This window comes from Methylobacterium cerastii, from assembly GCF_022179125.1.
In the GTDB taxonomy this organism is placed as follows: Bacteria; Pseudomonadota; Alphaproteobacteria; order Rhizobiales; family Beijerinckiaceae; genus Methylobacterium; species Methylobacterium cerastii.
This window is the reverse complement of sequence record NZ_BPQG01000011.1, coordinates 1-56,579: the sequence shown is the minus strand read 5'-3', so window position 1 is coordinate 56,579 and position 56,579 is coordinate 1. Positions and strand designations below refer to the sequence as shown.

The following is a 56,579-nucleotide window of genomic DNA, read 5'->3' as shown; positions in this document are numbered from 1 at the left end:
CCGCATCGCCGCCGCGGATATACTCGCGGAGATCGACGTCCCGCCCTTCGACAACGCGGCGGTGGACGGCTACGCGGTGCGCTTCTCCGATTTGTCCGAAGCCGGGCCGACGCGGCTGCCGGTGCGTGGGCGCCTGCCCGCCGGCGCCGCGCCCGCGCCCCTCGATGCGTCCGCTGCCGACCGGATCTTCACCGGAGCGGCGATGCCCGCGGGCGCCGACACGGTGTTCATGCAGGAGGACGTCGCGGTCGTCGCCGACGGCGTCGCGCTGCCCGCCGGCATCGTGCGCGGCGCCAACCGCCGCCCGGCCGGCGAGGACATCGCCCGCGGTAGCGTGGCGATCCCGGCCGGGCGACGGCTGCGCCCGCAGGACCTGGCGCTTGCCGCCGCGATCGGCCGCGGCGACCTGTCCGTTCGCCGCGCGCTGCGCGTTGCGGTGTTCTCCACGGGCAACGAGTTGACAGAGCCCGGCGGCCTGCGCGCCGCCTCCGGCATCCACGACAGCAACCGCGTGATGCTGATCGCCCTGCTGCGGCGCCTCGGGGCCGACGCGACCGACCTCGGCATCCTGCGCGACGAGCCCGCTTCGCTTGCGGCGGCCTTGCGCGCGGCGGCCGAATCCCACGACCTGATCCTGACTTCCGGCGGCGTCTCGGTCGGAGAGGAGGACCACGTGAAGGGGGCGGTCGCCGCCGCGGGGTCGCTCGCGTTCTGGCGCCTCGCGATCAAGCCTGGGCGTCCGGTGGCGGTGGGAATGGTCGCCGGGACGCCCTTCGTCGGACTTCCGGGAAACCCGGTGGCGGCCTACGTCACCCTCGCCTTCGTGGTCAGGCCGCTGCTCGACCGCCTCGGCGGGGCGGTGCACGAGCCGGCTTTGGGCGTGCCGGTCCGGTCCGCCTTCGCGCTCTCGCGAAAATCCGGCCGGCGCGAGTTCCTGCGCGTCTGCGTGACGCGCGCCGCCGACGGCGCCTTCGAGGCCGCCCTATTCCCGCGCGGGGGCTCGGGCACCATCACCTCGCTCACCGGCAGCGACGGCCTCGCCGACGTGCCCGAGCCCGTCACCCGCATCGAGCCCGGCGACACGCTCGCGTTCCACCCCTATCCGACCCTGTGGTGATCGCCGGATCGTCGGCGATGCGGCGCCGCGAGCGCTAGGCCGGCACCGCAAGGCGGGGTATCGTAGGGTGTGTGCCGGCATCGTTGCTGCCGACGGAAGGCGAGAGCGTCATGAAGCCCCACGCCGCGGTGAGCGACGTTCCCCCACCGCCGGGCAAGCGCCCGTTCCTCCTCGTCGGGCTGGTCGCCGCCGGCCTGCTCGGCTGGGGCGGCTACGGCCACTGGAAGCAGGCGGCCGCCGCCACCGAAACGCAGCGCAAGGTGCGCGATGCAGTGCCGCGGGTGCGCATCGCCGCCGTCGAGCGCAGCGACAAGCCGGTCGACCTGACGCTGCCCGGCGACATCCAGGCCTTCGCCCGCGCCGCGATCTTCGCCCGCGCGACCGGCTACGTCGCCGAGCGCCGGGTCGACATCGGCTCGCGGGTCAAGGCCGGCGACATCCTGCTCCGGATCGCGGCCCCCGAACTCGACCAGCAGCTCGCCCAGGCCGAGGCGCAGTCTGGGCAGATCCGGGCGCAACTGCTTCAGGCCAAGGCGCAGGTCGACCAGGCCCGCGCCAACGTCAACCTCGCCAACCTCACCAACAACCGCACCTCGACGCTGGCGACCCAGGGCTGGGCCTCGCGCCAGAACGCCGACAACTCGCAAGCCGGCGTGCTCAGCCAGGGCGCGACGCTCGCTGCGGCCGAGGCCGGGGTGAAGGTCGCCGAAGCCAACATCAAGGCGCAGGACGCCACGGTCGACCGCCTGAAGGCGCTCACCGGATTCAAGGACGTGGTCGCGCCCTTCGACGGCGTGGTCACCACGCGCAGCGTCGACGTCGGCGACCTGGTGAAGGCCGACGGCAGCGGCACGCCGCTGCTCGGCATGGACCGCGACGACATCGTGCGCATCAGCGTGAACGTGCCCCAAAACGCCGCCATCGGCGTGAAGAAGGGCGTCGAGGCCTCGATCAAGGTGCCGCAAATCCCGGACCGGACGTTCTCGGGCCGGGTCGAGCGCAGCTCCGTCGCCCTGCTCAGCGCGTCGCGGACGCTGACTACCGAAGTCGACGTGCCGAACCCCGACGGGGCCCTGCGCGCCGGCCTCTACGTCTACGTCACGCTGCAGATCCCGCGCCCGGAGCCGGCGGTGATCGTTCCGGCGGAGGCGCTGGTGTTCAACCAGCGCGGCACGCAGGTCGCGGTGGTCGGCGACGACGACCGGGCCGAGTGGCGCGCGATCCACGTGAAGCGCGACTTCGGCACGACGATCGAGATCGACCAGGGCTTGACCGGGCAGGAGCGGATCGTTCTCGGGCCGCCCGCCGACCTTCGCGACGGGCAGCGGGTGATCCGCGACGGCGGCCAGGGCGAGGCCAAGCCGGTCCAGGCGGCCGCCCGCTGAAGGCGGTCAGTTCACCCGGACGATGAGCTTCATCTTCGGGTGGATGCCGCAGAGCACGACGAAGGTGCCGTTTTTCTCGAACGTCACCGGCGTGCGGCTGCCGGGCACCTGGTCGCCGGAATCGAAGTTGAAGGCGTCCGACTCGATGTAGATGTGGTGCAGCAGGTCGCTGTCGTCGTTGACGATGGTGATCGTGTCGCCGCGCGTGATGACGAGGCTGTTCGGCTGGAACGCCCGCCCCTTCTGCGAGACGAGGTGCCCGCTCGCCTCCAGCCGGCCGACGAAGACGACGCCGGCGAGAAGGCCGGCGACAAGGGCCGTCGCTGTGGCCGCGAACGGACTTCGGAAAACGCGGCCGACCATCGATCCCTCAAGCCGTGACATGGCATTTCCGAAGATGATGCTCGACGGTTAGGTCGTCGTCGTTAAGATTTGGCTGACGCTGGCGGCCGTCCTGCGCGATATCCGAGGCGATGGTTACGACGGTGCTGTTCGGCCCGATCGCCGATCCAGCCGGGGATACGCGTGGCGGCGACTAATGCCGCCTTAACATTTCACGCTTATCTTGACGCGGTGCGGGCAGGAAGAAGCTACGTTTCCATGCGATGGAATCGAACCGGATCGAAGGTCGGCGGACGCTCGAGGGCCGGCGCGCTGCGGCGTATCGCCGATGCCGGGACGACGATCCGCGGCCGGATCCTCGTCGCCTTCCTGACGATGAGCCTGATCACCGGTACCCTCGGGATCTATGCCATCCAGGGGCTTCAGGAGGCGGGTGAGCTCGTCAACCGCACCTACGACGAATGCCTGATGTCAATCAATTACGCGCGGGCCGCGGCGGCGGACTTCGCCAACATGCGCTCGGCCTTCGCCCGTCGCATGGTGACCCGCGACCCGGCCGCCGCCGCCAAGCTGGATGCCGCGATCAACGAACTCGCCTCCACGCTCACCGAGGATCTTGGGATCGCCGTCGAGCGCTCGCAATCGGACCGCGTGGTCCGCTCGGCCAAGGCCGTTCAGGAGGGCGTCGAGCTTTGGGAGACGATGCGCCACGGCCTAGACGGGTCTACGGCCAAGATCGCCGCCTGGGACGCCCTCGATCGCCAAGCTGGAATCGTCGACGGGCAGATCGAGCTCCTGGTCAACTACACTGCCGGCGACGGCTTCGTCTTCCGCCAGACTGCCCGGAAGGTGGTCGCGCAGGAGGTGCGCTTCAACCTGATCGCGATGGCGGTCGCGCTGATCCTGTCGGGCTTCGTCGCCTACCTGCTGAACCGCCGGATCACCGGGCCCCTCGCGGCGGCCTCTTCGGTGGCCGCGCGGATCGCGGCCGGACGCCTCGACGACGCCGTGCCGACCGGCGGCCGCGACGAGCTCGGCGCGCTGCTGCGGGCCATGGCTACTATGCGCGACAACATCCAGGCGATGATGGAGCGCGAGGTCAGCCAGCGCCGTTCGGCCGAGACCCTGCTCGCCGACGCGCTGCAGAGCTCGCGCGAGGGCGTCGTCGTCGTCGACGCCCACGGGCGGATCGCGCTCGCCAATGCCCAGGCGCTTCAGTTCTTCATCGGTCTGCGCTCGGCGGTCGAGATCGGTTCGTCGGTGACCGCGCTCGCCAACGGCCACGCCGACGCCCCCGCTGCGCTGGTCGATTGCGCCCGCACCCTTTCGCGGGACGGCGAGGTCCAGCTCGCCGACGGGCGCTGGCTGCGCGTCAGCCGCAGCGCCACCCAGGAGGGCGGGTTCGTCGCCGTGTGCAGCGACATCAGCGTGCTCAAGGAGCAGGAGGCCGGGCTCACCCAGACCAACCTGCGCCTGGACGCGGCGCTCGACAACATGAGCCAGGGCCTGTGCCTGTACGACGCCGACCACCGGCTGATGGTGGTGAACCGGCGCTACGGCGAGATCTACAACCTGCCGCCGGGCTCTGTCGTCCCCGGCATGTCGGTCGTGTCCGTTCTCGAACGCAGCCTCGGGGCCGGCCACCATCCCGGCTCCGGCCGCGTCGACCTGGTGCGCGAGGCCGAGGCGATCTTCGCGGCCGGTCCCGACCGCACCTATTTCCAGGAACTCGCCAACGGCCGCGTCGTCGCCATCGAGCAGCGCACGACGGCCGACGGCGGCTTCGTCGCGACCTTCGACGACGTGACCGACCGGCGCAAGGCGGAGGCGCGAATCGCCTTCCTCGCCCACCACGACGCGCTCACCGGGCTGCCGAACCGCATCCTGTTCAGCGAGCAGGTCGACGCCGCGATCGCGCAGGCCGGGCGCAGCAGTGGCTTCGCCGTGTTCTGCCTCGACCTCGACGACTTCCGGCCGGTGAACGACACCCTCGGCCACGTGGTCGGCGACGAGCTGCTGAAGGCCGCCGCCAACCGGATCGAGGCCTGCATCCGCGAGATCGACACCTGCGCTCGCCTCGGCAGCGACGAGTTCGCGATCCTGCAGCGCGGAATCGACACCGCCGAGGACGCCGCCGTCCTCGCCCGCCGCCTCGTGGAAGTGCTCGGCGCGCCCTACGTCCTGTCGAGCCACACGGTCACGCTGGGCGTCACCCTCGGGATCACCCTGGCCCCCCATGACGGCACGAGCTGCGAGAAGCTCCTGAAGAACGCCGACGTGGCCCTCGCCCGCTCCAAGGTCGACGCCCGCGGGTCGTTCCGGTTCTTCGAGCCGGAGATGGATGCGCGGCTGCAGGCGCGGCGCCTGTTCGAGGTCGACCTGCGCGAGGCCGTCGCCAACGAGGACTTCGAGGTCCACTACCAGCCGATCTACTGCCTCAACGCCGAGCGGATCTGTGGCTTCGAGGCGTTGCTGCGCTGGAACCATCCGGTGCGCGGACGGGTGTCGCCGGTGGAGTTCATCCCGGTGGCCGAGGAACTCGGCCTGATCGTCCCGCTCGGCGAATGGGTGCTGCGCCGCGCCTGCGAAGAGGCGACCCGCTGGCCCGACGGCCTCAAGGTCGCGGTCAACGTCTCTGCGGTGCAGTTCACCTCGGCGAGCCTGGTGACGGCGGTGCGCGACGCCCTGCAGGCCACCAACCTCGCCGGCCACCGCCTGGAACTGGAGATCACCGAATCCGTGCTCGTGGCCAACCCCGGTGCGACGACGGCGATCCTGCACAATCTCAAGATGCTCGGCGCGCGCGTCTCGATGGACGATTTCGGCACCGGCTATTCGAGCCTGAGCTACCTGCGCAGCTTCCCCTTCGACAAGATCAAGATCGACCAGTCCTTCGTGCGGGACCTCTGCGCGGAGGACGGCACCGAGTTCATCGTCCGAGCGGTGATCGGTCTCGGGGCGAGCCTGCGGATGACCACCACCGCCGAGGGCGTCGAGACCGAGGCGCAGCTGGCCAAGCTCCGGGCCGAGGGTTGCGACGAGGTCCAGGGCTACCTGTTCAGCCGGCCGGTCCCGGCCGCCGAACTGCCGGACCTCATCGCCCATTGGAACGGCGCGAAGCGCGCGATCGCCTGAGCGGCCGCGGCGGCGTACCTCGCCGACGCGACCCTTCGCTGGCCTATTCGGCCGCGTCGAGGCGCGGACGCTCCACCGCGGTGCGACCGCGCCCGACCAGCTCGGCCGTGCGGAACGCGACTTCCAAGGCCTGCTCCGCGTTGAGTCGCGGGTCGCAGTAGGTGTGGTAGCGGTCTTGAAGGTCGTCCGCCGTCAGCGCGCGGGCGCCGCCCGTGCATTCGGTGACGTCCTTGCCGGTCATCTCCAGGTGGATGCCGCCCGGGATCGTGCCCTCGGCCGAGTGCACGCCGAAGAACCCCTCGATCTCCTGCATCACCCGCTCGAACGGACGCGTCTTGTAGCGGCCGGCCGAGATCGTGTTGCCGTGCATCGGATCGCACACCCACACGACGCTGCGGCCTTCGCGCTCGATCGCCCGCACCAGCCGCGGCAGGTGCTCGCCGACCTTGTCCGCGCCGAACCGGCAGATCAGGCTGAGGCGCCCGGCCTCGTTGCCCGGGTTCAGCGCGTCGGCGAGCCGGATCAGGCCGTCGGCGTCCATCGACGGGCCGCACTTGAGGCCGATCGGGTTGCGGATGCCGCGGGCGTACTCGACGTGGGCGTGGTCCGGCTGGCGGGTGCGGTCGCCGATCCACAGCATGTGGCCCGAGGTGGCGTACCAGTCGCCGGTCGTCGAATCGACGCGGGTCATCGCCTCCTCGTAGCCGAGCAGCAGCGCCTCGTGGCTGGTGTAGAAGTCGGTGGTCCGCACCTCCTGGTGCGTCTCCGGGTTGATCCCGATGGCGCGCATGAAGTCGAGCGCCTCCGTCATCCGTTCGGCGACGTCGGCGTAGCGGGAGGATTGCGGGCTGTCCTTGACGAAGCCCAGCATCCACCGATGCGAGTTCTCGAGGTTGGCGTAGCCGCCGGTGGCGAAGGCGCGCAGCAGGTTGAGCGTCGCCGCCGACTGGCGGTACGCTTCGAGCTGACGGCGCGGATCGGGGATGCGGGCCTCGTCCGTGAAGGTCAGCCCGTTGACGATGTCGCCGCGGTAGCTCGGCAGGCTGACGCCGTCGAGGGTCTCGGTCGGCGAGGAGCGCGGCTTGGCGAACTGCCCGGCGATGCGACCGACCTTCACCACGGGCGACGCGCCGGCGAAGGTGAGTACCAAAGCCATCTGCAGGAACACGCGGAAGAAATCGCGGATGTTGTCGGCCGAATGCTCGTCGAAGCTCTCGGCGCAATCGCCGCCCTGGAGCAGGAAGGCGTCGCCGGTCGAGACTCGCGCGAGCGCGGTCTTCAGCTTGCGCGCCTCGCCCGCGAAGACGAGGGGCGGGAAGCTCGCGAGCTGAGCCTCGACCGCTTCGAGGGCGGCCGGATCCGGATAGGCCGGCACCTGCTGGATCGGCAGGTCACGCCATGACTTCGGTGTCCAACGCTCGCCCATCACACACTCCCACGCACCTCGCGGCGCCTCTCCCGTGCGCGCCGAATCTGGGCGCGAAGCGCGGCTTATAGAGCGGTTTGTCCGGCTGGGCGAGATGAGGCGGGCGCGGGGCTGGGCGGATCGCAGGTCGCGGCGAGCGCCGGGGCGGATGGGTCAGCCTTCGCCGTCCTCGACCTCGATGCCGTGCTCGGCCAGGATCCAGAAGATCGCCTCCAGGTCCTCCGCCGAGACGTCGCGGGCGGGGAGCGCTTCCTCCAGGTCCTCGTAGGTCAGGCACCGGCTCTTGCGTGCCGTGGCCATGGCGAGGAGCGCGTCGATCGCGCCCTGGATGTCCGGCGCCAGCATCTCCCGGCTCGGGCCCGCCGTCGAGAAGGCCGGCCGGAGGGCGTCGGCCAGCAGGCCGTCGATGACGCGCTGCCGCCGCACCTGTGCGTCGTCGCCGGCCGGCTCCCGCTTGTCCGGGCCCCGCTTGCCGGGCTCGTCCTTGCCGGTGTCTCGTTTGCCGCTGTCTCGCTTGCCCATCGTGCGGATATGGCCCGGGAATGCGCGGCGTCGAGGGCCGATCGCGCGCGGATCGTCAGCCGACGGCGACGGGGTGCTTCGTCACCTGCGGAACCCGCATCGTCACGAGCTCTTCCGACGCCGTCGGATGCACCGCGATGGTACGGTCGAAATCCGCCTTGGTCGCGCCCATGGTCACCGCGATGCCGACCGCCTGGATGAGCTCGCCGGCATCGTGGCCGAAGACGTGCACGCCCACGACCTTGTCGCTGGCGCAATCGACCAGCACCTTCATCAGGACCTTCTCGTCGCGTCCCGAGAGCGTCGCCTTCATCGGGCGGAAGCTCGCCTTGAACACATCGATCCGGCCGTAGATTTCGCGTGCGGTGTCCTCGTTGTGGCCGACGACGCCGATCTCCGGCGTCGAGAACACCGCGGTCGGGATCAGGCGGTGATCGACGCAGGCCGGCCTGTCGCCGAACACGGTGTCGGCGAAGGCGTGGCCCTCGCGGATGGCGATCGGCGTGAGGTTGGCGCGGTTGGTGACGTCGCCGACCGCGTAGATCGAGGGCACCGCCGTCCGCGAGTAGGCGTCGACCGGGATCGCGCCGGCGGCGTCGGTCTCGATCCCGACCCGGTCGAGGCCGAGCCCGGCGACGTTGGGGCGACGCCCGGTCGCCATCAGCACTTGGTCGACGACGAACGTCTCGCCGTCGTCGAGGGTCGTGGCGATGCCGCCGTCGACCCGTTCGAGCTTGGCGAGGTTGCGCCCGAGCTTGAGCGAGAGCCGCTTCGCGTAGGCGTCGCCCAGCGCGTCGCGGATCTCGTCGTCGAAGCCGCGCAGCAGCCGGTCGCCGCGGTGGAGCAGCGCGGTCCGGCTGCCCAGGGCTGCGAACACGCCCGCGAACTCGACCGCGATGTAGCCGCCGCCGATCACCAGGATGCGCTCGGGCAGCGTCTCCAGCTCGAACACCTCGTTCGAGGTGATCGCCAGCTCCGCGCCGGGCACCGCCGGCTCCTTGACCGGGTGGGCGCCGACCGCGACCAGGATGACCTTGGCGGTGACGCGCCTGTCGCTGGCGACGAGGCGGACCGCGTGCGCGTCCTCGATCACCGCGCGCTCCGGCACCACGGTGACGCCGGCCCGGATCAGGTTGGCCTCGTAGATGCCTTCGAGCCGCGTCACCTCGGCGTCGCGCCGGCGCTTCATCACGCTCCAGTCGAAGCGCGGCGCCTCCACCGTCCAGCCGAAGCCGGCCGCGTCCTCGAATTCGTCGGCGAAGCGTCCGGCGTAGACCATGAGCTTCTTCGGCACGCAGCCGCGGATCACGCAGGTGCCGCCGACGCGGTACTCCTCCGCGAGCATCACGCGGGCGCCGTAGCCGGCCGCGATCCGGGCGGCGCGGACCCCACCGGAGCCGCCGCCGATCACGAACAGGTCGACGTCGTAGGTCTCGCTCATGACAGGGTCCGATCCGGCCCGGCCTCGGGCCGGGAAAGGGTGTGAGGCGTGGTGCGGCTCCTGGCATCCCGCAGCCAGGTGATGGCAGCGCCGAGGCCGGCCGTCCACCACGCCGCCCAGGTGTTGTGCTCGACGAAGGCGATGGCCGCCGCCGCCGCGACCAGGGCGAGCGCCGTCGCGCGCTCCCCCGCCGGCCAGGCGACGAGGGGTGCGAGCATCAGCATCAGGACCGCCGCCGCGAGTACGGCCCCGGCGGTTCCGAGCTCGGCCCAGACCTGGAGGAATGCGTTGTGCGGATGGCCGACGGCGAGCAGCGTCCGCATCTCCGGATCGAGCCGCGCGGCCACCGGCGCCTCGGCGAAGCGAGCCGACGTGCCGAAGCCGGCCCCGACCCACGGGTCCGCCGCAACGGCTGCGCCGAAGCTCCGCGCGATGGCGACGCGGGCGCGCGACGAGGAATGGACCAGCCGCTCGTGCGCCGCCTCCGGCATGAACTGGTCGAGCAGGTCGCCCTCGACCGGGGCCAACGCCACGGCGAGCCCGAGGCCGAGCCCGGCGAGGCCGACCGCGAGGCGGGCCGGCAGCAGGCGCCCGAGGACGAACATCGCAAGTCCCGCGGCAAGCCCCATGGCAGCCGCCCCGCTGACCGAGCGCAGGATGCCGAGCGCTGCGAAGGCCAAAGCCGCGAGCGCGACGACGCGCCGGCCCTGGCGCCACAGTACCAGGGCGAGCGGGCCGGCGACGACGGCAAGCGTGAGCGCGGGACGGTTGTAGACGAACTCCGCCATCCGCTGGCCGAGGGCGCGCTGCAGCGGCAGACCCGCGGCGAGGCCGACGGCGATGGTCAGCCCGGCGAGCACCACCATCGCGGCCGAGAGCGGCGCAGCGAAACCCGGGATGCGCCCCGGGGCGAGGCGGGCCAGCAGGTACGCGGCGACGAGGGTCGGCACGAACTCGCCGGCCATTCGCAGGGAAAGCGCCGGAAACGGCGTCCAGGCGAGCGTCGCGGCGCACCAGGCCAGGAACACCAGGGCCGCGAGGCCCGGCGGCGTCGCGAGCGGCGGCAACAGCAGGCGCCGCACCGCGCCGGCATCCTCAAGGCAGCGCCCGGCCAGGAACAGCAGCGCCGCGATGGCGACGACGAGGGGGCTCGAGCGGTTGGCCAGCGCCATCGCCAAGGGCAGCGCCGCGAGCGCGACGGCGCCGGCCGCGTAGAGGCGTCGGGACGGATGCACGGCGCGTTCTGCGGACAGCCCTACGGCCTACTGGAGCTGGTGCCCGCGCTTGCCCATCTCGGCGCGCACGCGGACCATGACGTATTCCGAGACTTCCTGGGTCCAGGTCTGCATCGCCTGGACCATCTCGTCGAGGATCTGCGGCTGCGTCTCGACGTAGCGCTTGCCGGCGGGCGAGCGGAAGAACGTCGCGATGTCCTGTAGCTCGGGTTCGGTCAGCTTGGTCGCGTAGATGCGAGCGGCGGTGTCGATGATGCGCTGCTTCTGCAGCTCCATCTCCGGGTTGAGCGAACGCAGCACCTCGTCGAGGTCCTTGGCCAGCTCGGGCCGCGTCACCGACTGCTGCTTGATCTGGTCGGCGAACGCCGGAATGATCGAATCGAACGAGCGGGCGATGCCCGAGCTCAGCATCACCTCGCGGGCGAGCGCGAGGTGGTTCGCGCTGATCGTCGGGGCGCCGCGGTTGGCCGGCGCGGCGGGCGCCGGTGCCGGCTTCGGCGGCGCGGCCTTCGGCGCCTGGGCGAGGGCCGGGCCGGCGACGAGGGCGGCCACCAGGGCGGGAAGGAGGCGGCGGGAGAGTACGGACATTCCGGACGTTCCTGAGCGAGGGGGGATGGGACGGCGACACCGATGCCGTCCCCGGTGCGCCGCTCGGCGGCGCGAAAGGGTTTATGCGAGGCTGCCGATTACGCTGACCTCGGCGCGGCCGTCGCGCTCCTCGGCGAGGATGGCTGCGGTGGCGATCCCGAGGAACAGGCCGTGCTCGACCACCCCGGGAACCGCCCAGAGCAGGGCCGACAACCGCTCCGCGTCGGCGATGCGGCCGAGGCGGGCGTCGAGGATGAGGTGGCCGCCATCCGTCGTCAGCGGCGCGACGCCGGACGTCACGCGCAGCGCGACGTCGCCGGCGCAGCCCGCGCGCGCGATCGCCGCCTCGACGCCGATCCGGGTCGCGGCGAGGCCGAAGGCGTTGACCTCGATCGGCAGCGGGAAGGCGCCGAGCGTCGCCACGCGCTTGGCCGCGTCGGCGATCACCACCATGCGGCGGCTGGCGCAGGCGACGATCTTCTCGCGAAGCAGGGCCGCGCCGCCGCCCTTGATCAGGCGGAGGTCGGCGTCGACCTCGTCGGCTCCGTCGATGGTGAGGTCGAGCTCGGGCAGCTCCTCCAGGGTCGCGAGGCGAATGCCCTCGCGCGTCGCCGCCGCATGGGTCGCCTCGGAGGTCGGCACGCCGACGACGTCGAGGCCGTCGCGGACGCGGGCCCCGAGGAGCGCGACGAAGGCCGCCGCCGTCGAGCCGGTGCCGAGCCCGAGCCGCATGCCCGGCTCGACCAGGTCGAGGGCGCGGGCGGCCGCCGCGCGGCGCAGGTCCGGGCCGCTCACGACGACGTCCCGCCGTCGGGTCTCGTGGAAGGGTGCATGCGCAGGGTGCCGGTTCGTCCCGTTCAGGTGCGGCACGCCCTAGCATGGCCGCCGCCGCGCCGGGAAGCCGCGGCGCCTGCCGAAACCGGCATTCGGATGACGGATCCGCCCGCATGCGCCCCGCCCGCGCCGCGTCAGGGCCGCCCGCCCTGCGGCGGCGTCGCGCTGGCGCCGGCGCGGCCCGGAACGTTGCCGACGAGGGGCGCCTGGGCGGCGCCTTCGGCGGAGGGGTTGGTCTGCTGGGTGCAGACGACCTGCTCCTTCTTCACCAGCACGAAGCAGATGCTCATCTCGCCGGTGCGGTAGTTCACCCGGAACACGCCCGCCTCGCGGGTGTGGCGCGTGGCGACGAGGCCGTATTCCGACGGGGGCTGCGCGCCGGCCCCCTCGCCCGCCGCGAAGCAGACCGTTAGGCCGATGCCGCCCCCGACGTCCTGCAGCCCGTACTGGCACGAGGTGACCTCACCCGTGACCTTGTCGACCCGGTACATGCGGTTGAGGTCGGCCTGCGGGGCCGGGACGAACTCGAACGAGGCGGCGGCGGCGGAAACCGGCGCGAGCAGGCAGAGGCCGAGGGCGAGCAGGCGGATGTTCATGGACGGTCCCGGGGTGTGACGCCCTCTCCTTTCACGGGGGTTTCGGGCAAGTCTGGGGCGTCGGATGTCGTCCGCGCCCCGAGGGGTGCCGGAAACTTGCCCCGTCCGCCGCGGGCGGCTAGCGAGGGCGCCATCCCCCGCCCCTTGCGAAAGCTCGCGATGTCCACCTTGCCGAAGATCGCCGTGTTCGACCTCGACGGCACCCTGGCCGAGACCGCGGGCGACCTGATCGGCACGCTGAACGTACTGCTGGTGCGCGAGGGCCTGCCGGAACTGCCGCTCGCGGAGGCGCGGGACCTGATCGGCGCCGGCGCCAAGGCGCTGATCCGCCGCGGCTTCGAGGCCGCCGGCAAGGGGCTGACGCCCGAACGGCACGAGGCGCTGTTCGCCGACTTCCTGGAGCATTACGGCGCGCACCTGTGCGACCGCTCGCACCTCTATCCCGGCGTGGTCGAGGCGCTCGACCGGCTCGAGGCCGAGGGTTTCCGGCTCGCCGTGTGCACCAACAAGGTCGAGCTCCACGCCGTCGACCTGCTCGACAAGCTCGGCATCGGCGGTCGCTTCGCCGCGATCTGCGGGCGCGCGACCTTCCCCTACAGCAAGCCCGATCCGCGCCACATCACCCTGACGATCGCCAAGGCCGGAGGCGACCCCGCGCGCGCGGTGATGGTCGGGGATTCCCGCGCCGACATCGATGCGGCCAAGGCCGCCGGCATCCCGGTGGTGGCGGTCACCTTCGGCTACACCGACACGCCGGTGGACCGGCTCGGGCCGGACCGGGTGATCGGGCATTTCTCCGAGCTCGCCGACGCGGTCGCCGAGCTGGTGCCGCCGCGGGCGTAGGCGTCTTCGTCCCTAAGCGTAGTCCTCCGGCACCTGCACCTTGCCCGCGCGCAGCACCGTGTAAAGGAACGGCACGAACAGAAGCGTCGCCGGCGTACCGAAGGCGATGCCGCCCATCACGGCGCGCGCCAGCGCCGCGTTCTGCTCGCCGCCCTCGCCCGTGCCGAGCGCCATCGGGATCAGCCCGAGGAACATCGCGCCTGCCGTCATCAGCACCGGGCGCAACCGGGTCTCGCCGGCCAGGAGCGCCGCCTCGATCGCCGAGCAGCCCGTCGCCTCGCGGTGCTCGCGGGCGAAGGTGACGAGCAGGATCGAGTTCGCCGACGCGATGCCCACCGACATGATCGCGCCGAACAGCGACGGGATCGAGAAGGTGGTGCCGGTGACGAACAGGCTCGCGACGATGCCGCAGAAGGCGAGCGGCAGCGCCGCCAGGACCACGAACGGGTCGCCCCAGCTCTGATAGTTCACCGCCATCAGCAGGTAGACCGCCACGAGCGCGATGCTGAGGCCGACGCCGAGGCGCACGAAGGCCGAGTCCATGTTCTCGATCTGCCCGCGCACGGTGATCTTGTCGGGGGCCGGCAGCGCCTTCTGCTCCTCGTCGACGATGGTGCGGATTTCTCGCGCCACCGAGCCGAGGTCGGAATCCTGCACCGCCGCGTAGATGTTGTAGGTCGGCGCGGTGTTGACGTGGTTCACCACCGTCTGCGTCGCCTGGCGGCGCACGGTCGAGACGCTGGACAGCAGGGTCAGCACGCCCGGCTGGTCGCTGTTGGCCCGCACCAGCAGCGGCGTGTTCTGAAGGTCGGTCAGCGAGGCGTTGCGGTATTCCGGCGTCTGCACCCAGAGTTGGTACGGGATGCCGGTCTTCGGATCGGTCCAGAAGTTCGGGGTCACTTGGAAGGAGCCCGACAGGGAGACGTTGAGCCCCTGCGCCACCTGCTGCTGCGTCAGCCCGAGTTCCGAGGCGAGACGGCGATCCACGTCGACGAAGAATTGCGGCGTGCCGACGATCTGGTGGAGGTGCACGTCGACGGCGCCCTTGGTCTCCTTCAGGCGGCGCACGATGTTCTGGGCGACCGCGAGGTCCTTCTCGGCGTTGCGCCCGGACACCTGCACGTCGATCTGCGCCAGCGTGCCGAAGTTGAGGATCTGCGTGATGATGTCGGAGGGCTGGAAGTAGACGATCACGTCGGGGAAGCGCTCGCGCAGCACCTCGCGGAGGCGCTTGGTGTAGGTGCCGACGTCGCCGTGGCCCTCGCGCAGGTTCACCAGCATCTGGCCGTCGTTGTAGCCGACGAAGGAGCCGTCCGAGAACGCGAAGTTGTAGTTGTTCGAGGGCAGGCCGATGTTGTCGAGGATCTGCTCGATCTCGCTCTCGGGGATCACCTCGCGCACCGTCGCGCCGATCGCCGCGAAGACCTGCTCGGCGGTCTCGATCCGCATGCCGGGGCGGGTGCGCAGGTGCAGCGTGAGCTGGCTCGAGGCCACCTGCGGGAAGTAGTCCCGCCCGACGAAGGTGAAGAGCCCGGCGGTGCCGGTGAAGACGAGGACGACGAAGGCGATCGTCGCGACGCGCCGGCGCACGACGACGTGGAGCAGGCCGAGATAGCCGCGGTGGAAGCGTTCGAAGCGAGCCTCGAAGCCGTTCCGGAACCGCTCGGCGAGGTGGAAGACCGGGCGCCCGAGCCAGCCGAGGGCGCGTGTCACACGCCCGCGCCGCGGCGGCGGGGCGGCGGCGTCGTGGTCGCCCCCGTGTCGCTCGACGTATTCGCGGGCGACCAGCACGTCGATCAGCACCGGCACGAGGGTGCGCGAGAGCAGGTACGAGGTCAGCATCGCGAACACGACCGCCAGCGCCTGCGGCGTGAAGAGATATTTCGGCGTGTCGGCCAGCGCGAAGACCGAGACGAAGGCCGCGCAGATCGACAGCGTCGAGATCAGCGTCGGCTTGGCGATGCTGGCCGCGCCCTCGACCACGGACTTGCGGAACGGCTCGCCCTCCTCGAACAGCCGGTAGGTGTTCTCGATCGCCACCGTGGCGTCGTCGACGAGGATGCCGACGGCGAGCGCCAGGCCGCCGAGCGTCATCACGTTGATGGTCTGGCCGAGCGCAGCGAGGATCGCCAGCGAGGTGAGGATCGAAAGCGGGATCGAGATCAGCACGACGATCGTCGAGCGCCACGACCCGAGGAACAGCAGGATCGTCAGGCCGGTCAGGCAGGCGGCGATGGCGGCCTCGTGGATCACGCCCTCGATCGCGGCGGACACGAACACCGACTGGTCGAACAGCGGCTTGATCGCCATGCCGTCGGGCGCCGCGGCCTGGATCTCGGGCAGCACCTTCTTGACGTTGTTGACCACGTCCAGCGTCGAGGCGGTGCCGTTCTTGAAGATCCGCATCAGCACCGAATGCAGCCCGTCCGAGCGCACGATGTTGACCTGCGGCGGCCCGCCGTCGCGGACGTAGGCGACGTCGCGCACCAGAACCGGCTGGCCGGCCACAACCTTGATCGGGATCTCGTTGAGGGCTGAGATCGCGTCCGGCGTGGCGTTGAGCAGGACCGGGTATTGCTGCTCGCCGATCTTCACGAGGCCCGAGGGCACCGTGAGGTTTTGGGCCGTCATCGCGTTGGTGACGTCGAGCGCGGTCAGGCCCAGGGCGCGCAGGGCCTGGAGGTCGAGGTCGACCATGATCTGGCGCGGGGTGCCGCCGAAGGGCGACGGCAGGGTCGAGCCCGGCACCTGAACCAGGCGCTGGCGGATGCGGTACTGCGCGTAGTCGTAGACCTTGGTCAGGCTCTCCTTCGTCGATGTCAGCGCGAGCTGGATCACCGGCACCGAGGAGGCCGAGAACCGCAGTACGATCGGCGGCTGCACGCCCGGCGGCATCGCCGAGCGGATCGAGTTCATCGCCGAGACGACTTGCGTGATCGCGAGGTCGACGCTGACCTCGCCATCGAAGTAGATCTTCTGGATCGCCGTGCCCTGAAGTGTCGTCGATTCCATCCGCTTGATGTTGTTGACGTTGTTCGAGAGCGAGAACTCGGCGTAGGTGGTGATCCGCCGCTCCATCTCCGGCGTGGACAACCCTGTGTAGGTCCAGACCACCACGACCACCGGGATGTCGACGATCGGCAGCACGTCCTTCGGCGCGACGACGATCGCGCCGCCGCCGGCGAGCATCATCAGCACGGCGAGCACGTAGGTGGTGATGCGAAACTTCAGCGCGTACTGGACGAGGCCCATTTGGTCTCCGCGACCCGGCTGCGGCCAGATCATCGCATCATGAATGCAGACGCCACCGAACGCGAGATTTGTTTCGCGATCATGTCGTTGCGCCGCGACGGCGAAGAGGCCGCAGCCGCGTCAGACTCGCCGCCCCCGGCCTGGACGCAGCTTCGGTGCCGGCTTGTCCGGCGCACCCGGGCAGATCCGGCGCAGCTGCGCCCACTCGGCCTCGCTCAGGATGCGCCGGCCGGATGCGGCGGCGCCGGCCTGCGCCCGGATCGTGGCGGCGCGTTCGCGGGTGAAGGGATGGGTGCGCAGGAAGTCCGGGTCGGTCTCCGCGTCGTCCTTGGCGATCCGCTCCAGCATCGTCGCGAGCGCGGCGGCGTCGCCGCCCGCCGCCTGCATCGTGGCGACGGAATAGGCGTCCGCCGCCCGCTCGGCGTCGCGGCTGTAGCCGGCCGAGAGCGCCGCCTGGCCGAGCGCGACGATGACCGTCGAGCCGGTGAGGTCCCCGAGCACGAGGCTGAGCAGGAACGAGGTGCCAGACGCCTGGATCAGCGCCCGCGTCGGATCGCGCAGGGCCACGTGGCCGAGCTCGTGCGCCAGCACGCCCGCGAACTCGTCGGCGCTTCGCGCCTTGGCGATCAGCTCCGAAAGCACGACGACGCGCGCGCCGGGCAGGGTCAGGGCGTTTGCCGTATTGTGCCGGCGCACCGTCACGGCGAGGTCGGACGGCAGGCCGCGACCGGACACGAGGCGGGCGACGAGGCGGTCGAGCACGGCCCGTCCCGCCGGGTCGGCGCAGGCCGGCGGATCGCCCATCAGGTCCAGCACCTGACCCTCGACCGCGGCGCCGAGACGCGCCTCGACGCCGTCCGGTACCAGGGGCGCGAGGAGGCCGGCCGCGACCGGCAGGCCGAGGGCGACCGCGAGGAGGATGGCGACGCCTGCCGCCAGCGACCCGACGACGAGGCGCCAGGTGCCGCCGGCCGTGTCGGCGCGCTTGCGCAGGTCGGGGCAGCGGATTGCGAGGATGGCGGCGAACGTCGCGTCTACTACCTCGACCTGCCCGGGATCGCCCGCGATCCCGAGGCGCAGGAGCGGCGCCTGCGCCTCGCGCGCCCTCAGGTCGTCGAGGTTCCAGTCGCGGTGCACGCCCGGCCCGGTGATCTCGAGGCGGTCGCCGAGGCGCAGGGTCACGTCGTGCGGCGCGGCGCTCCGGCCGTCGAACCAGCGGCCGGAAGCGGTGCTCGACGGCATCAGAACCCGATCTGCAGCGCGCCGCCCACGTCGAGCGCGTCGGCGAGGCCTTCGTTGAGGCCGCTGCCCGGCCCGTGCGTCGCCGCCAGGATCCGGTTCAGGCCGTCCGCGTCGGCGATGTCGGTCGTGGTCGCGACCGCGGCCCAGAGGCGGGCCTGGACGATGCGCACGTGCAGCACCGCGAAGGCGAGCGCGCCGCCGAGATAGAGCAGGCCGCCGCCGAGCGCCGCCGCCCAGGCGAAGCCGTTGCCGCCCGCGGCCCGCGCTGCGAGCCCGGCGAGGAGCGCGATCAGCCCGACCACCGCGACGAAGCCGAGGAGCGACAGCGCGTAGACGAGGTAGGGCCAGTAGAACTGCCGCGCCCGAAGGGTCGAGACGAGGCGGACCGGGCCCAGGCTTGCGGCGTTCAGACTCGCGGCGTTCATGAACACCTTGGCTTCGCGCGCGCGGTAGAGCGGAACCAGCAGGAGCGCGAGCGGAAGGCAGCACCCGGCCGTGACGCCGAGCGCGATCGCGAGGGTCGCGACGCGGCTGCCGCGATAGGCCGGGTTGAGGATGAGGTCGCCGGCCTTGCCGCCGGGCTTGGGCAGGATCAGGTCGGTCGGCAGGGTGAAGTCGTTGGCGGCGAGCAGCGCCAGCAGCACGGCGAGCACCGGGCCGAACGCCACCGCGTAGAACAGCAGCCACGGCCCGACGAGCGAGCGCCCGCGCGCATCAGACGCCATCCGGCTCGTGCCGACCCGGGTGTGGCCGATGCGGTAGCGTTCGAGGCTGGCGCGCATGAACGGGTAGGCGAGGCCCAGCGTCGCGAGCGTCAGCGTCCACCACAGGGCGGCGCGCGCGGCGTAGACGAGGCCCGATCCGTCCTGGCCGAGGCGGATGCCGCGCCACAGGGTGCGCATCGCCCGATAGCGCCGGCCGCGATAGATCGCGAACTGCCCGACCAGGAACAGCAGCACGAAGGAGAGGATCGCCGAGTACGGCGCCAGCGCCGGCACGGTGATGGCGAGGCCGAACAGGCCGACATAGATCACGATCAGCAGCGCGAGCGCCACGAGGAAGCCGAGGAAGAGCTCGCGCCCGGTGCCGGTGTATTCCGCCGGGCTGCCGTCGACGACGGTTCGGCTCCAGAAGAAGCGCCGCAGGTCGGTCATGTACCAGAAGCGGTAGATACCGAAGGTGACGAGCGAGAGCAGGAACCCGACCACCGCGAGCCCGGTGAGGCCGCGGAGCCGTGGGTCGAACGCGATCTCCCCGGTGCGCGGCATCGGTCCCCCTCCTCAGCCTGCGGTGGACGCGTGGTCAGCGCAGCAGCGCGGACTTCTCGACCTGGAGGGCGGCGGCGATCTCGTCGAGGGCCTTGTGCTCGACCTCGCTGATGCCGCCGAAGTCGGCGACGTCGGCGGCGATCAGGAAGATGTCCTGGCGCTGGTCGAGCGGCCGGTCGGCGACGGCCGCGACGTGACGCAGGTTCTCGATCCGCCCGGCCCGGGTCTTGGCGCGGGCGATGCCCTCGTAGAGCTCCTGCTCGATCCGCAGCGTGTCGTACGACTTCTGGAGGATCGGGTTGGCCCGCATCCCCGAGATCGCCGACTCGACCTCCTCCTCGTCGACGTCGCCGTCGGCGATCGTCACGTTGGCGGCGGCCGAGACCGCGGCCTGCAGGAACAGGCCGTCGCCGGCATAGGACATGATCGTCCGGCCGAACCGCAGAATGGCGTCCTGGAAGATGCTCATGCCTACCTCGCGTTCGCCCGACTCACGGGAAACGCCCTCTCCAAGTCAAGCGTTTTACGTCCCGCGACCGGGCCGCATCCTCGATCGATCGATCTTCGAACGCACCGCACGGTCAACAGCAGCGGAACCCGCTGGTGTTGCCGACGCCGAAGCGGGCGTTCTCCCGATGGCGGAAGAACTCGACCTCGCTCATCGGCGCCTGGTCGGGATGGGTGCGTGCGACGTGCGCGGCGTAGGCCGCATAGTCGCCCTGCCCGACCATCAGCCGCGCCCCGTCGCAGACGCATTTCGACAATGCCTTCCAGCGGTCGCGCAGGCTCTGCGAGGCGGCGTCCACCGGCCTACTCCGCCGCGACGATGCGGGCTTCGCTCTCGATCGCGGTCCAGCGGTCGGAGCGGAGCGCCTTCAGGCAGGCGGCGATGCCGAAGCCGGCGATCGCCACGACGAGGCCGATGAACAGGGCGGCCAGCACCGTGTCGATCCGGTCGTTCAGCACGATCTGGCTCATCTGGCCGAGGTCCTTGGCCGGTGCCAGCACCTTGCCCTCTGCGATCGCGCCCGCGTAGCGCTCGGCGTGGGCGAGGAAGCCGATCTTCGGGTCGGCGGAGAAGATCTTCTGCCAGCCGGCGGTGAGGGTGCAGATGCACAGCCACGCGGTCGGGATGATCGTCACGAACGCGTAGCGCTCGCGCTTCATCTTGAAGATCACCACCGTGCAGAGCGTCAGCGCGACGGCGGCCAGCATCTGGTTCGAGATGCCGAACAGCGGCCACAGGGTGTTGATGCCGCCGAGCGGGTCGGTGACGCCCTGGTAAAGGAAATAGCCCCAGGCGCCGACCGCGATGGCGGTGGCCAGGATGCTCGGAACCCAGGCGTTGGTCTGCTTGAACGCCGGCACCGCGAGGCCGACGAGGTCCTGCACCATGAAGCGGCACGCGCGCGTCCCGGCGTCGACCGCGGTGAGGATGAACAGCGCCTCGAACAGGATGGCGAAGTGGTACCAGAACGCCATCATGCCCTTGCCGCCGACGGCGCTGGAGATGATGTGCGCCATGCCGACGGCCAGCGTCGGCGCGCCGCCGGCGCGTGCGATGATGGTGTGCTCGCCGACGTCCTTGGCGGTCTGGACGATGACCTCCGGCGTCGTCGCGAAGCCGAGCTTGGTCACCGCGGCGGCCGCCGTCTCCGGCGTCGTGCCGAGGAGCGCCACCGGCGAATTCATGGTGAAGTACACGCCCGGGTCGATGACCGTGGCCGAGACCAGCGCCATCACTGCGACGAAGCTCTCCATCAGCATGCCGCCGTAGCCGATGAAGCGCGCGTCGGCCTCGCTGGCGATCAGCTTCGGCGTGGTGCCCGACGCGATCAGGGCGTGGAAGCCCGAGACCGAGCCGCAGGCGATGGTGATGAACAGGAACGGGAAGAGCTGGCCGGCCCAGACCGGACCGGTGCCGTCCACGAACTTCGTCACCGCCGGCATCTGCATGTGCGGGGCGACGAAGGCGATGCCCAGCGCGAGGCCCGCGATGGTCCCGATCTTGAGGAAGGTCGAGAGGTAGTCGCGCGGGGCGAGCAGCAGCCAGACCGGCAGGATCGAGGCGACGAAGCCGTAGCCGATCAGCATCCAGCAGAGCTGCGTGCCGGTGAAGGTGAAGGCCGGGCCCCAGACCGGGCTGTCGGCGATCGCGCCGCCGCCGAAGATCGCCGCCATCAGCAGGACGAAGCCGAGGATCGAGACCTCGCCGATCCGGCCGGGGCGGATGGTGCGGGTGTATACGCCCATCAGCATCGCGATCGGGATCGTCGACATCACGGTGAAGGTGCCCCACGGGCTCTCCGCCAGCGCCTTGACGACGATGAGCGCCAGCACGGCGAGCAGGATCACCATGATCAGGAAGGTGCCGAGCAGCGCGATGACGCCCGGGATGGTGCCGAGCTCGGTGCGGATCAGCTCGCCGAGCGAGCGGCCGTCGCGGCGCATCGACACGAACAGGACCAGGAAGTCCTGCACCGCGCCGGCGAGCACGACGCCAGCGAGGATCCAGAGCAGCCCCGGCAGGTAGCCCATCTGCGCCGCGAGCACCGGGCCGACGAGGGGGCCGGCGCCGGCGATCGCCGCGAAGTGGTGGCCGAACAGCACGCTCTTGTTGGTCGGGACGTAGTCGAGCCCGTCGTTGTGGCGGACGGCCGGCGTCTCGCGCTTCGCGTCGAGGCGCATCACCTTCTCGGCGATGAACAGCGCGTAGTAGCGGTAGGCGATGAGGTAGACGCAGATCGCCGCGACGACGAGCCAGAGGGCGTTCACCGCCTCGCCGCGCTCGACGGCGACGATGGCGAGCGCCGCCGCCCCCAATGCTCCGACCAGGGCCCAGGGGCCGTGCCTACCGATCGCGCCCATCGTTCCGCTCCCGAAGCCGGCTCTGAACGGCCGACGATCATGCGCGGTGATGCCGTACTTTTCGAGCGAGGAAAATCCCCCTCCCTCGGTCGAGTCGACACCCGCGCCGCGTTGTCGCGACGCGTCGCACCACCTGTGCGCTCATCGTTTGACGCTGCGACGCGCGATACCTAGACCGCACACACACCACACGAAACTGCACCACACGAAACCGCACGACACGAAACGGAGACGGATGATGGCGAAGGTCGCGTTCCTGGGGCTCGGCGTCATGGGCGCCCCGATGGCCGGGCATCTGGCCAAGAAGGGCCATTCGGTCACCGTCTACAACCGCACCGCCGCCAAGGCGGAGGCGTGGGTGGCGGCCAACGGCGGCGCGCACGCGCCGACGCCCCGCGCGGCGGCCGAGGGCGCCGAGATCGTGTTCGCCTGCGTCGGCAACGACGACGACCTCCGCGGCGTCGTGCTCGGGCCGGACGGCGCGCTCGCCGGCATGAAGCCGGGCGCGATCTTCGTCGATCACACCACCGCCTCGGCCGAGGTGGCGCGCGAACTCGCCGAGGCGGCCACCGAAGCGGGTGTCGGCTTCGTCGACGCCCCGGTCTCCGGCGGCCAAGCCGGCGCCGAGAATGGTGTGCTCACCGTGATGTGCGGCGGCGAGCAGGCGACCTACGACACGGTCGAGGGCGCGATCGGCGCCTACGCGCGGGCCTGCCGGCTGATGGGTCCGGTCGGCTCCGGCCAGCTTACCAAGATGGTCAACCAGATCTGCATCGCCGGGCTGGTCCAGGGGCTGTCCGAGGGCGTGCACTTCGCCAAGAAGGCCGGGCTCGACGTGGAGGCGGTGCTCTCGGTGATCTCGAAGGGGGCGGCCGGCTCTTGGCAGATGGAGAACCGCGGCGCGACGATGAACGCGGGCAAGTTCGACTTCGGATTCGCGGTCGACTGGATGCGCAAGGATCTCGGCATCCTCCTCGACGAGGCACGTCGCAACGGTGCCAAGCTCCCGGTCTCGGCCCTCGTCGATCAGTTCTACGCCGAGGTGCAGGCCATGGGCGGCAACCGCTGGGACACGTCGAGCCTCGTCGCGCGCCTGGAACGGTAAAAGGCCTCAGGCCAGCTCGGCCATCGCCGCCTCGGGCGAGAGCCAGCGCCAGTCCGCACCCATCTGGTGGCGAAACCAGGTGAACTGGCGCTTGGCGTAGCGGCGGGTGTCGGCCTGCCCGCGCACGATCGCCTCCTCGAGCCCGATCGCGCCATCGAGGTGGGCGATCAGCCCGGGCACCCCGTGCGCGCGCATCACCGGCAGCAGCGGGTCGAGGCGGCGTTCGTGAAGTGCCGCGACCTCGTCGAGGGCGCCCCGGTCGGTCATCGCGCGGAAGCGCAGGTCGATCCGGGCGCGCAGCTCGTCCCGCTCGGGTGCCAGGAAGATCTTCTGCAGCCTTCGTCCCGCAAGCGGGCCTGGCACGCGCTGGCCGTGGAACGCATCGATCGGCCGGCCGGTGGCGGCGTGAATCTCGAGCGCGCGCATCACCCGGGCGCGGTCGCTCGGCCGCAGCCGGGCGGCGCCGGCCGGGTCGCGTACGGCGAGGTCGGCATGCAGCGCCTCGGTCGGCCGACCCTCGCAGGCGGAGCGGATCGCTGTGCGCACCGCGTCCGGCACCGGCGGCAGGTCCGAGAGGCCTTCCTCCAGGCTGCGGAAGTACAGGCCGGTCCCGCCGACGAAGATGGGTAGCCGCCCGTCGAGGTCTGCCAGCAGGGCCGCGGAGTCCCGCGCGAAATGCCCGGCGGAGTAGTTCACTGCGCCGTCGACGTGTCCGTACAGACGATGCGCGACGCGCGCCTCCTCGACGCGATCCGGCCGGGCCGAGAGCACGCGAAGGTCGGCGTAGACCTGCATCGAGTCGGTGTTGACGACGACCCCGCCCTGACGAAGCGCCAGCGCCGTCGCGAGCGCCGACTTGCCCGAGGCGGTCGGCCCTGCAATGAGGATCGCCTCCGGCCGCCCCTGCGACGACGCATTTGAAAGCGGCAACACGAAATCGTCGGCTCCGATGACCCTTGTCGCGACCCTGATAGCAAACGAGGCCCGCCCCGCCATCACCGATGCGGTGCTGGCCGAGGCGCGGCTGGTGCTGGCGACCGAGCACCAGCCGCGCATCCTGCACGGCGAGGTCGCCGCCGAGGTTCTGCTGCCGGGCGCTCCCGCCGCCGCGGCGGCGCTGACTGAACGCCTGCGCACGGCGCTCGGCGGCGAGCCGATCGACGTCGCGGTGTTGCCGGCCGACGCGCACCGCCGCAAGCGCCTGTTCCTCGCCGACATGGACTCGACCATGATCGAGCAGGAATGCATCGACGAGCTCGCCGACACGATCGGCCTGAAGCAGCAGGTCTCCGAGATCACCGAGCGCGCGATGCGCGGCGAGATCGCCTTCGAGCCCGCGTTGCGCGAGCGCGTCGCCCTGCTCCGCGACGTGTCGGCCGGGGTGGTGGACGCCCTGATCCGCGACCGGCTGACCCTGACCCCGGGCGGCCGCACGCTGGTCCACACGATGAGCGCGCACGGGGCGCGCACCTGCCTCGTCTCCGGCGGCTTCACGCTGTTCACCGGGCCGATCGCCGAGGCGCTCGGGTTCGACGAGCATCACGCCAACCGGCTCGGGCTTGCGGGTGGACGCCTCACCGGCCTCGTCGACGATCCGATCGTCGGGCGCGAGGCCAAGCGTGCGACGCTGATCGCCCTGCGCGACGGCCTCGGCCTCGCGCCGACGGAGACGCTGGCGGTCGGCGACGGGGCGAACGACCTCGACATGCTCGGGGAAGCCGGTCTCGGCGTCGCGTTCCGTGCCAAGCCCGCGGTGGCGGCGGCGGCGAAGGTCCGCATCGAGCACGGCGACCTCAGCGCGCTGCTTTACCTGCAAGGCTACATGGCGAGCGAATTCGTCGCCTGACCGTCATCAGTGCAGGCTGCGGACGAGCGCGACGACCGCCCCGAGGATCGCGACGGTCTGAAACCCGATCATCCCGAACATCGACTCGATGATGTCGGATTTCGCCGTGGCGATGTCCGCGCGGGCCGAGAGGCGCAGAGCTTCGATGTCGGCCTTCGTCACGATCCGAAGCGCTTCGATGTCGTGCCGGACGTCCACGATGTCACCCTTGGTGGGGATACCGCTGGCGAACACCTCGGGCATGGCGTCGGGCATCCCCTCAGCCTGCTCCGGCGTGAGGTGCGCCTTCTCACGCAGGCTGCGCGCGAACTTCAGCGTATCGAAGGCGACGGCATTCACGGGGTCGGCTGCCTCGCGCACGGGCTCTCATCGGAAACGGAGGGCGACCGGTTCGGTCCGCGCATGCAAGGCGTCAGCGTGTTCCCATCCGCCACGAACGAGAACGCCGCCGCTCGGAATGGGCGGCGGCGTCAGGTGTCGCGGTCGCCTCAGCGGTCGATCAGTCGAGGCCGATCGCCACGAACCGCACGTCGCCGGTGGCGCTCGCCACCAGCAGCAGGACGGACTTGCGAGCGTCCTTCCGCAGGGCTTCGACGCGCTTGGTCACGTCGGCGGGCGTGTTGACTGCTTCCTGGCCGACCTCGACGATCACCTCCCCGGGCTGGATGCGCTTGTCGGCCGCCGTCGAGTTCGGGTCGACCCGGGTGACGACCACGCCCTTCACGCCGTCCTTGATGTTGTACTTGCGCCGAAGCTCGTCGGTGAGGCCCGACAGATTGAGGCCAAGTGCTTGGCGGGTCGCATTCTCGGGCTCCGGCTGGCGCAGGTTGGCGAGCTGAGGCTTGTCGCTGTCCTCCAGGCGGCCGAGCGTGACCGACTTCGTGCTCTCCTCGCCCTTGCGGACGACCACGACGTCGACCTTCTGCCCGACTGGCGTCGAGGCGACGATGCGCGGCAGGTCGCTCGAGGCCTTCACCGGCGTACCGTTGAACTTGACGATCACGTCGCCGACTTCGAGACCCGAGGTCTTGGCCGGGCCCTTCTCGTCGACTCCGGCCACCAGGGCGCCCTTGGCGCCTCCCTTGAGCCCCAGCGCCTCGGCGGTGGCGTCGTCCACGTTTTGGATGCGCACGCCGAGCCAGCCGCGGCGGACCTCGCCGAACTCGCGAAGCTGGTCGATCACCGGCTTGGCCGAGCTCGACGGGACGGCGAAGCCGATGCCGACGGAGCCGCCGGTCGGCGACAGGATCGCCGTGTTGATGCCGATCACCTCGCCGTCCATGTTGAACAGCGGGCCGCCGGAATTGCCCTTGTTGATGGCCGCGTCGGTCTGCAGGTAGTTGTCGTAGGGGCCCGACTCGATGTTGCGCCCCCGCGCCGAGACGATGCCGGCCGAGACCGAGCCGCCGAGCCCGAACGGGTTGCCGATCGCGATCACCCAGTCGCCGGCGCGCATCTTGTCCGAATCGCCGAAGGGCACCGCCTTGAGCGGCCGCTCCGCCGTCGGCTTCACGCGCAGGACGGCCAGGTCGATCTTCGAATCCTTGCCGATGATCTCGGCCTTCAGCTTGGTCCCGTCGTGCAGGATCACCTGGATGTCGTTGGCGTCGCCGATGACGTGGTTGTTCGTGACGACGATGCCCGACGCGTCGATGATGAAGCCGGAACCGAGCGAACTCGACTTGCGCTGCTGGCGCGGATTCTCGCTCTCGCCGCGCTGCTCGTTGCCGCCGCGTCCGCCGCGCTTGTTGAAGAACTCCTCGAACAGGTCCTCGAACGGCGTGCCCGGCGGCAGCTGCGGTCCTGCGCGGTTGCCGGGGCGCGCTTCGACGGTGGTCGAGGCTGAGATGTTGACGACAGCGTCGTCCACCTTCTCCGCGAGGTCGGCCAACGATTCCGGGCCCTTGGCGTAGGCTGGCATCGCCACCGACGAGGACGCGATCAGGATCGCGGCGGCGACCGTTCGCGCTGAGCGGCGGAACCGGGCGAAGGGATGCGCGGGCGCGCTCGCGACGGGGTACATGATCGACCTCTTCAAGAACGCGTTTCCGGAGCTGCTTCTTATGGACCGTCAGGACGGCCGGCGGTTCGTCCGCCACCTTTCAAGATCGTCGGCGGCCCGCCCGCTTCAAGGGCGGGCCGCCTGCATCATCGTCAGCGCGCGGTGCCGGTCGAGCCTGTCGTCGCGGACGGGTCGGCGCCTCGCGGCGCGCCGCCCTGGGCCGCCTTGCCCTGCGGATCGCTGAAGTAGCGGAAGAAGTCCGAATTCGGGCTCATCACCAGCCGGGTCTCGGAGCCCTTCAGCCCGGTCTCGTAGGCCTGCATCGAGCGGTAGAAGCTGAAGAAGCTCGGGTCCTTGCCGAAGGCTTCGGCGAGGATGCGGTTCTTGTCCGCGTCGCCCTGACCCCGAAGCTTCTCGGCCGTCTGCGTCGCGTCGGCGAGGATCACGGTGACGTCGCGGTCTGCCTTGGCCTTGATCGTCGCGGCGATCTGGTCGCCGTTGGCGCGGATGTCGGCGGCTTCGCGCTCGCGCTCCGTCTTCATCCGGCGGTAGACCGCGACGCTGTTCTGCGCCGGAAGGTCCACGCGGGTCATGCGCAAGTCGACGATCTGCACGCCGAGCGCCTTGGCCTCACGGTTCACGTCCTCCTGGATCTGGTTCATCAACCGGGTGCGCTCGGTCTTGACGATGGCGTCGCGGGTCGAGCGGGCCAGCACGTTGCGCAGGGACGAGTTGGTGAAGCTCGCCAAGCGCTGATTGGCCAGCGCGACGTTGTTCACCGACTGGTAGAACCGCAGCGGGTCGATGATGCGGTAGCGGGCGAAGGCGTCGACCTCCAGGTTCTGGCGGTCGGCCGTCAGCAGGGTCTGTACCGGCAGGTCGAGGTCGAGGACGCGCTTGTCGAACAGTACGACGTTCTCGACGAAGGGCAGCTTGAAGTAGAGTCCCGGCTTGTCCTCGCCGGTCTGGTTCAGGACGGCGCGGACGCGGCCGAACTGGAGCACCAGGGCCTGCTGCATCTGCCCGACGGTGAAGACCGAGGCGTAGAAGGCGAGCGCGAGCGCGGCGGCGATGACCGCCGAGCCGGTGCGGATGGCCTGTGCGTTCATCGGGCCGCTCCATTCGTCTGCGCCGGGGCGGGGGTGCGGGACCCGAATTCGGCCAGCGGCAGCACGGGCACGACGCCCGCCGCACCAGTCGCGCCGGAACCGGCGACGCCCTGGTCGATGATCACCTTGTTCACGGAGCCCAGCACCTTCTCCATCGTCTCCAGGAAGATCCGCTCGCGGCTGATCGTCGGCGCGGTCTTGTAGGAGGCGTAGACCTCGTCGAAGCGCGCGGCCTGTCCGGTCGCGTCGGCGGTGGCCTTGGTCTTGTACGCTTCCGCCGCCTGGACGATCTGCGAAGCGCGCCCGCGGGCCTGCGGAACCTCGCGGCTCGCGTAGGTCTTCGCCTCGTTCTGCGCCGTGTCGGCGTCCTGCTGCGCCGCGTTCACGTCGATGAAGGCGGGCCGGACCTCCGGCGGTGGGTTGACGCTGACGAGCTGCACCACCTCGATGCGGACGCCGGCGCCGTACTCGTCGAGGGCGTTCTGGGTGATCTCCTTGACCTCCTGGGCGACGCTCGACTGCTCGTTCGTCAGGATCGCCTGAATGTTGCGGCGGCCCACGACCTCGCGCATCGCGCTCTCGGCGATCGCCTTGATCGTGCCCTCGGGGTTCTGGAGGTTGAACACGTAGTCCGAAGCCTTCAGCGGGTTCACGCGCCACTGCACCTCGAAGTCGAGGTCGACGATGTTCTCGTCGCCCGTGAGCATCAGGCTCTCGTCTGGCATGTCCCGGGTGCGCGCCTGGGCGCCGCCGGCGGACCGGAAGCCGACCTGGATCGAGTTCACCTGTCCGACGTTCGGCTTGATCACGCCGCCGACCGGATAGGGGAAGTTGTAGCGCAGGCCCTCTCCCTTCGAGCCGACGTAGCGGCCGAAGATCGTCTCGATGCCGACCTGGTTGGGGGCGACCGTGTAAAAGCCCGTCGCGAGCCACAGGCCCACGGCCAGCGCCCCGATCACCACGAAGCTCTTGCCGCCGCCGAGCGAGCCGCCAGGCATGACGCCGCGCAGGCGGTCCTGGCCGCGCCGCAGGAGGTCCTCGAGATTGGGGGGCGTCTTACCGCCGCCGCCGCCACCGCCGCTGCCCCAGGGGCCGCCGCCATTGCCGCCGCCGCCACGACCCCAGGGACCTCCCCCGCCGCCACCGCCGCCGCTCTGATTGCTCCAAGGCATGCTAGCCGTCTTCTCCTGCCTGCTGCGGGGTCGCCCGCGCGCCAACGATTCGAACCGCCCACGCGGCCCGCGACCGTGTCCAAACCTGCCCGGATGAGGCAGCCACCGGAACGAGCGGAGGCCTACGCACCTGCGAGGGACCGTCGCCTGCTGTCAAGGCAGGCAGGTGGGCATCGCCGCCCCCTTTGGCAACCGCGACCCGACGCCCCTGCACATCCGTGCGAAATCGTGGTTTTCACGGGATGCGTTCGAGGTCCACGAACGTGTAGGCGTGCTCGTCGTGCGGGCCGGCCGGATGGGCCTCGCGGAAGGTCTCGCGAAACACGCTCCGGTCGAAGTCCGGGAAGCGCACGTCGCCCTCGGGACTCGCCGCCACCTCGGTCAGCCGCAGCGCGTCGGCGTGGGGCAGCGCGAGCCGGTAGATCTCGGCGCCGCCGACCACCATCAGTTCCTCGGCCGAGGCCGCCGCCAGCGCCTGCGCCCAATCGTGCACCGTCTCGACGCCCTCGACCATGAAGCCGCGGTCGCGGGTCAGCACCAGCGTGCGCCGCCCGGGCAGCGGGCGGCCGATCGAGGCGTAGGTCTTACGGCCCATCAGCATCGGCTTGCCCATGGTGACGGCCTTGAATCGCTTGAGGTCCCCGCGCAGGTGCCACGCGAGCCCGTTGTCCCGGCCGATCACGCCGTTCTCGGCCAGGGCCACGACGAGGATGATCCGCGGCCGCGCGCCGGCGATCGAAGCGGGCATCAGACGGCCACCGGTGCGCGGATCGCGGGATGGGGGTCGTAGCCCTCGATCGCGATGTCCTCGTAGCGGAAGGCGAACAGGTCGCGGATCTCGGGGTTGAGGCGGAGCGTCGGCAGCGGGCGCGGCGCGCGGGCGAGTTGGAGGCGCGCCTGGTCGAGGTGGTTTCGGTAGAGGTGCGCGTCACCGAAGCTGTGGACGAAGTCGCCGGGCCGGAGCCCCGTCACCTGCGCGATCATCGCGGTGAGGAGCGCGTAGCTCGCGATGTTGAACGGCACGCCGAGGAAGGCGTCGGCCGAGCGCTGGTAGAGCTGGCACGAGAGGCGCCCGTCCGCGACGTAGAACTGGAACAGGCAGTGGCAGGGCGCCAGCGCCATCCGGTCGAGGTCGGCCGGATTCCAGGCCGAGACGACGAGGCGGCGCGAATCGGGGTTGCGGCGGATCTCCTCGACGACCCAGGCGATCTGGTCGACGGTGCCGCCGCCGGGCTTCTCCCAGGAGCGCCACTGCTTGCCGTAGACCGGGCCGAGGTCGCCGTCCGCGTCGGCCCACTCGTCCCAGATCGTCACCCCGTTGGCGCGCAGCGCGGCGACGTTGGTGTCCCCGGTCAGGAACCACAGCAGCTCGTGGACGATCGAGCGCAGGTGCAGCTGCTTCGTCGTGACCAGCGGAAAGCCACGATCGAAATCGAACCGCATCTGGTGCCCGAACACCGAGAGGGTGCCCGTGCCGGTGCGGTCTTCCTTGGCGCAGCCCTCGTCGAGGATGCGGGTGAGCAGGTTGTGATACGCGTCCATCGGCGACCTTCCTGCCCGCCTTCGCGCGTGTTGCCAAGCATGCTCTCCCGAGATCGGCATCCGGGCGGAGCCCGACATGGGACTGGATGGTGCGGTCCGACCTGCTATCTCTTCGCCCATGAGTTCACTCGCGTCCGTTCCCCGTCCGCGCGACCAGATCCAGGGCGCGCGTCCGCCCTCCGTCGAGCGGCTCCTCGGGCATCAGGTTGCTGCCAGTCTGATCGAGACCTTCGGGCGGACCGCTGTCCGAGACGCCGTCCGCGAAGACTTGGCGGCGATCCGCGCCCGCGCCGAGGGCGTCCCGGACGAGCCCGCGATCCTCGCCGCCGTCGAGGGGCGCCTGTCTGCGCTGTCGCGCGCTTCGCTGCGCCCGGTCTTCAACCTCACCGGCACGGTGCTGCACACCAACCTCGGCCGCGCCCTGCTGCCGCCGGAGGCGGCCGAAGCGGTGTCCGCAGTGATGACCGGGGCTGCCAACCTCGAATTCGACCTCGCCACCGGCGAGCGCGGCGAGCGCGACGACCACGTCGAGGCGCTGATCTGCCGGCTGACCGGGGCCGAGGCGGCGATCGTCGTCAACAACAACGCGGCCGCCGTCTTCCTCGTCCTCAACGCCCTGGCGATGCGCAAGGAGGTGGTGGTCTCCCGCGGCGAACTGGTGGAGATCGGCGGCTCGTTCCGCGTCCCCGACGTGATGGCGCGGGCCGGCTGCCGCCTTCGCGAGGTCGGCACCACCAACCGTACGCACCTGCACGACTTCGACGAGGCGCTTGGCCCGCGAACCGGCCTGGTGATGCGGGTGCACCCGAGCAACTACGAGATCCGCGGGTTCACGGCGCAGGCCCGGGAGGACGAACTCGGCGCGCTCTGCCGCGCCCGCGGCGTGCCGCTGGCCGTCGACCTCGGCAGCGGCAGCCTGGTGGATCTCGCCGCCCACGGCCTGCCGCCGGAGCCGACCGTGCGGGCAGCGCTGGCGCATGCCGACCTCGTCACCTTCAGCGGCGACAAGCTCCTCGGTGCGGTCCAATGCGGGATCGTCGCCGGGCGGGCGGACCTGTTGCGGAAGATCCGCAAGAGCCCGCTCAAGCGGGCGCTGCGCGTCGACAAGATGACCTACGCCGCGCTCGAGGCGACGCTGCGGCTCTACCTGAACCCCGAACGGCTCGCCGAGCGCTTGCCGACTCTGCGGCTGCTGACCCGGAAAGCCGAGGCGATCGACGCGCAGGCGCGCCGCCTTGCGCCGGAGGTGGCGCGCCGCCTCGCCGGCCGGGCGGAGGTGGCCGTCGCCGCCTGCAGCAGCCAGATCGGCTCGGGCGCGCTGCCAGTCGAGACCCTGCAGAGCGCCTGCCTCGTGCTCACCCAGGCCGCCGGCGACGGGGCGCGTCGCGGCGGCGCCTGGCCGAAGCGCATGGCGGCGGCCTTGCGCGCCCTGCCGGTTCCGGTGATCGGCCGCATCGCCGACGGCGCGGTACACCTCGACCTGCGCACGCTCGAGGACGAGCCGGGGCTGCTCGCGAGCCTCGACGGTCTCGGCGCGTGATACGGTAAGCTGCTCTGCGTGACGCGCTTTTCGACCGAAAGTCGTCACCGCCCTCTCAACGACCGGAGATATCGTGTTATGCCGGGCGATCGGGGCAACGGGGGAACGCGACGGATTTCCGTGCGTGGCGATGTGGACGACTGAGATGGCGTGCATGACGGAGGAGTTGCGGGAGCCGCCCGGGGCGGAGTTCGACCGGACCAGGGATCCCCTGCTCCTCGACAACCAGCTCTGCTACGCCCTCTACGCGGCCGCGCACCGGATGACGAAGTCCTACCGTCCGCTCCTCGAACGGATCGGTCTGACCTACCCGCAATACCTCGTGCTGATGGTCCTGTGGGAGACCGACGGCGTCACCGTCTCCGAGATCGGCCGGCGCCTCCGCCTCGATTCCGGCACGCTGACGCCGGTGCTGAAACGCCTGGAGACGGCCGGCCTGCTGCAGCGCAACCGCCGCCGCACCGACGAGCGCGAGGTCGAGATCGCCCTGACCGAGAAGGGTCGCGCCCTGCGTGCCGACGCGGCGGAGGTGCGCCAGAGCGTGATGTGCCAGCTCGACCTGACTGAGCCCGAGGTGCAGGCGATGCGGATCGACCTGAACCACCTGATCGACAGCCTGTCGAAGGACTGATCCTGGAAGGCGCCTAAGGCGCGGCTTCCCTGGCGATGCCGGCGAGCCCGGCCTCGTAGACCCCGGCGATGTCGGCGACCGCCTCCGCCTCGGTCATCCCCTCGGCCTCGAAGTGCGCGGTCCAGGTGATGGTCGCGCCCTTTCCGGCGCCCCCGCCGATCGGCGCCACCGAGAGCGTCGCGGCGTAATCCTTCACCGGCAGCGGCCCCGAGACCAGCCGGTAGGAATAGCTCATCGCCGCCTCGTCCCGCGCCGTCTCGGTCTCGATCAGCGTGCCGAGCCCGCCCGCCGCCACCAGCGCGCGCACCGGCGCGCCGCTTTCCGACGACAGCGTGCAGCGCGTCACCTGTGGATGCCAACGCGCGATGTCGCAGAATCCGCCGACCAGCGACCAGACCGCTGCGGGCGGCGCGGCGACGACGCGCGAGCGGGTCACCTCCAGCGCGAACGCCTCGGATGGGACGGCGGCGCCGATGGCTGTCGCGAGGAGCAGGCCCGGCAACGGCCTGCGGTGGACGCGTCTTCCCGGTCTCATTGGCATGGTCCGCTTCGAACGCCCCGTCCCCAACTCCGACATAGGTCGAAAGCCGCCGCGATCACGCCTCCGCCGCGAGGATCGCCCAGCCGTGCGGCGGAAGGCGGATGCGGCCGGCGGGCGCAGAGAGGAGGTCGGCCTGGCCGGCTTCCAGCCCGCGCGCACCGGGCGCCGGCTGCTCGGTGGGCTCGTCCGACAGGTTGAGGGCGAGGAGGAGCCGGTGCCCGTCGCCGCGGGTCTCCAGCGTCATGGCGGTGTTGGTCAGGTGCAGCGTCCGCGTTCGCGCCGTATGGAGCCAGGGGTTCCGGCGCCGCAGGGCGACGAGGTCCTGATGCAGCCTGTAGGTCGGCCAGCCCTCTGGGGCGAGGTCGTCGGGCGACGGCGGAAAGGCGGGGCGGATCGCGTCGTCGCCGCCTTCGCGCTCCTCCTTGAGGCCGCGGAAGGCCTGCTCGTCGCCGGCATAGATCGAGGGCGTGCCGCCGACCGTGAACAGCACGGCCAGAGCGTGGGGCAGGTGCCGGATGTCGGCGAGCCGGCTGGCGATCCGGGTCACGTCGTGGTTTCCGACGAAGGTCATCGGCACGAAGGCTTCGAGGAATGCATCGTGCCGCTTCAGGGCGTGGGCGAGCTCGAACAGGTTGCGGTCGTTCAGTCCGGACCAGATCGCCTTCCACAGCTCGTACTGCGTCACCGAATCCAAGCCCGTCTCGGCGACGACGCCGGCGTAGTCGCCGTGGATCACCTCGCCGACGAAGTAGGCCTCGGGATGTGCGGCGCGGACCCGCGGCAGGACGCGGGTCCAGAACGCCCGCGGCACGGCGTAGGCGGCGTCGAGCCGCCAGCCGTCGGCGCCGCGGGCGAGCCAGTGGTTCATCACCGCCACGACGTGGTCGGCGACCTCGGGATGGTCGTGGTTCAGCGTGACGAGGGCGCGGTGGCCCTCGAAGCAGCGGTGGTCCGGCACGTCGCCGGGGTTCGTCCCCTCCGGCCAGGTCAGGTGGAACCACCCGGCCTGCGCCGCCGACGGCCCCTCGTCGAGCACCGCGCGGAAGGCGGCGAAGTCCTGCCCGACATGGTTGAACACGCCGTCGAGCAGGACCTTGAGGCCGCGGCCATGGGCGGCCGCGACCAGCCGGTCGAAGTCGGAATCGTCGCCGAGGCGCGGATCGATGCGCAGGTAATCGATCGTGTCGTAGCCGTGGGTGGAGGACGCGAAGATCGGCCCGAGCGCCAGCCCGGTCGCGCCGAGGTCGGCGGCGTAGTCGATCCAGGCGGCGACCTGGTCCAGGCGATGCGCGGTCGCCATGCCGCGCCGGACGGTCTGCTCCGCCCCGACGAAGCCGAGGGGGTAGACCTGCCACCACACGGTGTCGCGTATCCAATCGGGCATGTTCGTCGTCGATCCTCGGCCGGCGCGGCCACGCCCGACAGATAGGGCGGCCCCGCGGAAATCAGCGGCGGAGCCGGTTGCCGAGCACGAAGCCGTAGAGCCCCATCAGGATGATTCCGGCCGCCCCCTCGATGCCGACGAGCAGGTTGGTGAAGCGGCCGATCGGCTTCACGCCGATCTCCGGCGGGTTCGCCGTCATCATGTTGAGCGCGCTGTAGCTCAGCCAGTCGACGGCGTTGCGGGTCGGCTCGCTGGATCCGTCCGGGATCAGGCCGCCGGCGAGGCCGAACAGGGCGGCGAAGGCGACGATGAGGATGGCGAAGGCGCGGGCGATCCGCGACAGGCTCTCGCCGTAGTCGCACAGCCACTCGACGAAGCGGTCCGAGGTCCAGCGGTAGCCATGGCGGAGGACGGCACGCCCGTCTCGGGCGGTCCAGGCCGCGCGGGTCTTCTGGCCTGCTTCGAGCCGGCCCATGCGGCGGCCGCGCTTGTACGCCCAGCTCGCCTCGTCGTGGCTGCCGATGCTCTTCAGGTTCTGCTCCAGGGCGAGGTAGCTCGCCTGCGCGCCAGCGTAGTCGCCAGCCGCCTCCTCGCCGACCATGCCGTCGAGCTGCTCGATCCGCATCCGCGTGCCGTTGAGCCAAGCGCCGGCGAAGCGCGCGTGGCGCAGCTTGCAGGTGACGAAGTTCAGCCGCACCAAGCTGGTGTCGGAGAGGTCGGCGCCGGAGAGGTCGGCGCCGTCGAGCTTGACGTTGGAGAGGTTCGCACCGCGTAGGCGCGAGCCCACGAGGCGGGCCTTGGTCAGGCTCGCGCCCTCGAAGTCGGCATGCGTCAGGTTCACGTCCGAGAGGTCGGCCTCGTCGAGGCGCGCCCGCTTGAAGCTGGTGTCGTCCGCATCCGCGCCGGTGAAGTCGGCGCCCCACAGGTCGGCGCCGGAGAAGTCCGCGCCGTCCAGCAGCGCCTTCGGGAACTTCGCGAAGCGCAGGGCCGCGTCGTCGAAGCGCGCATCCTCCAGCATCGCCTCGCGGAAGCTCGCCTGGCCGGCGACGATGCCGCGGAAATCCGTGCCGCTGAGGTCGGCCTCGCCGAGGTCGGCCTCCTCCAGGATCGCATACGAGAAGTCGGCCGAGCGTCCGACCGCCCCCGACAGCGTCGCCCGCCGCAGGTTGGCGTGCGAGAGGTTCGCGCCCTCCATCCGCGCCCGGTCGAGGTTCGCGTCGGCGAGATTGAGGCCGCCGCATTCGGCGTCCCACCAGGCCGGCGGAGGCAGCGCGGCGTCGATCCGGCGGGCGAGCGCCGCGCCGCCGGCGTCGAGGCGCACGAGGTCGAGCCCGTGCTCGCCGGCCCCGAACGGCGCGCCCTGGGCGGCGGCGATCCGGTCGAGGACCGCCTCGGTCCGGGGATCGCGCGGGGCGTCTGCGGCGCGCGGCGCCGGGATCTCGTTCCGGTCGGACAATCGGGGTCGTGCTTTCGATGGGGGCCGGCGCGAGCCGTAGCACGGCGAGGCGCCCGGCGCCGACCCTGCCAGTGCGCGGCGTTTGCCGCACGCAGCCGAGCGGACCCTTTCGCGCCGACGAAGGGTTCTTCTTTGAGGATCGCGAAGGTTGGAGTTTCGAGGATGACGGATTCGGTGCAGCTCGATCCCTACGAGGGGCCGGCCGGCGGCTGGGGGTCGGCGAAGTCGCTCACCGAGATCCTCCTGCGCGAGCAGATCCCCGTCACCGGCGGCCTGATGCTGCGCCACCAGAACAAGCCCGGCGGCTTCATGTGCGTCAGTTGCGCCTGGGCCAAGCCCGGCAAGCCGGCGGTGTTCGAGTATTGCGAGAACGGCGCCAAGGCGACCGCCTGGGAGGTCACGCGCAAGCGCATCGGCGCCGAGTTCTTCGCCGCCCACACGGTCACCGAGCTCACCGGCTGGCGCGACTACGACCTGGAGGAGCTCGGGCGCCTGACCGTGCCCCTGCGCTGGGATGCGGCGAGCGACCGCTACCTGCCGGTCTCGTGGGATGCCGCCTTCGCGGAGATCGGCGCCGAGTTGAAGGCGCTCGATCCGAAGGCGGCTGTGTTCTACGCCTCCGGACGCGCCTCGCTCGAGACCTCGTACATGTACGGCCTGCTGGCGCGGCTGCACGGCAGCAACAACCTGCCCGACTCGTCGAACATGTGCCACGAATCGACCTCCGTGGCGCTTCCAGAAAGCATCGGCTCGCCGGTCGGCACGGTGCTGCTTGAGGCGTTCGAGCACACCGACTGCATCCTGTTCTTCGGGCAGAACCCCGGCTCGAACGCGCCGCGGATGCTTCATCCGCTCCAGGATGCGAGCCGCCGCGGCGTCCCGATCATCACCTTCAACCCGTTCCGGGAGCGGGGGCTGGAGCGCTTCACCAACCCGCAGGCGCCGCTCGAAATGCTGACGAAGTCCGAGACGCGGATCTCGTCGCAGTACCTGCAGGTCAAGGCCGGCGGCGATTTCGGGGCGATCTACGGGATCTGCAAGGCGCTGCTGGCGCTCGACGACGCGGCGATCGCGAGCGGCGCCGAGCGCGTGCTCGACACCGCCTTCATCGCCGAGCACACCCACGGCTTCGAGGCGTTCGCGGCCTCGGTCCGCGGAAAGTCCTGGGACGAGCTGGAGCGGCGCTCGGGCCTGACCCGCAAGGCGCTGGAGCAGACGGCGGCGACCTACGCCAAGGCGAAGGCGACGATCGGCGTCTACGGCATGGGGCTGACCCAGCACCGCATGGGCGTCGAGACCGTGCAGGCCCTGGTCAACCTGCTCTTGATGCGCGGCAACATCGGCAAGCGCGGCGCCGGCATATGCCCGGTCCGCGGGCATTCCAACGTCCAGGGGCAGCGCACGGTCGGCATCACCGAGAAGCCGGAGTTGGTGCCGAACGACAAGCTGCGCGAGCTCTACGCCTTCGAGCCGCCGATGGAGAAGGGTCTCAACACCGTCGAGGCCTGCGAGGGTATCCTCGACGGTTCGGTGAAGGCGTTCGTGGCGCTCGGCGGCAACTTCATCCGCGCGGTGCCGGAGACCGCGCTGATGGAGGAAGCCTGGAAGACGCTTCGCCTGACCGTCCAGATTTCGACGAAGCTCAACCGCAATCACCTGATTCACGGCGAGGTCGCCTACATCCTGCCCTGCCTCGGCCGAATCGAGATCGACGAGCAGGCCGGCGGGCGGCAGGCGGTGTCGATGGAGGATTCGACCGCCTGCATCCATGGCTCGAAGGGCTATGCCGAGCCGGCCGGACCCGAGCTGCTGTCCGAACCGCGCATCGTCGCCGGGATCGCCAAGGCGACGCTGACGCCGAACCCGCGGATCGACTGGGATCGCTGGGGCGGCGACTACGCCAGCGTTCGCGACGCGATCGAGGCGACCTATCCCGACCAGTTCAAGGACTTCAACGCGCGGATGTGGACGCCCGGCGGCTTCCGCCGGCCGATTCCGGCCGCCGACCGCACATGGAAGACCGACACCGGCAAGGCGAACTTCGTCACGCCGCGCAGCCTGTCGGCCGACCCCGACACCGAGCAGGCCGACCCCGAGGTGATGCGGCTCATCACCATGCGGTCGAACGACCAGTTCAACACCACGATCTACGGCTACGACGACCGATTCCGCGGCGTGAAGGGCACGCGGATGGTGCTGTTCATGAACCGCGACGACATCGCCCGCCTCGGCCTGCGCGACGCGCAGACCGTTCACCTCGTCGGCGCGACGGACGACAAGGTGGTGCGGCGGGTCGAGGGCTTCCGGGTGCTGGCCTACGACATCCCAACGGGCTGCGTCGGCGGCTACTACCCCGAGTGCAACCCGCTGATCCCGCTCTGGCACCATGCCGAGCGCAGCAAGGTGCCAGCGGCGAAATCCGTACCCGTGCGGATCGAGGCCGCTTCGGCCTGATCCTAATCCCGCTGGGCCGGCGCGCCGAATGCGTGTCGCCGGCCCGAAAGCCTCAGCCTTCCGCGTGCATCTCCGGCGCCATGTAGGGCCGGCCCTCGGCGGTCAGCGCGCGGTCGACCGCCTCGATCGCGACGAGGATCCGGGTCAAATCCTCGGCCATCGACACCGGCGCAAGGTCGATGCCGGAGAGGCGCTTGGCCATGGCGTTGCGCTGCCGCGCCAGAACCGTGCGGGCACGGTGGAGGTCTTGGATCTCGTCGGTCGTCATGGCGTGGCGTCCCCCTTGGCCCGGAACCGTCCCGGGCGGGCAGCAAAAAGCCCCGCGACCGTATCGGTCGCGGGGCTTCTCGTCATATCGGCCTCGAAACCCTTACGGGCAGGAGTGCCGCGCGCCGTCGTTGCCGAGGTAGGTCTGCGAGCGCACGTCGTAGGAGCGGAAGCGCTGGATGCAGTAGCTCACCGATTCCTGCGGGCCGGGCGCCACCTCGGTCTGCACCTCCGTGTAGGCCGGAGCGTAGCCGTAGCCGCCGTAGCCGGCCGGCGCGTAACCGCCGCCGTAGTAGTTGTCGTCGTAGCCGTAGCCGCCGTAGCCATAACCGAGGCCGCCGCCGATCAGAGCGCCGGTGGCGAGGCCGAGCCCGAGGCCGGCCGCGCCGTAGCCGAGGCCACGACCGTAGCCGCCGCGGTACCCGCGACCATAGCCGGTGCCGTAGCCCCGGCCGATCCCGCGGTTGGCGAAGCCGCCGTTGCCGACGAAGCCGCCTCGGTTAGCAAACCCACCACCGACGCCACGGTTGGCGAACCCGCCGCCGAAGCCACGGTTTGCGAAGCCGCCGCCCACGCCGCGGCCGGCGAAGCCTGCCCCGCCGATGCCGCGACCACCGCCGAAGCCGCCGCCACCAAAGCCGCGGCCACCGCCGAAGCCGCCGCCGCCGATGCCATGGCCGCCACCGAAGCCGCCGCCGCCCCGGCCGCCGAAGCCGCGGGCGTCGACGGTCGCGGGAAGCATGGCGAGCGCGCCGGCCATCAAGGCGGACGCTAAGACAATCCGTTTCATCAGTTTCTCACGCGTTCGAGATGTCGTCGTCAGTGGCACAACGCGTGAGGGAGCAAATCGTACCGCGCGATCCGAGACCCGCGTCGAAACATCCGCTTATCGAGACGAAGATCAGAAGAACGCCTGCAGCCCGGTCTGCGCGCGGCCGAGGATCAGGGCGTGGACATCGTGGGTGCCCTCGTAGGTGTTCACCGTCTCGAGGTTCTGGGCGTGACGCATCACGTGGTACTCGCCCATGATGCCGTTGCCGCCGTGCATGTCCCGGGCGGTGCGGGCGATGTCGAGCGCCTTGCCGCAATTGTTGCGCTTGATCAGCGAGATCATCTCCGGCGCCATCTTTCCCTCGTCCATCAGGCGGCCGACGCGCAAGGATGCCTGCAATCCGAGCGTGATCTCGGTCTGCATGTCGGCGAGCTTCTTCTGGATGAGCTGCGTCTGCGCCAGCGGCCGGCCGAACTGCTTGCGCTCCAGGGTGTAGGAGCGCGCCCGGTGCCAGCAATCCTCCGCGGCGCCCATTACGCCCCAGGAGATGCCGTAGCGCGCCCGGTTCAGGCAGCCGAACGGGCCCTTGAGGCCGGAGACGTTGGGGAGCAGCGCGTCCTCGCCGACCTCGACGCCCTCCATCACGATCTCGCCCGTGGTCGAGGCCCGAAGCGACAACTTGCCCTTCAGCGTCGGAGCCGACAGCCCTTTCATGCCCTTTTCCAGGATGAAGCCGCGGATCGCGCCGTCATGCGCGTCGGACTTCGCCCAGACCACGAACACGTCGGCGAAGGGCGCGTTCGAGATCCACATCTTGGCCCCCGACAGGCGGTAGCCGCCATCGATCTTCTCGGCCTTGGTCTTCATGCCGCCCGGATCGGAGCCGGCATCGGGTTCGGTGAGACCGAAGCAGCCGATGAATTCGCCGGATGCGAGCTTCGGCAGGAACTTCCGCCGCTGCTCCTCGGAGCCGTAGGCGTGGATCGGGTACATCACCAGGGACGACTGCACGCTCATCATCGAGCGATAGCCGGAATCGACCCGCTCGACCGCCCGCGCCACGAGGCCGTAGGCGACGTAGCCGGCGCCGGCGCAGCCGTACTCCTCGGGGATCGTCACGCCCAGCAGCCCGAGTGCGCCCATCTGGCGGAACAGATCGGGGTCGGTCTTCTCCTGGGCGTAGGCGTCCACCACGCCGGGCAGCAGCCGCTCCTGGGCGAAGTCCTGCGCCACGTCGCGGATCGCGCGCTCGTCTTCGGTGAGCTGGTCCTCGAGCAGGAACGGGTCGTCCCAGACGAAGGCGGCCGACGCCTTGACCAATGGGCCGGCGCTTCCGGCGGGCGCGCGCATCGGTGCGTTCATGGTCGATCCCTCTCCGAAACGGTCTCGGCCGGTTCGGCGATTCGCCGGCCGTTGCGCCGCAAGATAGCCGGATGGGCCGCGACTTCCACCGCGCCCGCCGCGGGGAAGGGTCAGGCCCGCGCCGCTGTCACGCCCGGCCGAGCAGCGTCAGCCACGCGATGGTGGTGAAGGGGGCGAGCAGGGTCGAGACCAGGAGCGAGGCCGCGATCAGGCCGGTTTCCGTCCGGTAGCGCATGGCGAGCAGGTAGGCGTTGATGCCGACCGGCATCGCCGCGAACAGCGTCGCGACGCCGGCATAGGCCGGCGGCATCGCAAACAGCTTCGTCGCGAGCAGCCACACGATCAGCGGGTGGACGACGAGCTTCAACAGCGCGATCACCACCGCACCGGGCAGGTCGAACAGCACGCGGTAGCGCCGCAGGCCGGCGCCCAGCGCGATCAGCGCGCAGGTCGAGGCCGTGGCCGCGAACATGTCGATCAGCGCCTTGGGGATGCCGGACGGGACGATGCCGCCCTGCTTCAGCGCCATGCCGATCAGCAACGCCACGAAGATCGGGTTGCGGATCAGCACGAGGCCGAGGCCGCGCAGGCGCTGCCAGAGCGAGCGCCCGGCCTCCGCCTCGATCAGGAAGGTGGCGCAGCCCATCATCAGCGGCAGGTGGACGGCGAGCAGCAGGAAGAGCGGGAACGCCCCCTCCTCGCCGTAAGCCTGGAGGATGGTCGGCACGCCGACGAAGATGGTGTTCGACTGGCTGGCGGCGAAGCCGTGCAGGATCGCGCCCTGCCGCTCGATGCCCGCGCGCCGCCGCGCGATCAGCGACCCGGCGAGCCAGGACATGCCGGCGCCGCCGAAATAGGAGATCCAGTAGCCCCAGGAGATCTCGCCATCGAGTCCCGGCCGGGTCAGCGTCGCGATGATCAGCGACGGCACGGCGATGGCGAAGACGTATTCCGACAGCCCCTCGCTCACCTTGTCGGAGAGCAGGCCGGCCAGCGCCGCGCCCCAGCCGATCAGGATGATCCCGAAGATCGGGACGATGATCATCACGGCGTTCACGGGATGGCGGACCGGCTGGCGTTCGAGGAGGGCTTGCGCATAGCACGCCCGCTGCGGTCTTCACGTTGCGTCGGGCGCATGACCGGAGCGAAGCGGCGCGCCGGCTAGAGCCTTTTCAAGCGAGGTGGATGCCGGCTCGTGTGAAGAGAACGCGACCACACAGCAGGTTAGGGCATTTTCCGTGACCCAGGGATCACGGAAAATGCTCTAAGATCCGGCGACCTCGGTCCGGGCCTTCAGGATGTCGATCAGCGCGCGGTCGCGGCGGGCCTCCAGCTCGGGCAGCGTGCGGCCGGCCGCCTCCGCTTCGACGCCTTCGACGATCGCATCCTTCACCGCGTCGCTCAGCTCGGGGCGGCCGAGGCTCTCCCAGCGGCGGACCTGGCTCGGCCCGAGGTGGTCGAGGTAGTGCCGGATGCCGCCCGCCCCGCCGCCGAGATGATAGGTCATGTGCGGCCCCATCGCCGCCCAGCGCAGCCCCGGACCGTTGCACAAGGCCGCGTCGATGTCGGCGACGCTGGCCACCCCCTCGGCGACGAGGTTCACCGCCTCCCGGTACAGGGCCGAGGCGAGGCGGTTGGCGACGTGGCCCGGCATCTCGCGCCGCAGGATCACCGGGCGCCGCCCGAGCCGGGCGTAGAACGCGGCGGCGCGCTCGCCGGTCGCCGGGTCGCCCGCCACGATCTCCACCAGCGGCACCAGGTGCGGCGGGTGGAACGGGTGGGCGACGATCACCCGTTCCGGCGTCCGGCATTCGGCGACGATCCGGCTGCGCAGCATCGCCGAGGTGCTCGACGCGACGATCACGCCGGGCGCCGCCCGCGCGTCGAGCTCGGCCAGCACCGCCCGCTTGACCGCCTCGTCCTCGGGCGCGTTCTCCTGCACGAAGATCGCGCCGGACACGGCCGCCTCGATCGCGGTGCAGGTCTCCAGGCGCCCGGATCCACGCAGTCCGAGTTCCCCCAGCTGGCCGAGCGCGTGAGCGACGGAAGCGCGGAGCCGGTCCGCGAAGCCGGGCGCGGTGTCGTAGGCCGCCACGTCGAAGCCGTGCGCGAGGAACAAGGCCGCCCAGCTGGCACCGAGCGTACCGCAGCCGACCACGGCTATGCGGCCGGTTTCATCCGTTTCAACAGCTGTCACGGCGTCGCCTCCCTACGCTTTACTTTCAGTCGGCGCCTCGCCTAGTCAATGCAGCGCCCGGCGTACATCGCCGGGCGAACGGCAGGCGGAACGACCTGCGACCCGGAGGACATCGATGTTCAAGCGCGCCTCGGCCGCCGCCGCCGCGATCCTGCTTCTCGCCGCCGGCACCGCGCGGGCCGACGACGTCGTCCGCCTCGGGAACCTGAAGTTCGCCCACTACGGGGCGATCTCCTACATGAAGGAGATCGCCCCGAAGTTCGGCCTGAAGATCGACGAGAAGCAGTTCGCCAAGGGCGCCGACATCTACCCCGCCATGGCGGTGGACCAGATCGACATCTCGGCCTCAGGCGCCGACGGCGCGGTGGCGGCGCGCGGCAACGGCGTGAAGCTCTACGTGGTGGCGGGTTTCGCCAACGGCGGCGTTCGCATCCTGAAGCGGCCCGATCTCGACGCGGTGAAAACGCTAAAAGATGTGAAAGGCCTCAAGGTCGCCACCGTCCGCGGCGGCACGCAGGACCTGATGCTGCTCGCCGAGCTCGACAAGCACGGCATGACCTGGGGCGAGCGCGCCGGCAAGGACGTGCAGCTGATCTACTTCAACAACTACGCCGACCTGAACCAGGCGCTGGCGCAGAAATACGTCGACGTGATCTGCCAGTCGGAGCCGCAATCGACCCAGGCGATCAGCGCCGGATGGGGCGTCGAGGTGGTGAAGCCCTACGACACCCCGATCGGCATCCCCGTGCGTCCGCTGGTGATGACCGAGAAGATGTACAACGAGAAGCCGGAGATCGCCGGCCGGGTGCTAAAGCTTTTCGTGGCCGCGACCAAGGCCTTCATCGACGACCCGGCGCTGGCCGAGAAGTACGTGCGCGAGTCCGTGTTCAAGGGCCAGCTTTCGAGCCAGGACTTCCGCGACGGCATGGCGAACGCGAGCTACACCTACGACGTGCCGGCCGGGCACATGCAGACCACCGCCGATTACATGATGAAGTACGGCCTCGGTAAGATGACGACCCCGCCCAAGAGCGATGCCGAGTGGGTGAAGACGGACCTGCTCGACAAGGCCAAGGCGGATCTTGGCATCAAGGCCGAATCGAAGACCCCGTGATGCGGCTTTCCTCGCTGCGGGGCGCCCTCGTCCCGGTCGGCCTGCTCGTGCTCTGGGAGATCCTGAGCCGGGTCGGCGTGTTCTCGCCGATCGTGCTGCCGCCGCCGAGCGCGGTGGCGGTGAAGTGGTATGCGGGCCTGCTGCCCGCCCTCCCCTATGAGCCGGGCCAGGAGAGCTATCTCGCCTGGATCTTCTCCGGCGAGATGCCGCACGACGCGGCGTCGAGCCTGACGCGGGTCCTGGCGGGCTTCGTCATCGGTGCCGGGCTAGCAGTGCCGACCGGTCTGATGCTCGGCACGAGCGACAGGCTCTACGGGCTGTTCAACCCGCTGCTACAGGTGCTGCGCCCGATCCCGCCGATCGCCTACATACCGCTCGCCATCGTCTGGTTCGGCCTCGGCAACCCGCCGGCCCTATTCCTGATCGCGCTGGGCACCTTCTTCCCGGTGCTGGTCAACACCATCGCCGGCGTGCGGCAGGTCGACTCGATCTACATCCGCGCCGCGCGGAACCTCGGCGCCAACTCTTGGACGATGTTCCGCCGGGTGATCCTGCCGGCCGCGAGCCCCTACGTGCTCGCCGGGATGCGAATCGGCATCGGCACCGCGTTCATCGTCGTGATCGTCGCCGAGATGATCGCGGTCTCTGACGGCCTCGGCTACCGCATCCTCGAGGCGCGCGAGTACATGTGGTCGGACAAGATCATCGGCGGCATGCTGACGATCGGCATCCTCGGCCTGATCATCGACGGCGCGATGAGCCGTCTCAACGACCACCTGCTGCGCTGGCATCGCGGCCTCGAGCGATAGGCCGCCCATGTCCGCCGACCGGCAACCCAAGTCCGCAGAGATCGTCGTCGCCAACGCCGTAAAGGTGTTCGGCACCGGGACCGCCGCGGTCGCGGCACTCCAGGACATTTCGACCACGGTGCCGGAGGGGCAGTTCCTGTGCCTGCTCGGCCCCTCCGGCTGCGGCAAGTCCACCCTGCTCAACGCCATCGCCGGCTTCACCCCGCTCACCGACGGGCGGATCACCATGGGCGGCAAGGTGGTGACGCAGCCTGGGCCGGACCGCGGCATGGTCTTCCAGGAATACGCGCTGTTCCCGTGGATGACGGTCGAGGACAACGTCCGCTTCGGCCTCGACATCAAGGGCGTGCCCAAGCCCGAGGCCACGATCGCCGTCGATCGCATCGTCGCGACGCTCGGGCTTTCCGACTTCCGCAAGCGCTATCCGAAGGACCTGTCCGGCGGCATGCGCCAGCGCGTGGCCATCGCCCGCATCCTGGCGCTGGACCCGCCGGTCATGCTGATGGACGAGCCGTTCGGGGCGCTGGACGCGCTGACCCGGCGGACCCTTCAGGACGAGCTCCTTCGCATTTGGTCGGAGTACCGCAAGACGATCGTGTTCGTGACGCACTCGATCGAGGAGGCGATCTACCTCGCCGACCGCATCTTGGTAATGACCTACCGCCCGGGCCGGATCAAACGCGACGTCAACGTGCCGATGCCGCGGCCGCGCGACCCGGCGAGCCAGGACTTCAACGCGATCAAGCGCGAGCTCGGCGCGCTGGTGATGGAGGAGCAGCAGCGCTTCACCAACGCCGAGCTGCACGCGCCGGCCGTGGACTGAGCCGGGCGGTGGCAATCCTCAGATTCGCCGCTTTCGGAGGGCAACAGCCGTAGGCGGCCCGCCGAGCCGGGCGCGTCGAGGAGACCGGCCTGCGGTGATCCGCTTCGAGAACGTCACCAAGATCTACAAGACCGACGGTCATCGCCGCACGATCCTGGAGCGGGTGTCGCTGACGCTGAAGCCCGGCATCAGCTACGGCATCCTCGGGATCAACGGCGCCGGCAAGTCGACGACGATGCGCATGATCGGCGGCACCGAGGAGCCGACGAGCGGCAAGATCAAGCGTGCGCTGCGGGTTTCCTGGCCCCTCGGGTTCGGCGGCGGCTTCCACCCGATGATGACCGGCCGGGACAACGTGATCTTCGTGGCACGCGTCTACGGCGAGGACCCGAAGCGCGTGCTCGACTACGTCGAGGACTTCTCCGAGCTCGGCAGCTACCTCGACGTCCCGATCCGGACCTACTCGTCGGGCATGAGCCAGCGCCTCGCCTTCGGGATGAGCATGGCGATCCCGTTCGACTGCTACCTGATCGACGAGGTTACGGCGGTGGGCGACGCGCGCTTCCAGCGGCGCTGCTCCGAAGTCTTCGCCGAACGACGCCAGACCGCCGACGTCATCATGGTGTCCCACTCGATGGAGACGATCCGCGAATGGTGCTCGCAGGGTATCGTGCTGATCAATGGTCGCGCCATCATCTACGAGGACGTCAACGACGCGATCGAGGTCTACCGGCGCCTGAACGCGTGAGGTCGCCGCACGGGGCAGACATCGTTTCGCCGCGCGATGCGCCGAGGATGATCGTCATGTCCGCCCGGACAACGGAATCAGCAGGTCCATGAACGTCGAGATCCGCAACCCTCAGGGCAAGCCGCTGACGACCGCAGACCGGTCCAAGGCGGTGGCCGAGTCGCTGAGCCAGATCGCGCGACTGTCCCGCTTCGCCGACCGTAAGAAGGGCATTCGCTCCTACCAGAGCCACGTGAAGAGCGATCCGTGGCTACCGATCCTGTTCGTCCTGTGCTTCGTCCTGCCGACCGTCGCGGGCGGCATCTACTACGGCCTCATCGCCTCCGACCGTTTCGTCACCGAGGCCCGGTTCGCACTGCGCCCCGCCCTCGGCGGCGCTGAGAAAGCCACACCGGACGCGGTCGGGACCAATGCCGGCGTCCCCAAGGAATTGCTGGCTCAGGACGTGCTGATCACCCACCAGTACGTCCTCAGCCGTCCGATGCTGGAGGTGATCCAGGCCAAGCTGCCGATCCGCGAATGGTTCAGCCGCGACCAAATCGACTTCCTCTCGCGCTTCGATCCCGAGAAGCCGATCGAGAAGTTTTTGAAGTACTGGCGCGAGCGCGTCGCCATCGACCTTGAGGGCAGCTCCGGCATCATGTCGCTGACGGTGTCGGCCTTCGATCCTGCCGAGTCGCTGGCGATCACGAAGGCGGTGATGACGGAAGCCGAGCGCATGGTGAACGAGCTCACCATGCGCGCGCGCAACGATGCGGTCGCCGAGAGCAATCGCGAGATGCGCTTGGCGGAGGAGCGCCTGGCGAAGATCCGCCTCGCGGTGCGCGACCTGCGCAACCGTGACGGCGTGCTCGATGCGCAGAAGGCCAACGAAACGAACCTGAAGGTGATCGCAGAGCTTAGGGCCGCGCGCATCAACCTTTCGGTGCAGTTGACGATGTCGCTGCGCGACCTCGCTCCGGAATCGCGCCGCATCCTCGACATGAAGGCCCAGATCAAGGACCTCGACGATAACATCAACCGGATCGAACGCCAGTCGGCGAGCCAGGATCCGGAGCAGAAGCGCCTTTTGTCCGACGCGCTGACACGGTTCGAGGCGCTCGACAACGAGCGTAAGGATACGGAAAAATACTACGCCAAGGTGATCGCCGCCAACGAGCGCGCACGGATCATCGCCGCCCGGCAGATCGAGTTCTTCAGCCCGATCGTCGAGCCGGTCCTGGCGGAGTCCTCGACCCAGCCGCGACGGTTGCTGATGAGCAGTCTCGTCGCGGCCGGCGCGGCGGTGTTCTTCGCCGCCGCCTTGTTCGCCCGCAAGCAGATGACCTGATCGCGGGCTTCGCTCAACGGCGATCCGAACCGAAGGTCTGGCTCGGCGCCGGCGGGGTGCCGGCGGTGCGGGGCTCGTCCACTGGCAGCAGGGTATGGCCGCTTTCGGTGTCGAGACCGGTGGTGGTCGAAGCTGCGGCCCCGATCGCCGTCGACCCGACCTCGCCGGCTCCGACCTCGGCGCCTGTCATGCCGCCGGTCCAGCCCTGTGCCCGCCAGCCCTGCGCCCGCTCATTGAGATCGATCGAGCCGTGCCGATCGAGGATCGCCAGGATGCGGTCGGCCTGGCCGTCCTCGACGCGGGCGGTGACCAGGGTGCCGCCGCGGCGCACGCCTTCGGCATAGGTCTCGGCCTCATGCTCGCTGAGGCCGGCGCCCGTCAGAGCGCCGATCAGGCCGCCGGCCGCGGCGCCGACGCCGGCGCCCGCCGCGGTCGCGGCGAGCCAGCCGGCCGCCACCACCGGACCGATCCCGGGGATCGCGAGCATACCGAGGCCGGCCAGGAGGCCGGCGCCGCCGCCGAGCACCGTGCCAAGCGTCGCACCGGTGCCGGCGCCGCCGACGCCCGCGTCGGCGGGGTCCGACGAGCGGGTCGGATCGCCGGTGGTTGTGAGGCGGCCGGCATGCCGGTCCTCGGCGTTGTTGGCCACGATGCTGATGTCGCCGTGCGGGATGCCCTCGGCTTCGAGCTTGTCGACCGCGCGGGCCGCCGCGTCGTAATCGTCGAACAGGGCGGTGATGGCTCGCATCGCCATGGTGGTTCCTCCGGTCGTTGAACGTCGGATCGCGCGCCTGCTCGTGCGGCGGGCCCGATCCCGAGCCCGTTCAAGCCGCCGGAGCGGAGCCGGGTTCCAGCTTGGCCGATGGCGTCGTCGGGACGTCGCGTTAACAGGACGCTAACCATCCACCCGGCAAATCTTGCCGGGTCCGCCCGTCGCGGGCGGGGGTCAGGGACATGAGCGAGACGGCGATCGCGCCGGAGCGGACCGGAGGGATGTCGGCGCTCGGCGGCTTCTCGATGCCGAACCGCGCCAGCTTCGACGCGCTCTCCAAGCGCACCGACCTGTTCTTCGCGACCGCGGTGATGGGCATCCTCGCGGTGCTGATCTTCCCGCTGCCGTCGGTGCTGCTCGACCTGCTGCTCGCCGTGTCGATCATCATGTCGGTGCTAATCATGATGACGGGCCTGTTCATCGACAACCCGCTGGAATTCACCGTCTTCCCGACGCTGCTGCTGATGGCGACCATGCTGCGGCTGGCGCTGAACCTCGCCTCGACCCGGCTGATCCTCGGCCACGGCCACGAGGGTACGGCGGCGGCCGGCCACGTCATCGAAGCATTCGGCAACTTCGTGATGGGGGGCAACTTCGTCATCGGGATCATCGTGTTCGCGATCCTGATCATCGTGAACTTCGTTGTCATCACGAAGGGCTCGGGCCGCATCGCCGAGGTCGCGGCGCGCTTCACCCTCGACGCGATGCCCGGCAAGCAGATGGCGATCGACGCCGACCTTTCGGCCGGCCTGATCGACGAGAAGGTCGCCAAGGCGCGGCGTTCGGCATTGGAAGAGGAATCGTCCTTCTTCGGCGCCATGGACGGCGCCTCGAAGTTCGTGCGCGGCGACGCGATCGCGGCGCTGCTGATCACCTTCATCAACGTGGTCGGCGGCATCATCATCGGCGTCGCGCAGCAGGACATGGCGATCGGCGCGGCGGCCAAGAGCTACACCCTTCTCACCATCGGCGACGGCCTCGCCTCGCAGGTGCCGGCACTGATCGTCTCGACCGCCGCCGGCATCCTGGTCTCGAAGGCGGGCGTGAAGGGCTCGGCCGACAAGGCGCTCGGCAAGCAGCTCGCCAACTACCCGAAGGCGCTCGGCATGTCCTCGGGCGTCATGGTGCTGATCGCGCTGATGCCCGGCATGCCGATGCTGCCGTTCCTGGCGCTCGCCGGCGCCTCCGGCTACGCCGCCTGGCGCTTCGCCAAGACCGCCCGCGAGGCGCCGCCTCTCGACGAGGCCGGGGTGCCGATGGACCCCGCCGCCGTCGCGGCGGCGGCCGCGGCCAAGGAGGAGACGGTCACCGACCTGCTGAAGCTCGACGACCTCAAGCTCGAGATGGGCTATGCGCTGCTCGCCCTCGTCAGCGGCGAGGGCCAGGACCGCCTGACCGACCAGATCAAGGCGCTGCGCCGCCAGCTGGCGGCCGACCTCGGCTTCGTCATGCCGTCGGTCCGCATCCTCGACAACGTCCAGCTCGACGCCAACGCCTACGTCGTGCGCGTCAAAGAGATCGAGGCCGGGACCGGCCAGATCTTCCCCGGCCAGTTCATGGCGATGGACCCGATGGGCGGCCAGGTCCAGCTGCCCGGCCAGCATATGCTGGAGCCGACCTTCGGCCTACCCGCGACCTGGATCGACGCGTCCCTGCGCGACCAGGCGCAGCTCAAGGGCTACACCGTCGTCGACGCCGCCACCGTGGTCTCGACGCACCTCACCGAGATCATCAAGGCGCACGTCTCGGAGCTGCTCAACCACGTCGAGGTCTCGAAGCTGCTGCGCGAGCTGTCCAAGGAGCACGCCGAGCTCGTTAAGGAGGTCGTGCCCTCGCAGATCAACACCACTGGCATCCAGCGGGTGCTGCAGTTCCTGCTGGCCGAGCGGGTCTCGATCCGCGACCTCGGCGCCATCGTCGAGGGCATCGCGGAGGTGGCCGGATCGGTAAAGAACCCGCGCGACATCGTCGAGCACGTCCGCGCGCGCCTCGGGCGCCAGATCTGCGCCCAGTACCAGGGGCCGGACGGCATGCTGCCGATCATCACCCTGTCGCCGGCCTGGGAGCAGGCCTTCCTGGATTCGATCGTGGGCGAGCGCGACGAGCGCTACCTCGCGATGCAGCCCTCGAAGCTCACCGAGTTCGTGCAGACGGTGCGCGACCGGTTCGAGACCGCGGCGCGGATGGGCGAGATGCCGGTCCTCGTCACCTCGGTTCAGGCCCGGCCGTTCGTGCGCTCGATCATCGAGCGTTTCCGCCGCGAGACCCCGGTGATGAGCCAGGCGGAGATCCATGCGCGGGCGCGGCTGCGCAACGTCGGCTCGGTGTGAGGTCGGGCGGCGGATAGTCGAACGGCAGGGTGCGAACGCCGCGGTGATAGGGGAAGCGTGCGCGTTGCAGCGGGTCCGGACCCGTGAAGATCAAGCGCACGCGGAAGGCCACCGGGCTCGCGCAGAGAAGGTAATCGCGCAGGTTCGGCTCGTCCGGCAGGAACCACGCCGTCGTGAGATAGCGCGCGTCTTCCCGCACCCATGCGGGGATCGGCAATCCCCAACGGCGGGCGAGATGTTCGCCCATCGCCCCGAGATAGGCGTCCGCGCGCGGAACGCCGACGAGGCCGGGATCGTCGGCGATCATCGCCGTCTGCCGCTCGATCCTGCCGTCGAGCGCGTAGAACGCGTCGAGGAACTCACGGCTGTGGTGATCCCAGTCGCCATCCTCGCGGATGCGGACGGCGACCTCGTGAAGCGTGGCGGGTCTCACGGGGACGCATCCAGGATGGCCGGGAAGCGCAATCGCGCGTCGATCGCCGGGGCTTCGTCGTAGATCGACGCGTAGAGGGTGACCAAGCCTTCGAGGTCGACGATCCCGAGATGGTCGGCCAGCGCGCGGGCGTCGTCCATGTCGCGCGTGCCCCGATCGAGACTGCTCAAGGCTCGGAGCTTCATGGCGAGGAGATAGTGCGGGCGTGCCAGGAGCGTCCTCAGCCCCGGGGGGCCCTCGGACGGATACGCACCCGACACTTCGAACAAGGACTCCGGTTCGTCGAGGGGCGTGAACATGCCGACCGCGTTGTTGAGCCAATCGGAATCGAGGTCCATCTCCCTGGCGACCCGGGCGACGGAAGGTGCGAGCACCGCTTCGTCGAAGCCTTCCCGCACCACCGCGTCCACGTCCCAGGTCGATCGGCGCCATTCGAACTGAAGGATCAGCGCGCCGCCACCGTAGATGGCCAACTCGATGAAGACACCGCGCGCGGCAAGGTCCGATCCAAGCGCCTCAAGGGCCTGGCGCAAGCGTCCGTGGTCGAGCGGTTGCGCCATGGGCCCCTCTTCTCACACCGTCTTGCGCTTGAGGTCTCGCTCGATCTTCGCCGGATCGAGGCCCTGGGCGACGAGCGGCGGGTGCGGGGCGCGAGCCGTCTGCGTCCCGGTCCCGCGAAGCGCGCCGGCCAGTCGGTTTCGCTCGTAGAGCAGCGCGACGACGACCGAGATCAGGAACGGCAGCCAGAAATAGAACATCCGGAACACGAGCAGCGCTGCGATGATCGCCGGCCTGGCGATGTCGGGCATCGCCACGACGAAGACCAGCTCGAACACGCCGAGGCCACCGGGGGCGTTCGAGACGAGGGCCGCCGAGAACGAGGCGAGGAACACCGCCAGCACCACCAGGAAGCCCGGGTTATGCGCCTCGGGCAACGCGAAATAGATGATCCCGGCCGCGCCAAGCAGCTCCAGCGGGGCGGCGATGATCTGCCGGATCATGATGCGGGGGCGCGGATATTCGAGCTTGAACGACCGGATCGTCAGCGGCTTGAGCTTGAGCAGCGAGCCGGCGACGTAGAGTGCCACGGCGCCGAGCAGCACCGCGCCGAGCGTCCGGGCTGTGCTCGGATTGGTGAGGATCGCCGGAAGGTAGCCCTGTAGCCGCGTCAGGGTGTCGGGTAGCGCCACCAGCACGAATCCGCCGAGCAGGATCGTGCCGAGGCCGAAGGTGAAGGAGCACAGGGCGACCAGCACCGCGACCTGTGCCGCCGACAGGCCTTTGGCGGTGTAGGCGCGGTAACGCACCACCGCGCCGGAGAAGACCGAGGCGCCGATGTTGTGCGACAGCGCGTAGGTGGTGAACGAGCAGACCGAGACGAAGAACGTCGAAATGTGCGTGACGCCGAGGTGCAGCAGCGCGATCCGGTCGTACCAGGCGAGCGCGGCGTAGGCGACGAGGGTGGAGAGCGCGGCCAGGAGGAAGCGGTGCAGCGGGATGGCGGCGAGGCTGCCCTGGATCTCGGACATCGAGATGCCGCGCAGCTCACGGAAGAGCAGGTATCCCGAGACGGCGACCGCGGCGAGGCCGACGATCGGCCAGATGAAATCGCTGATCTTCTTCATGGACACCGGCACCTCGGGGAAACCCCTGATGCGTCAGGACGCGACGCACCGCAAGCACGCCCGGCGGGGCGCGCCTGCACGGTCTAGTGTCATCGGATCATGACGGTTTCGTGCTGCCCGGCCTTAGGCGCGGGCGCGCGATAGGCCGATGCCGTCCATCGCCGCCTGCTCGCGGACAGCCTCGGCGGCGCGCTCGGCCGAGCGCTCGCGGTCGTCAAGGATCTCGACTTTCTTCAGGTCCTCGAACGCCTCGCCGAGCTCGGCCTTGGCCTCGGCCAGCTGGCTCTCGAGCGCGATCGCCGACTGGCGCATGTTGTCCCGGCGGACGGCGGCGGCGCGGGCGTAGGTCGGGTAGGCGAAGTGACCGGTGTCGGTGATGCCGGCGCGGGCTTCCTCGTGGACCACCTCGCGGTCGAGCTCCATCGCCATGCGCTGGAAGTCGGCCATCATCATCTCGATCTGAGTCACGCGGCGACGCTTCTCGTCGACCTGGAAGCGGCGTAGCCGGATCAGCGTGTCACGCGATTTCATGGGATACGCTCACTCCACACAACGCACGAGATCCCGGTAGTACCGGACGTGCGACGCGGCCAGGACCCGCCGCACCGTCCGCCTCAGGACCCGCCCACGATCTCCGCGAGCCGTGCGTAACCATCGCCGATGGAGGTTGCTTCTTCCTTACCCTGCCCCAGAAAAGCCTCCAATCGCGGCATGAGCGCGACCGCCTCGTCGACCTCGGGCGAGGCGCCGGCGCGGTAGGCGCCGAGGCGGATCAGCTCCTCCATGTCGGCGTAGGTCGCCAGCAGCTTGCGCGCCCGCCGCACCACCGGCAGGAACGCCGGATCGCACGAGCGCGGCATGGTGCGCGAGACCGAGCGCAGCACGTTCACCGCCGGGTAGCGTCCGCGCTCGGCGATGGACCGCTCCATCACGATGTGCCCGTCGAGGATGCCGCGCACCGCGTCGGCCACCGGCTCGTTATGGTCGTCGCCCTCCACCAGCACCGTGAACAGGGCCGAGATCGTCCCCTCCCCCACCCCCGGGCCTGCCCGCTCGAGCAGCCGCGGAAGCTCGGAAAACACCGTCGGGGTGTAGCCCTTGGCCGTCGGCGGCTCGCCCGCGGCGAGCCCGATGTCGCGCTGGGCCATGGCGAAGCGCGTGATCGAATCGATCATGCACAGGACCTTGGCGCCCTGGTCTCGGAAGTGTTCGGCGACCGAGAGGGTCACGTAGGCCGCGTTGCGGCGCATCAGGGCCGGCTCGTCCGAGGTCGCGACCACCACGACGGAGCGGGCGAGGCCTGCGGCGCCGAGGTCGTCCTGCAGGAACTCCTGCACCTCGCGGCCGCGCTCGCCGACGAGGCCGATCACCGCGACGTCGGCGGCGGTGTAGCGGGCGAGCATCGACAGCAGCACCGATTTGCCGACGCCCGAGCCGGCGAAGATGCCCATGCGCTGGCCGGCGCACATCGTCAGGAAGGTGTTGAGGCAGCGGACGCCGAGGTCGAGCGGTTTTCCCACCCGGCGGCGGGCGTGGGCCGGCGGCGGGTCGGCGCGCAGCGGATAGATCTCAGGTCCGTTGGCGAGCGGGCCGAGACCGTCGACCGGTCGGCCAAGCGCGTCGACCACGCGGCCGAGCCATGCCGGCGACGGACGGATCGCGCCCGCGGCCTCGTCGCGCACGAACGCCGGGCAGCCGCGGCGCACGCCCTCCAGCGAGCCGAACGGCATGGCCAGCGCCCGGTCGCCCTGGAAGCCGATGATCTCACACGGGATCAAGCCGGCGCTGCCGGCGCCCTCCACGTCCAGCCGCCCACCGAGCCGCATCGCGGCGACCGGCCCTGCGACCTCGACGAGGAGCCCGCGAATCGCCACGACGCGGCCGTAGGTCTCGAGCGGCTCGACCCGCTCCAGCCCGGCTCGGATGCCGGAGAGCGTCCGAGCCGCGGTCCCGCCCTGGTCCTGCGTCATCCGTGATGCCCTAACGGTTCGTTTACCTCCCTCCTTAACACTGCGGTCATCGGGCTTGTAGCGGGGCCGATCGCACGGCCGGTTCGGGTCCCTCGATCCGGCCCGGACATGCGTCGCGGATGTGGCTCGACGGCCACGAACGCGCGCGGCCCGTGACACGTGAAGGACTTGGCAGGCGTTGAAGGTACGGCATCGGCCGCGCGCGGTCGGGGCGGACAGCCGAGACCGGACGAAAAAAGGCCGAGGCAGATGCAAACGATCGCTTGCCACGGAGAATCAGGTTTTGTTAACGATTAACGAATAGCGTTTCACGTCAATGACGATGGGGCGTCCGTCCACAGGCCGGTGGCGGACGAATGGCGGCGACGTGTCCGAACGCTGATACGGCCGGCCGGGCTGGGGATCGACGATGCGGGTACTTCTGATCGAGGACGACGGCGCCACGGCGCAGAGCATCGAGTTGATGCTCAAGTCCGAGAACTTCAACACCTACACCACCGATCTCGGTGAGGAAGGGATCGATCTCGGCAAGCTCTACGATTACGACATCATCCTGCTCGACCTGAACCTGCCCGACATGTCGGGCTACGAGGTACTGCGCAACCTTCGGGTCGCCAAGGTCAAGACGCCGATCCTGATTCTGTCGGGCATGGCCGGCATCGAAGACAAGGTGAAGGGCCTCGGCTTCGGCGCCGACGACTATCTCACCAAGCCGTTCCACAAGGACGAGCTCGTGGCCCGCATCCACGCCATCGTCCGCCGCTCGAAGGGCCACGCCCAGTCGGTGATCACCACCGCCGACCTGATCGTGAACCTCGACCAGAAGACCGTCGAGGTCGCCGGCTCCCGCGTCCACCTCACCGGCAAGGAGTACCAGATGCTGGAACTCCTCTCGCTCCGGAAAGGCACGACGCTCACCAAGGAGATGTTCCTCAATCATCTCTACGGCGGCATGGACGAGCCCGAGCTGAAGATCATCGACGTGTTCATCTGCAAGCTGCGGAAGAAGCTCGCCAACGCAAGCCAGGGCAAGAACTACATCGAGACGGTCTGGGGCCGCGGCTACGTGCTCCGCGAGCCGATGGACGCCGAAGAGCGCATCGCCGTCTGACTCGTCCTCCTGCGGCCATTCCATCCGAGGCACCCGCGGA

51 protein-coding genes (1 of these 51 running past the window's edge) are annotated in these 56,579 nt (G+C 70.1%); 16 read left to right on the top strand and 35 right to left on the bottom strand.

Features of this window, described 5'->3' with window-relative positions; genetic code table 11:
• On the top strand, positions 1-1,117 hold the 3' portion of the coding sequence (locus MFF13_RS05885; RefSeq protein WP_238271370.1) for a molybdopterin molybdotransferase MoeA. The gene continues 134 nt to the left of window position 1, outside the view; the window shows 1,117 of its 1,251 coding nt (coding positions 135-1,251); its start codon lies beyond the left edge, outside the window; it ends in the stop codon at positions 1,115-1,117.
• A gap of 110 nt (positions 1,118-1,227) precedes the next feature.
• Positions 1,228-2,502, top strand: coding sequence for an efflux RND transporter periplasmic adaptor subunit (locus MFF13_RS05880; protein WP_147828167.1), 1,275 nt, complete (start codon positions 1,228-1,230; stop codon positions 2,500-2,502).
• 6 nt (positions 2,503-2,508) lie between these two features.
• On the opposite strand, the gene MFF13_RS05875 is transcribed toward MFF13_RS05880, so the two are convergent.
• Positions 2,509-2,865: a cupredoxin domain-containing protein gene (locus tag MFF13_RS05875; RefSeq protein ID WP_147761529.1), complete on the bottom strand. Its 357-nt coding sequence runs from the start codon at positions 2,863-2,865 to the stop codon at positions 2,509-2,511.
• Between the two features lie 237 nt (positions 2,866-3,102).
• Between MFF13_RS05875 and MFF13_RS05870 the strand changes: the two genes are divergently transcribed.
• Complete coding sequence (locus MFF13_RS05870; RefSeq protein ID WP_147828166.1) at positions 3,103-5,979, top strand: EAL domain-containing protein; 2,877 nt, start codon at positions 3,103-3,105, stop codon at positions 5,977-5,979.
• A gap of 43 nt (positions 5,980-6,022) precedes the next feature.
• Here MFF13_RS05870 and MFF13_RS05865 read toward each other — a convergent pair whose 3' ends face one another.
• From MFF13_RS05865 to MFF13_RS05835, 7 genes are all read right to left on the bottom strand, one after another.
• On the bottom strand, positions 6,023-7,405 hold the full coding sequence (locus MFF13_RS05865) for a class II 3-deoxy-7-phosphoheptulonate synthase (RefSeq protein WP_147753176.1): 1,383 nt from the start codon (positions 7,403-7,405) through the stop codon (positions 6,023-6,025).
• Between the two features lie 153 nt (positions 7,406-7,558).
• Complete coding sequence (locus MFF13_RS05860) at positions 7,559-7,927, bottom strand: RNA polymerase sigma factor region1.1 domain-containing protein (RefSeq protein WP_147828164.1); 369 nt, start codon at positions 7,925-7,927, stop codon at positions 7,559-7,561.
• A gap of 55 nt (positions 7,928-7,982) precedes the next feature.
• The gene (gene gor, locus MFF13_RS05855) at positions 7,983-9,368 is read right to left on the bottom strand and encodes a glutathione-disulfide reductase (protein WP_238271367.1); all 1,386 of its coding nucleotides are present in this window, start codon (positions 9,366-9,368) and stop codon (positions 7,983-7,985) included.
• Positions 9,365-10,540, bottom strand: a complete 1,176-nt coding sequence (locus MFF13_RS05850; protein WP_147828208.1) for an O-antigen ligase family protein — start codon at positions 10,538-10,540, stop codon at positions 9,365-9,367. Before MFF13_RS05850 ends, gor begins: the two co-directional genes overlap by 4 nt.
• 90 nt (positions 10,541-10,630) lie before the next feature.
• A complete protein-coding gene (locus MFF13_RS05845; protein ID WP_147828162.1) occupies positions 10,631-11,191 on the bottom strand; it encodes a DUF2059 domain-containing protein in 561 nt (186 codons plus the stop codon).
• A gap of 81 nt (positions 11,192-11,272) precedes the next feature.
• Positions 11,273-11,986 carry a ribose-5-phosphate isomerase RpiA gene (gene rpiA, locus MFF13_RS05840; protein ID WP_147761523.1) on the bottom strand — a complete coding sequence of 238 codons (714 nt, stop codon included), beginning with the start codon at positions 11,984-11,986 and terminating at the stop codon, positions 11,273-11,275.
• Positions 11,987-12,159: 173 nt separating this feature from the next.
• Positions 12,160-12,621, bottom strand: a complete 462-nt coding sequence (locus MFF13_RS05835) for a hypothetical protein (protein WP_147761522.1) — start codon at positions 12,619-12,621, stop codon at positions 12,160-12,162.
• A gap of 159 nt (positions 12,622-12,780) precedes the next feature.
• On the opposite strand from MFF13_RS05835, the gene MFF13_RS05830 reads away from it, so the two are divergent.
• Positions 12,781-13,464 carry an HAD family hydrolase gene (locus tag MFF13_RS05830; protein ID WP_147828161.1) on the top strand — a complete coding sequence of 228 codons (684 nt, stop codon included), beginning with the start codon at positions 12,781-12,783 and terminating at the stop codon, positions 13,462-13,464.
• Between the two features lie 12 nt (positions 13,465-13,476).
• On the opposite strand, the gene MFF13_RS05825 is transcribed toward MFF13_RS05830, so the two are convergent.
• The 6 genes from MFF13_RS05825 to MFF13_RS05800 all read right to left on the bottom strand — a co-directional run bounded on the left by MFF13_RS05825 (position 13,477) and on the right by MFF13_RS05800 (position 22,094).
• On the bottom strand, positions 13,477-16,716 hold the full coding sequence (locus MFF13_RS05825; RefSeq protein WP_238271365.1) for an efflux RND transporter permease subunit: 3,240 nt from the start codon (positions 16,714-16,716) through the stop codon (positions 13,477-13,479).
• 120 nt (positions 16,717-16,836) lie between these two features.
• Entirely contained in the window at positions 16,837-17,958 is a 1,122-nt protein-coding gene (locus MFF13_RS05820) for a M48 family metallopeptidase (protein WP_147828159.1), read from the bottom strand.
• A complete protein-coding gene (locus MFF13_RS05815) occupies positions 17,958-19,226 on the bottom strand; it encodes a DUF898 family protein (protein ID WP_238271363.1) in 1,269 nt (422 codons plus the stop codon). The genes MFF13_RS05820 and MFF13_RS05815 overlap by 1 nt, the downstream gene beginning before the upstream one ends.
• Positions 19,227-19,260: 34 nt before the next feature.
• Positions 19,261-19,695 (bottom strand): tellurite resistance TerB family protein, encoded by a 435-nt coding sequence (locus tag MFF13_RS05810; RefSeq protein ID WP_147753323.1) that lies wholly within the window; start codon positions 19,693-19,695, stop codon positions 19,261-19,263.
• A 112-nt stretch (positions 19,696-19,807) separates the two neighbouring features.
• Positions 19,808-20,032: a YbdD/YjiX family protein gene (locus MFF13_RS05805; protein ID WP_147753324.1), complete on the bottom strand. Its 225-nt coding sequence runs from the start codon at positions 20,030-20,032 to the stop codon at positions 19,808-19,810.
• A 4-nt stretch (positions 20,033-20,036) separates the two neighbouring features.
• Positions 20,037-22,094, bottom strand: a complete 2,058-nt coding sequence (locus tag MFF13_RS05800) for a carbon starvation CstA family protein (protein WP_147761517.1) — start codon at positions 22,092-22,094, stop codon at positions 20,037-20,039.
• Here MFF13_RS05800 and MFF13_RS05795 point away from each other — a divergent pair.
• Complete coding sequence (locus MFF13_RS05795; RefSeq protein ID WP_348644081.1) at positions 22,027-23,199, top strand: NAD(P)-dependent oxidoreductase; 1,173 nt, start codon at positions 22,027-22,029, stop codon at positions 23,197-23,199. The genes MFF13_RS05800 and MFF13_RS05795 overlap by 68 nt on opposite strands.
• Before the next feature lie 6 nt (positions 23,200-23,205).
• On the opposite strand, the gene miaA is transcribed toward MFF13_RS05795, so the two are convergent.
• The gene (gene miaA / locus MFF13_RS05790) at positions 23,206-24,129 is read right to left on the bottom strand and encodes a tRNA (adenosine(37)-N6)-dimethylallyltransferase MiaA (protein ID WP_373322488.1); all 924 of its coding nucleotides are present in this window, start codon (positions 24,127-24,129) and stop codon (positions 23,206-23,208) included.
• A gap of 19 nt (positions 24,130-24,148) precedes the next feature.
• On the opposite strand from miaA, the gene serB reads away from it, so the two are divergent.
• Positions 24,149-25,045 carry a phosphoserine phosphatase SerB gene (serB, locus tag MFF13_RS05785; protein ID WP_238271359.1) on the top strand — a complete coding sequence of 299 codons (897 nt, stop codon included), beginning with the start codon at positions 24,149-24,151 and terminating at the stop codon, positions 25,043-25,045.
• Between the two features lie 6 nt (positions 25,046-25,051).
• Here serB and MFF13_RS05780 read toward each other — a convergent pair whose 3' ends face one another.
• The 6 genes from MFF13_RS05780 to MFF13_RS05755 all read right to left on the bottom strand — a co-directional run bounded on the left by MFF13_RS05780 (position 25,052) and on the right by MFF13_RS05755 (position 30,870).
• On the bottom strand, positions 25,052-25,405 hold the full coding sequence (locus tag MFF13_RS05780; protein WP_306422415.1) for a DUF1640 domain-containing protein: 354 nt from the start codon (positions 25,403-25,405) through the stop codon (positions 25,052-25,054).
• A gap of 139 nt (positions 25,406-25,544) precedes the next feature.
• Positions 25,545-27,068, bottom strand: a complete 1,524-nt coding sequence (locus MFF13_RS05775) for a DegQ family serine endoprotease (protein ID WP_147828206.1) — start codon at positions 27,066-27,068, stop codon at positions 25,545-25,547.
• Between the two features lie 131 nt (positions 27,069-27,199).
• Positions 27,200-28,156, bottom strand: coding sequence for a protease modulator HflC (gene hflC / locus MFF13_RS05770; protein WP_147753329.1), 957 nt, complete (start codon positions 28,154-28,156; stop codon positions 27,200-27,202).
• A complete protein-coding gene (gene hflK / locus MFF13_RS05765; RefSeq protein ID WP_147828154.1) occupies positions 28,153-29,328 on the bottom strand; it encodes an FtsH protease activity modulator HflK in 1,176 nt (391 codons plus the stop codon). Before hflK ends, hflC begins: the two co-directional genes overlap by 4 nt.
• A 235-nt stretch (positions 29,329-29,563) precedes the next feature.
• Positions 29,564-30,076: a dihydrofolate reductase gene (locus MFF13_RS05760; RefSeq protein WP_147828153.1), complete on the bottom strand. Its 513-nt coding sequence runs from the start codon at positions 30,074-30,076 to the stop codon at positions 29,564-29,566.
• Positions 30,076-30,870, bottom strand: coding sequence for a thymidylate synthase (locus MFF13_RS05755; protein WP_238271356.1), 795 nt, complete (start codon positions 30,868-30,870; stop codon positions 30,076-30,078). The genes MFF13_RS05760 and MFF13_RS05755 overlap by 1 nt, the downstream gene beginning before the upstream one ends.
• A 118-nt stretch (positions 30,871-30,988) precedes the next feature.
• On the opposite strand from MFF13_RS05755, the gene selA reads away from it, so the two are divergent.
• Both selA and MFF13_RS05745 read left to right on the top strand, forming a co-directional pair.
• Positions 30,989-32,410, top strand: a complete 1,422-nt coding sequence (selA, locus tag MFF13_RS05750) for an L-seryl-tRNA(Sec) selenium transferase (RefSeq protein ID WP_147828151.1) — start codon at positions 30,989-30,991, stop codon at positions 32,408-32,410.
• A gap of 154 nt (positions 32,411-32,564) precedes the next feature.
• Positions 32,565-33,041 carry a MarR family winged helix-turn-helix transcriptional regulator gene (locus MFF13_RS05745; RefSeq protein ID WP_147828150.1) on the top strand — a complete coding sequence of 159 codons (477 nt, stop codon included), beginning with the start codon at positions 32,565-32,567 and terminating at the stop codon, positions 33,039-33,041.
• 13 nt (positions 33,042-33,054) lie between these two features.
• On the opposite strand, the gene MFF13_RS05740 is transcribed toward MFF13_RS05745, so the two are convergent.
• The 3 genes from MFF13_RS05740 to MFF13_RS05730 form a co-directional block, all read right to left on the bottom strand.
• A complete protein-coding gene (locus MFF13_RS05740; RefSeq protein ID WP_147828149.1) occupies positions 33,055-33,576 on the bottom strand; it encodes an SRPBCC family protein in 522 nt (173 codons plus the stop codon).
• Positions 33,577-33,637: 61 nt separating this feature from the next.
• A complete protein-coding gene (locus MFF13_RS05735) occupies positions 33,638-34,966 on the bottom strand; it encodes an alpha-amylase family glycosyl hydrolase (RefSeq protein ID WP_147828148.1) in 1,329 nt (442 codons plus the stop codon).
• A gap of 61 nt (positions 34,967-35,027) precedes the next feature.
• Entirely contained in the window at positions 35,028-36,422 is a 1,395-nt protein-coding gene (locus MFF13_RS05730; RefSeq protein WP_238271354.1) for a pentapeptide repeat-containing protein, read from the bottom strand.
• A gap of 162 nt (positions 36,423-36,584) precedes the next feature.
• Between MFF13_RS05730 and MFF13_RS05725 the strand changes: the two genes are divergently transcribed.
• A complete protein-coding gene (locus tag MFF13_RS05725) occupies positions 36,585-38,876 on the top strand; it encodes an FdhF/YdeP family oxidoreductase (RefSeq protein WP_147761505.1) in 2,292 nt (763 codons plus the stop codon).
• Between the two features lie 52 nt (positions 38,877-38,928).
• Here MFF13_RS05725 and MFF13_RS05720 read toward each other — a convergent pair whose 3' ends face one another.
• From MFF13_RS05720 to MFF13_RS05700, 5 genes are all read right to left on the bottom strand, one after another.
• A complete protein-coding gene (locus MFF13_RS05720) occupies positions 38,929-39,144 on the bottom strand; it encodes a hypothetical protein (protein ID WP_147754681.1) in 216 nt (71 codons plus the stop codon).
• 102 nt (positions 39,145-39,246) lie between these two features.
• Positions 39,247-39,933 (bottom strand): BA14K family protein, encoded by a 687-nt coding sequence (locus MFF13_RS05715; protein WP_147828147.1) that lies wholly within the window; start codon positions 39,931-39,933, stop codon positions 39,247-39,249.
• A gap of 111 nt (positions 39,934-40,044) precedes the next feature.
• Positions 40,045-41,277 (bottom strand): acyl-CoA dehydrogenase, encoded by a 1,233-nt coding sequence (locus tag MFF13_RS05710; protein WP_147828146.1) that lies wholly within the window; start codon positions 41,275-41,277, stop codon positions 40,045-40,047.
• A 127-nt stretch (positions 41,278-41,404) separates the two neighbouring features.
• Positions 41,405-42,322 (bottom strand): AEC family transporter, encoded by a 918-nt coding sequence (locus MFF13_RS05705; protein WP_373322487.1) that lies wholly within the window; start codon positions 42,320-42,322, stop codon positions 41,405-41,407.
• A gap of 219 nt (positions 42,323-42,541) precedes the next feature.
• Positions 42,542-43,474: a 3-hydroxyacyl-CoA dehydrogenase NAD-binding domain-containing protein gene (locus tag MFF13_RS05700; RefSeq protein WP_238271352.1), complete on the bottom strand. Its 933-nt coding sequence runs from the start codon at positions 43,472-43,474 to the stop codon at positions 42,542-42,544.
• A gap of 115 nt (positions 43,475-43,589) precedes the next feature.
• Between MFF13_RS05700 and MFF13_RS05695 the strand changes: the two genes are divergently transcribed.
• The 5 genes from MFF13_RS05695 (at position 43,590) to MFF13_RS05675 (ending at position 48,298) form a co-directional block, all read left to right on the top strand.
• Entirely contained in the window at positions 43,590-44,588 is a 999-nt protein-coding gene (locus MFF13_RS05695) for an ABC transporter substrate-binding protein (RefSeq protein ID WP_238271343.1), read from the top strand.
• Positions 44,588-45,397 carry an ABC transporter permease gene (locus MFF13_RS05690; RefSeq protein WP_147828144.1) on the top strand — a complete coding sequence of 270 codons (810 nt, stop codon included), beginning with the start codon at positions 44,588-44,590 and terminating at the stop codon, positions 45,395-45,397. The genes MFF13_RS05695 and MFF13_RS05690 overlap by 1 nt, the downstream gene beginning before the upstream one ends.
• A 7-nt stretch (positions 45,398-45,404) precedes the next feature.
• On the top strand, positions 45,405-46,220 hold the full coding sequence (locus tag MFF13_RS05685; protein WP_238271333.1) for an ABC transporter ATP-binding protein: 816 nt from the start codon (positions 45,405-45,407) through the stop codon (positions 46,218-46,220).
• A 94-nt stretch (positions 46,221-46,314) separates the two neighbouring features.
• Positions 46,315-46,968 carry an ABC transporter ATP-binding protein gene (locus tag MFF13_RS05680; protein WP_147828142.1) on the top strand — a complete coding sequence of 218 codons (654 nt, stop codon included), beginning with the start codon at positions 46,315-46,317 and terminating at the stop codon, positions 46,966-46,968.
• Between the two features lie 88 nt (positions 46,969-47,056).
• Complete coding sequence (locus tag MFF13_RS05675) at positions 47,057-48,298, top strand: KpsE/RkpR family capsule polysaccharide export protein (RefSeq protein ID WP_147828141.1); 1,242 nt, start codon at positions 47,057-47,059, stop codon at positions 48,296-48,298.
• A 13-nt stretch (positions 48,299-48,311) separates the two neighbouring features.
• On the opposite strand, the gene MFF13_RS05670 is transcribed toward MFF13_RS05675, so the two are convergent.
• Positions 48,312-49,052, bottom strand: coding sequence for a hypothetical protein (locus MFF13_RS05670; protein ID WP_238271331.1), 741 nt, complete (start codon positions 49,050-49,052; stop codon positions 48,312-48,314).
• A 200-nt stretch (positions 49,053-49,252) separates the two neighbouring features.
• Here MFF13_RS05670 and flhA point away from each other — a divergent pair, with 200 nt between their 5' ends.
• Positions 49,253-51,400, top strand: coding sequence for a flagellar biosynthesis protein FlhA (gene flhA / locus MFF13_RS05665; protein ID WP_147761498.1), 2,148 nt, complete (start codon positions 49,253-49,255; stop codon positions 51,398-51,400).
• Here flhA and MFF13_RS05660 read toward each other — a convergent pair.
• The 5 genes from MFF13_RS05660 to fliI form a co-directional block, all read right to left on the bottom strand.
• Complete coding sequence (locus MFF13_RS05660) at positions 51,312-51,833, bottom strand: hypothetical protein (protein ID WP_238271330.1); 522 nt, start codon at positions 51,831-51,833, stop codon at positions 51,312-51,314. The genes flhA and MFF13_RS05660 overlap by 89 nt on opposite strands.
• Positions 51,830-52,393 (bottom strand): hypothetical protein, encoded by a 564-nt coding sequence (locus tag MFF13_RS05655; protein WP_238271328.1) that lies wholly within the window; start codon positions 52,391-52,393, stop codon positions 51,830-51,832. Before MFF13_RS05655 ends, MFF13_RS05660 begins: the two co-directional genes overlap by 4 nt.
• Before the next feature lie 12 nt (positions 52,394-52,405).
• A complete protein-coding gene (locus MFF13_RS05650; protein ID WP_238271326.1) occupies positions 52,406-53,458 on the bottom strand; it encodes a lysylphosphatidylglycerol synthase domain-containing protein in 1,053 nt (350 codons plus the stop codon).
• 123 nt (positions 53,459-53,581) lie between these two features.
• Complete coding sequence (gene fliJ / locus MFF13_RS05645) at positions 53,582-53,989, bottom strand: flagellar export protein FliJ (RefSeq protein ID WP_147753614.1); 408 nt, start codon at positions 53,987-53,989, stop codon at positions 53,582-53,584.
• Positions 53,990-54,072: 83 nt separating this feature from the next.
• The gene (fliI, locus tag MFF13_RS05640; protein WP_147761495.1) at positions 54,073-55,428 is read right to left on the bottom strand and encodes a flagellar protein export ATPase FliI; all 1,356 of its coding nucleotides are present in this window, start codon (positions 55,426-55,428) and stop codon (positions 54,073-54,075) included.
• Between the two features lie 409 nt (positions 55,429-55,837).
• Here fliI and ctrA point away from each other — a divergent pair, with 409 nt between their 5' ends.
• Positions 55,838-56,539, top strand: coding sequence for a response regulator transcription factor CtrA (ctrA, locus tag MFF13_RS05635; protein WP_147727979.1), 702 nt, complete (start codon positions 55,838-55,840; stop codon positions 56,537-56,539).
• Positions 56,540-56,579 lie beyond the last annotated feature (40 nt).

Coding starts and splice junctions, on each gene's coding strand:
- MFF13_RS05880 (WP_147828167.1), top strand. CDS start 1,228: ATGAAGCCCCACGCCGCGGTGAGCGACGTTCCCCCACCGCCGGGCAAG.
- MFF13_RS05875 (WP_147761529.1), bottom strand. CDS start 2,865: ATGGTCGGCCGCGTTTTCCGAAGTCCGTTCGCGGCCACAGCGACGGCC.
- MFF13_RS05870 (WP_147828166.1), top strand. CDS start 3,103: ATGCGATGGAATCGAACCGGATCGAAGGTCGGCGGACGCTCGAGGGCC.
- MFF13_RS05865 (WP_147753176.1), bottom strand. CDS start 7,405: ATGGGCGAGCGTTGGACACCGAAGTCATGGCGTGACCTGCCGATCCAG.
- MFF13_RS05860 (WP_147828164.1), bottom strand. CDS start 7,927: ATGGGCAAGCGAGACAGCGGCAAACGAGACACCGGCAAGGACGAGCCC.
- gor (WP_238271367.1), bottom strand. CDS start 9,368: ATGAGCGAGACCTACGACGTCGACCTGTTCGTGATCGGCGGCGGCTCC.
- MFF13_RS05850 (WP_147828208.1), bottom strand. CDS start 10,540: ATGGCGCTGGCCAACCGCTCGAGCCCCCTCGTCGTCGCCATCGCGGCG.
- MFF13_RS05845 (WP_147828162.1), bottom strand. CDS start 11,191: ATGTCCGTACTCTCCCGCCGCCTCCTTCCCGCCCTGGTGGCCGCCCTC.
- MFF13_RS05835 (WP_147761522.1), bottom strand. CDS start 12,621: ATGAACATCCGCCTGCTCGCCCTCGGCCTCTGCCTGCTCGCGCCGGTT.
- MFF13_RS05830 (WP_147828161.1), top strand. CDS start 12,781: ATGTCCACCTTGCCGAAGATCGCCGTGTTCGACCTCGACGGCACCCTG.
- MFF13_RS05825 (WP_238271365.1), bottom strand. CDS start 16,716: ATGGGCCTCGTCCAGTACGCGCTGAAGTTTCGCATCACCACCTACGTG.
- MFF13_RS05820 (WP_147828159.1), bottom strand. CDS start 17,958: ATGCCGTCGAGCACCGCTTCCGGCCGCTGGTTCGACGGCCGGAGCGCC.
- MFF13_RS05815 (WP_238271363.1), bottom strand. CDS start 19,226: ATGCCGCGCACCGGGGAGATCGCGTTCGACCCACGGCTCCGCGGCCTC.
- MFF13_RS05810 (WP_147753323.1), bottom strand. CDS start 19,695: ATGAGCATCTTCCAGGACGCCATTCTGCGGTTCGGCCGGACGATCATG.
- MFF13_RS05795 (WP_348644081.1), top strand. CDS start 22,027: ATGGCGAGCGCCGCCGCCCCCAATGCTCCGACCAGGGCCCAGGGGCCG.
- MFF13_RS05800 (WP_147761517.1), bottom strand. CDS start 22,094: ATGGGCGCGATCGGTAGGCACGGCCCCTGGGCCCTGGTCGGAGCATTG.
- serB (WP_238271359.1), top strand. CDS start 24,149: ATGACCCTTGTCGCGACCCTGATAGCAAACGAGGCCCGCCCCGCCATC.
- MFF13_RS05775 (WP_147828206.1), bottom strand. CDS start 27,068: ATGTACCCCGTCGCGAGCGCGCCCGCGCATCCCTTCGCCCGGTTCCGC.
- hflC (WP_147753329.1), bottom strand. CDS start 28,156: ATGAACGCACAGGCCATCCGCACCGGCTCGGCGGTCATCGCCGCCGCG.
- hflK (WP_147828154.1), bottom strand. CDS start 29,328: ATGCCTTGGAGCAATCAGAGCGGCGGCGGTGGCGGCGGGGGAGGTCCC.
- MFF13_RS05760 (WP_147828153.1), bottom strand. CDS start 30,076: ATGCCCGCTTCGATCGCCGGCGCGCGGCCGCGGATCATCCTCGTCGTG.
- MFF13_RS05755 (WP_238271356.1), bottom strand. CDS start 30,870: ATGGACGCGTATCACAACCTGCTCACCCGCATCCTCGACGAGGGCTGC.
- selA (WP_147828151.1), top strand. CDS start 30,989: ATGAGTTCACTCGCGTCCGTTCCCCGTCCGCGCGACCAGATCCAGGGC.
- MFF13_RS05745 (WP_147828150.1), top strand. CDS start 32,565: ATGACGGAGGAGTTGCGGGAGCCGCCCGGGGCGGAGTTCGACCGGACC.
- MFF13_RS05740 (WP_147828149.1), bottom strand. CDS start 33,576: ATGAGACCGGGAAGACGCGTCCACCGCAGGCCGTTGCCGGGCCTGCTC.
- MFF13_RS05735 (WP_147828148.1), bottom strand. CDS start 34,966: ATGCCCGATTGGATACGCGACACCGTGTGGTGGCAGGTCTACCCCCTC.
- MFF13_RS05725 (WP_147761505.1), top strand. CDS start 36,585: ATGACGGATTCGGTGCAGCTCGATCCCTACGAGGGGCCGGCCGGCGGC.
- MFF13_RS05720 (WP_147754681.1), bottom strand. CDS start 39,144: ATGACGACCGACGAGATCCAAGACCTCCACCGTGCCCGCACGGTTCTG.
- MFF13_RS05715 (WP_147828147.1), bottom strand. CDS start 39,933: ATGAAACGGATTGTCTTAGCGTCCGCCTTGATGGCCGGCGCGCTCGCC.
- MFF13_RS05710 (WP_147828146.1), bottom strand. CDS start 41,277: ATGAACGCACCGATGCGCGCGCCCGCCGGAAGCGCCGGCCCATTGGTC.
- MFF13_RS05705 (WP_373322487.1), bottom strand. CDS start 42,322: ATGATCATCGTCCCGATCTTCGGGATCATCCTGATCGGCTGGGGCGCG.
- MFF13_RS05695 (WP_238271343.1), top strand. CDS start 43,590: ATGTTCAAGCGCGCCTCGGCCGCCGCCGCCGCGATCCTGCTTCTCGCC.
- MFF13_RS05690 (WP_147828144.1), top strand. CDS start 44,588: ATGCGGCTTTCCTCGCTGCGGGGCGCCCTCGTCCCGGTCGGCCTGCTC.
- MFF13_RS05685 (WP_238271333.1), top strand. CDS start 45,405: ATGTCCGCCGACCGGCAACCCAAGTCCGCAGAGATCGTCGTCGCCAAC.
- MFF13_RS05675 (WP_147828141.1), top strand. CDS start 47,057: ATGAACGTCGAGATCCGCAACCCTCAGGGCAAGCCGCTGACGACCGCA.
- MFF13_RS05670 (WP_238271331.1), bottom strand. CDS start 49,052: ATGGCGATGCGAGCCATCACCGCCCTGTTCGACGATTACGACGCGGCG.
- flhA (WP_147761498.1), top strand. CDS start 49,253: ATGAGCGAGACGGCGATCGCGCCGGAGCGGACCGGAGGGATGTCGGCG.
- MFF13_RS05655 (WP_238271328.1), bottom strand. CDS start 52,393: ATGGCGCAACCGCTCGACCACGGACGCTTGCGCCAGGCCCTTGAGGCG.
- MFF13_RS05650 (WP_238271326.1), bottom strand. CDS start 53,458: ATGAAGAAGATCAGCGATTTCATCTGGCCGATCGTCGGCCTCGCCGCG.
- fliJ (WP_147753614.1), bottom strand. CDS start 53,989: ATGAAATCGCGTGACACGCTGATCCGGCTACGCCGCTTCCAGGTCGAC.
- fliI (WP_147761495.1), bottom strand. CDS start 55,428: ATGACGCAGGACCAGGGCGGGACCGCGGCTCGGACGCTCTCCGGCATC.
- ctrA (WP_147727979.1), top strand. CDS start 55,838: ATGCGGGTACTTCTGATCGAGGACGACGGCGCCACGGCGCAGAGCATC.